Genomic DNA, 56799 nt, shown 5'->3' with positions numbered 1-56799 from the left:
AGGCCTCGACCAGCTCGTCGGCGTCGGCCACCAGCGTGTAGCTGCCCAGCACCTCGGCGCGGTCCATCGCGTCGGCGCGCTCACGCAGCACGGCCGGGTCGGCGGCTTCCAGCCGTCCGGGCGCGCGCAGTCCGCGCATGGGGCCCAGCGCGCGCCAGGCCTCGTCGTCGTCGCCGGCCAGGACCGTCCACCGGGTGGCCAGGATCCGCGGGTTGTCGTTGCCCCGCTCGGCGGCGGCCGCGCGGAACGGCTCGATCACCTTGGTGAGGGTGTCCTGCGGGTTTTTGACGCTGGTGATAAGACCGTCGGCGTGGGTCCCGGCGAAGGCCGCCGACTTCGGGCCGCCGGCGGCCAACAGCGTCGGTACCGGCGCCGTCGGCGGGCTGTAGAGGCGCGCCGTCGTCGTGCGGTAGTACTCGCCGTCGTGGTCCAGCTTCTCGCCGGCGTGCAGCCGCCGGATGATCTCCAGCGCCTCCCGCATCCGGCCCATCCGCTCGCCATACCCGGGGAACTCCCAGCCCAGCGGCGTCTCGTTGATGGCCTCGCCGCTGCCCAGCCCCAGCAGGAGCCGGCCGCCGGAGAGCCGCTGCACGGTGGCGGAGGCCTGCGCGATCAGCCCGGGGTGGTAGTGGAACAACGGGCAGGTGACGGAGGTGCCGAGCTCGACCCGCTCGGTCCGTGCCGCGACGCTGCCCAGCCAGCTCCAGACGAAGCCGGCCGCGGAGACGTCGTCGACCCACGGGTGGAAGTGATCCGAGCCCAGGACGGTGTCGAAGCCAGCCTGCTCGGCCAGGACTGCCTGTTCCACCAGCTCCTCCGGCTGGTAGGACTCGTGACTGCACAACCAGGCGAACTTCACCATGCGCTTTCCCCTCGACGTGTTCGAACGCGGTCAGACCCGGGAGACGACGACGGACGACGGACCCTGGTCGGCTGTGCGGGCCACGACGGACAGGAACTCCGACCGGTTGGTGACGATCTTGGCCAGCCGGGTCGTGTAGTCCACCCCGACGGCCCAGCGGTACTCCCCCACCCCGTATCCGATGAGGATCTCGCTGCCGCGCGGGCGCATGACGACGGCGCCCGGATAGATGGAGGTGACGGGGTTCTCCAGCTCGGCCACCTCGCGCAGCGGCCCGGCGCCGGGATGCAGGACGCCGACGTCGCCGGACCACTTCGCCGAGATGAGCTTGCGCTCGATCGGCTCGGCCAGCATCTCCCACAGGGCCGCGGTGGCCTTGGGCGCGTTCGCCTCCAGCAGCTCTGCCTCCGCGGCGACGCCGCCGGACTCGAACCGGATGCGCTTCTGCGTCATCGTCACTCCCCCAACTCGATCCGCACGTCCAGGGCACCGTGGTCGCGGGTGTCCTGGAGCTTCACCGCCAGCTCGGCGAGGTTCTCCACGACGTCGCCGAGATACGTCACCCAGTGGGTCCCGGTGTTGCTGCGCGCCTGGCCCTGGCCGTAGGCCAACACCAGGTGACCGCGGGCCGGGTCGTAGGCGAGCATGCCCGGGTAGTACATGCTGACCTGGCCCTCGATGCCCACCGACGGGTGCTGCAGCGAGGCGTCGTGCGCCACGGCGCAGTTGCCGCTGCGGCTGGCGTGCACGAAGCGGGTACGCAGCGGCAGCGCGCCGACGACGGCGGCCACTCCGGCTGGCGCGGCGGCGTCCTTGAGCTCGGCGACGGCGCTGACGCCGTCGATGGTGATCCGCAGCTTCGTCACGACCGGTCCTCCGCTCGGCTGATCGACACCGACGTCGAGCCGCCCTGCCAGGTGTCGCCGAACGCGCCCATCAGCGCCTTGCCGTCGCCCTCCAGCTCGGCGACCGGGGTGGCGTAGGTGCGCCCGAGCGGGCCGCGCGACTCGGCGACGCCGTAGGACATGAACACTTCGGCGACGCCGCGCGGGTTGGGCCGCACCACGATCGTGCCCGGGTAGATCGACGTCACCGGCAGCTCGATGTCGTCGAGCGCGGCGATCGGCTGGTTGGGCGTCTTGACCCACACCGCGGAGCCGGCCCACCGGGCGTGCGTGATGACGCCCTCGATCGGCAGCGACTCCCAGAAGGCCTCGGCGGTCTTCGGAGCGTCCTCGAGCAGGGTGTAGCGCGCTGTGGCGTCGCCGACCCTGACCTCTATCCTCTTCATTCCTCACCCCATCGATTCGTCTCGGTGGTGCTGGCAGCGGTGGTGCGCCAGCTGCGGCAGCGTGCGAACCGCGGTGTCAGGCGAACCGCGGTAGGACCTGCTCGCCCAGCAGCCGGACCTGCTCGATCAGCTGCTCCGGCGTGTGCGCGCTGGGGATCAGGCCGACGTGCTGCATGCCGGCGTCCTGGTACTGGCCGAGCCGGGCGACGACGTCGTCCGGCGATCCGACGATGTACGACGTCTCGGCCGAGCGGCCACGAGCGGCGCCGAGGCCGGCGGCCAGGGAGTTCTCCCACCGCTGCCGCGCCTCCTCGCGCGTGGGCGCGACGAGCACGTCGAACTGCAGGCAGACCTCGATCTCGGCGGGGTCGCGGTCGGCCTTCGCGCACGCCTCGTGCAGCGCCTGGATGCGCTCGGTCAGCTGCTCCGGCGTGATGTGCATGTGGATCCAGCCGGCGCCCCACCGGGCGGTGCGGCGCAGCATCTCGTCGCCGGCGCCGGTCAGGTAGAGCGGGAACGGCCGCTGGAGCGGCTTGGGGAAGACCTCGGCGCCCTCGACGCTGAAGTACTCGCCGTCGTGGTCGACGACCTGCTCGGTCAGCAGCTTCTCGATCAGCTCCAGCGACTCCTCGAGCCAGCGGCCGCGGTTGATCGACGAGCTGAAGCGGCCGCGCAGCCGGTCCAGCTCGGTGCGCTTGCCGCCCAGCCCGAGCCCCAGCGCGTACCGCCCACCGGAGAGCACGTCGAGCGTGGCGACCTGCTTGGCCAGCAGGATCGGGTCGCGCAGCGGAACCGTGACCGCGGAGGTGACGAACCGGATCCGCTCGGTCCGTGCGGCCAGGTACGCCAGCGTCGTCTGCGCCTCGAAGAAGTTGGGTGTCGCCCGCGCCTGCCCGGACAGCGCCTCGTCGAAGGTGGACTGCAGGTCGTTGGCCCACAGCGAGTGGAAGCCGCTCGCCTCGGCCGTCACCGCCAGCTCGGTCAGGACCTCGGGGGTGGTGAACCCGGGCGGATAGACCTTGCCTTCGCGACAGTTCGGAATGGCTGCTCCAAAGCGCATGCGCGACGACCTCCGTGTCTACGATTGCATTCGACTGTATACCGTGGCGTGCAATGGCGTCTAGGCTCGCCTGCGGACGTTGGTTGGCTCAGGCCAGGCTCTCGGTCTCCCAGAGCTTCAGCCGGATGTCGCGGGCCGAGGTGAAGTGGTGCCCGGCGATCTGGCCGGCGCGCTCGCCGTCGCGTGCCTCGATGGCATCCACGAGCTCCTCGTGCTCCCGGTTGGCCGTCTCCCACCGGCCCGGGTAGGCCAGCGTGGTGGCCGGGTAGCGGCCCAGGTGCATGCTCAGCCGGCCGAGCAGGTCGATCAGCGAGCCGTTGTGGCTGGCCCGCCAGATCAGCCGATGGAACTCCGCGTTGACCGCTGCCTTCGTGGTGGCGTCCGCGTCGGCGAGGCTGGCCATCCGCGGGATCATCCGGCGCATCAGGAGCAGGTCGTTCTGGTTGCGCCGGTCAGCCGCGAAGCGAGCCGCTGTCGCCTCCAGCACGATGCGGGTCTCGTAGATGTCGAGGATCTCCTCGGGGCTGCTCTCGCGAACCACGAGGCCGCGGTCGCCGCGCCGGATCAGGCCGTCCTGCTCCAGGCGCGTCAGGGCTTCACGCACCGGCGTCCGGCTGACCTGGCACCACTCCGCGAGCGTGGCCTCGATCAGCGACTGCCCCGGTTCCAGCTCGCCGGAGAGGATCGCCTGCTTGATCTTGTCGTAGGCGCTCGGCCTGCGGTCCGGCGGCGGGAATCGTCGCTGACCTTCGCTAGAGACCGTGACCATGGGACTGCCTTTCTGGCTGGCGACCTACGCCAGGCTCGACGTCCGCACCGGGTCCGCGGCCGGGGCGGCGACGGGTGCCGGCACGTGTTGAACTTTTGAGGCTAACCGATGTGTCGATCTTCCCAGGCCCTGCTCGTGCCCGGGTTCTGGTCCGCTGTCTGAGCATGGTCGTCACCTCCGCTGCGGTCGTCGTCCGCGGTCGTCGTGCTCACGGCTCCAGGGCGCTCCAGGTGAGGTCACCGGACAGCGCGCCGGACAGGAACTCCTCGATGCCGTTGAAGCTCGAGCGGATCGCGTCGGGCTGGTCCATCTGCAGCAGCGTGATGGCCGGCAGCTCCTCGGCGATGATCGCCTGCGCCTGTGCGTAGATCTCGGCGCGCTGGGGCTGGTCCTGGGTCCGCGCCGCCTCGACGAACAGGGCGTCGAGCTCCTCGTTGCAGTAGCCGGTCGGGTTGTTGAACGCCAGGTCGTTCGGGTTGCACTTGTAGACGCGGCCGATCCCGAACTCCGGGTCCGGCCTGGTGTCCAGCGACAGGATGTTCGTGCCGAAGTCGTGGTCGGTGAACACCGCCGAGCTGTTCACCGTCGCCTCGTCCTGGGTGGGCTCGGTCTCGACGCCGATGGCCCGCCAGTTGTCGGCGATGATCGCGGCCAGCGCCTGCGTGTACGGCTGGGTCGCCACGTACCGCAGCCTGACGGTGAACCGGGTGCCGTCACCCTGCTCTGGGTAGCCGGCCTCGTCCAGCAGCGCGGCCGCCGCGTCGGAGTCGTAGCCGTACATGTCCAGGTAGTCGATGCCGGTGTCGGTGGCCCACAGGCCGATCGGGAACGACCCGGTCGCGGGCTGGGTGAACTCCGGATCGGCCGACTGGGCCATCAGGTCGCGGTCCAGGGCCATGAACAGCGCCTTGCGGACCTCCGGGTCGCCCAAGGGCTCCTCGTTCTGGTTCAGCCACATCGTCATGAACGTCGCCGAGACCCGGCCGTTCTGCAGGGTGATCTCGTCGTTGCCGTCCAGCGCCTTGACGATGGTGTCGTCGACGTCGAACTTGTTGATGTAGTCGATCTCGCCGTTCAGCAGCGCGTTGGCGCGCGAGTTGCTGTCGGGGATCACCTTGTAGACGAGCCGGCCGATGGCGGGCGCGCCGTCCCAGTAGTCCTTGTTGGCCGTCAGCGTGATGGTGTCACCGCTCCAGCTGTCGAAGACGTAGGGCCCGGTGCCCACCGGCGCCCGGTTGTTCGGGTTGGCCAGCAGGTCGGTGCCCTCGTAGATGTGCGCGGGCTGGATGCTGAAGTCCTGCGGGCCCAGCGCCAGCAGCAGCGGCGCCAGCGGCTGCTTCAGCGTCACCACGACGGTCGCGTCGTCCGGCGCGGTGACGGTGTCGATGGTGCCGGTCAGCACCGCGCCGGTCGGCGACAGCGGCAGCACCTCCTGGAAGCTGAACACGACGTCCGCGGACGTGAACGGCTCGCCGTCGTGCCACGTGACGCCCTGGCGCAGGTGGAAGGTGTAGGACAGGCCGTCGTCGGAGATGTCCCACGACTGCGCCAGCGCCGGTACCACCTCCTTGTCCTTCGTCGTGCGCACCAGGCCCTCGGCGATGGCCAGCCCGACGGTGGCCGTGATGGCGTCGGAGGTGAAGCTGCGCACCAGCATCTCGGGCTGGCTCGCCAGCCCGGTGACGAACGTGGTGTCACCGCCGCCACCGCCGTTGGTGGAGCCGGTATCGGAGTCGCCTCCGCAGGAGGCCAGGAGCAGGGCCGCGGCTACGGCGGCCGTGACGAGGCGGCCGCCTCGAGCCAGCTGAACGGTCATGATCTGTCGCTTTCTGCCACACCGGAGGTGCGACGACTCTGGGCCACCGGCTCGGCCGGCGGCTCGGACAGCAGATGACACGCGGCCAGGCCGTGATCCGGCACCGGCAGCAAGGGAGGGTCGACGGTGGAGCAGATCTCCATGGCGAACGGGCAGCGCGGATGGAACCGGCAGCCGCTGGGTGGGGTGAGCGCCGACGGTGGGTCGCCGGGCAGAATGCGCCGGGTGCTCGACGGCGACCCGTGCCTGCGCACCCGTGGCGTGGCCGCCAGCAGGGCCTGGGTGTACGGGTGCTGGGGCGACCGGAAGATCCGCTCGGTCGGTCCCTGTTCGACGATCCGGCCCAGGTACATGACGGCGACGTCCTGCGCCGTCGACGCCACCACGGACAGGTCGTGCGTGATGAGCAGGACGCTGATCGCCCGCTCGGCGCGGATGTCGGCGAGCAGGTTGAGCACCTGGCCGCGGATCGACACGTCCAGGGCGGACACCGGCTCGTCGGCGATGATCACCTCCGGCTCCACGGCCAGCGCGCGGGCGATTCCCACGCGCTGCAGCTGCCCGCCGCTGAGCTCGTGCGGCCGGCGGGCCAGGAACTGCCGGCCGGGCTGCAGACCCACCTGGTCCAGCAGCCCTGCCACGTCGTCGTGGGCGCTGGCGCCGGAGGTGCGGCCGTAGAGGGCCATCGCGCTGCGGATCGTCTCGAAGACGGTCTTGCGCGGGTTGAGCGCCGAGCCGGGGTCCTGGAAGACCGCCTGTACCTTGGGCCGGAACTCGCGCCGGTAGACGCGCCGGCTCATCTGGTCGATCGGCTGCCCGTACAGCTCGACCGAGCCGCCGTCGGGCCGCAACAGTCCGAGCGCGATCCGGGCCGTCGTGCTCTTGCCGCAGCCGCTCTCCCCCACCAGCCCGAGCATCCGCGACCGGTGCAGCCGCAGGTCGACGCCGTCGACGGCGAGCGCCTGGCTCGGACCGCCCAGCTTCAGGCCGCGGCGCACCCCGAAGCTCTTGCTCACGCCGGTCAGGCTGAGCACCGGTTCGTCGGTCACGACGCCTCCTCGACGGTCTCGGCTGGCACCCGCAGCCAGCAGCGCGCGGAGCGGCCCGGGCCCAGCTCGACCACGGGCGGATCGACGGCGCACCGGTCGTGCGCGGCCGGGCAACGGTCGCGGAACCGGCAGCCGGCGGTGACGCTCCCCGGCGGCGGCACCACGCCGGGGATCGTGCGGACCCGCTGCTCCCCGGGCTCGTCGACGTCGAGCACGCAGTCGATGAGCCCTTGCGTGTACGGGTGACCGGGCTCGTCGAACACGGCGTCGACCGGCCCCGACTCCACGATCTGGCCCGCGTACATCACGTACACGTACTCGCAGGTCTCCGAGACCACTCCGAGGTCGTGCGTGACGACGAGCAGCGCCATGCCGCGCTCGCGCACCACGCTGGCGATCGTGTCGAGGATCTGCGCCTGGACGGTGACGTCCAGCGCCGTCGTCGGCTCGTCGGCCACCAGCAGCTCCGGGTCGCCGGCCAGCGCGATCGCGATGAGCACCCGCTGGCGCATTCCGCCGCTGAGCTCGTGCGGGAAGCGACGGCGGAAGGCCCGCGAGCTGTCCAGGCCGACCGCCCGGAACAACGCCGCGACCTGCGCGTCGCGCTCGCGACCGCCGCCGGTCAGCACCTCGGCCACCTGTGCGCCGACCGGCATCGTCGGGTTGAGCCGGGCCAGCGCGTCCTGGAAGACCATCGCGATGCGGTCACCGCGATAGTTGCGCAACCGCCGGTCGTCCAGCTCGGCGAGGTCGACACCGTCGAACGCGGCCCGACCGCTCACGCCGTCCAGCACCGACGGCGGGATGAACCGCAGGATGCCCCGCAGCATCATCGACTTGCCGCATCCGCTCTCACCGACGAGCGCCACCCGCCGGCCGGGCTCGACGTCGATGCTGACGCGGTCGACGGGCGTGATCGGCCCGCCCGGTGTCTTCAGCGCGACCGAGAAGTCGCGGACCGACAGTCCCGTGTGCATCGCATGCTCCGTCATGTCAGCTCCGGTCACAGGTGGCTGCTCGTGGGGCGCAGGGCACGGTTCAACCCGTCGCCGACGAAGTTGGCGGCCAGGACGACGAGGAAGATCACGACGCCGGCGGGCACGCTCATCCACCAGGCGGAGAGGTCGCGCTGCGCTTGCTGGAGGATGTCGCCCCAGCTGAGGTTCGTGGGGTCGCCGAGGCCCAGGAACGCCAGGCCGGCCTGCAGCAGGATGGCGCTGCCCAGGTCGATGGTGGCCTGCACGATGAGCGGTGGCAGCGCGTTGGGCAGGACGTCGGAGACGATGATCCGCCGGTTGGAGTGACCCACCGTCCGGGCCGCCGCGACCATGTCCGTCGTCATGATCTTCAGGACCTCGCCGCGCACGAGCCGCGCCATCTGGGGCCACAGCGCCATCACTAGCGCGCCGCAGATGTAGGCGAGGTTCGTGCCCAGGACCGCCACGATGATCAGCGCCAGCGCGAAGCTTGGGATCACCTGGAACACTTCGGTGATCCGCATCAGCACCGCGTCGACCCGGCCGCCGTAATAGCCCGCGATCGACCCGACCAGCGCGCCGAGCACCAGCGTGCCCACGCCGGTCACCAATGCCACGATCAGCGACACCCGGCCACCGTGGATGACCTGGGAGAGGATGTCGCGGCCGACGGTGTCGGTGCCGAGCAGGTGCTCCCCGCTGGGCGGCTGGAGCAGCGCCGTCGAGACCGCCTGCGGGTCGTACGGCGCGATCCAGTCCGCCGCGATCGCCATGACGGCGGTCAGCAGCAAGATGGCCAGCCCGACCACGGCGGGGCCGTGGCCCAGGAAGCGGCGCACGGCCAGCCGGGCGCCGGGCACCGGCACGGGGGCGACCGGTGCGACGGTGCCCGGTCCGGGTGCGGCCGGTCCGGGGTTGTCCGGCGCCGCGCCGCGCGGGGCGAGTGCGCCGGTCACGTCGGGATCGAAGCTCATGCCCGGCCTCCCGTGCTCGCCCCGACCCGGATGCGGGGATCCACCAGGCCGTAGACCAGGTCGGTGATCAGGTTGACGACGACCACGACGACGGCGATCAGCAGGACGATGCCGATGGTCACCGCGTTGTCGCGGTTCCGGATCGACTCGTAGAGCAGCTGCCCCATGCCGGGCCAGCCGAACACCGTCTCCACCAGCACCGAGCCAGCCAGCACGAACCCGAAGTTGTAGCCGATGACCGTCACCGCCGGCAGCAGCGAGTTCCGCACGACGTGCCGGCGGATGATCTTGGACCGGCTGAAGCCCTTGGCGCGGGCCGTCTCGACGTAGGGCAGCGTGAGGACGTCGTGCACGCTGGTGCGCACGATCCGCGCCACCACGCCGATCTCGCGCATGGCCAGCACCAGCGCCGGCAGCAGCAGATGCGTCAGCAGGTCGGACAGCCGGTCGATGCCCTCGGCCGTGGACCGGGTGGAGTACATGCCCTGCGACGGCAGCACCGACAGCTTGATCGCGAAGATGAGGACCAGCATCTGGCCGAGCCAGAACATCGGGATCGACAACGACCCCACCGCGACGCCGGTCACCAGGTGGTCAAGCAGCCGGGAGCGGGAGACGCCGGCCCACACACCCAGCGCGATCCCGATGATCGCGGCGAACGTCATCGCGGTGACGGTGAGGATGAGCGTGTTACCGAGCCGGTCGGTGATGAGGTCGATGACGGGGACCCGGCTCGCCAGCGACTCACCGAGGTCCAGCGTGAACACCTGCTGCAAGTACTCCCAGTACCGCACCATCAGCGGCTCGTCGAGCCCGTACGTCTTCGTGACCTGGGCGACGTACTCGGGCGTGGCCGGGTAGTCACCGATCAGCGCCTGGATCGGGTCGCCCGGTGCCAGCTGGAGCAGGAAGAACATCAGCGTCACGACGCCGAACAGCAGCGGTATCGCGTGGAGGAGCCGACGGGCGGTGAAGCGGAGCATCGTCACCTCGTTCTCGCCGGACGGGTGAAATCGGTCGATGCGCGCCGGCCTGCGCCAGCGCTGCGTAGACCATTGCATACAGCAGTATGCGGGAGCGTACGACCGGTTCGGCCGAGCGTCAAGAGGTGCGCCCTAGGCTCGTGTCGAAAATCCGGCGGCCGCTCCGACCCATGGGTGAGTGCACCCGACTGGGTGGCACTACCGAGGAGGAGCTCACCATGGCACAGGTCATTTCGAACATGTCGATGTCGCTGGACGGTTTCATCGAGGACCCCGCCGGCCGCGTGGACGAGCTGTTCGAGTGGTACACCGCCGGGCCCGTCGAGACGGAGTCGGCCAACGAGGACATCCCCTGGCGTCAGTCCGAGGAGGACACCGAGTTCCTCCAGGAGGAGATCACGGCCACCGGGGCACTGATCGCGGGGCGACGCCTGTTCGACGTTGCCGGTGGCTGGAACGGATCGCATCCGACCGGAGCGCCGGTCTTCGTCGTGACGCACCGGGCACCCACACCGCAGGAATGGCCGCATCAGGACGCGCCGATCACGTTCGTCACCGATGGCGTCGAGAGCGCGATCGCGCAGGCCAAGGCGGTCGCCGGTGACAAGGACGTCGTCATCGCCAGCCCGAGCATCGCGCAGCAGGCGCTCGACGCGGGCCTCGTGGACGTCATCACCGTCGACCTGGTGCCCTACCTGCTCGGGTCCGGGACTCCGTACTTCGCGAACCTCGCGTCGAAACCGGTCCGACTGGACAACCCGACCATCCGGCGCGGCTCTCGGGTGACCCACCTCAGCTATCGCGTGCTGCGCTGACCGCTGCAAGCAGCACTCCCGGTGGCCGCCAGAGCGGGCGCACCGGTCCAGCGCGCCCGCACTCGATCATGCCGAACGGGCCGTGACCCGCCGTCCGTGGATGGCATAATGCCGGCGATCGATGCGTCGCCGGCGCGGCCGGGGCATGCGGCGCGGAGGTCGGCCCGCCCGTCGGGCCGCTCACGCCCGTCCAGCCGCAACGGAGACGAACATGGAAACGCCCGCGCCCCAGACCGGTTTTCGCCGGATGCGCCCGTTCTTCATCATCTTCGCGATACTGTTCCTGATCCTCATCGCCCTGGCGGTGTTCGCCCTGGCAGCGTGATCGCAGCCGCCGTCGTGAGCCTCGGCCATCTCCCAGAACCGCCAACCAGTGACGACACACCGCCCTGGGGGTCGACACCGTGGACCCAGCACTGTCCCAGCCGCGGGTGACAGGGCCGACGGGTGCCCCGGGCCGCGTGGCCCGGCGCTACGGTGCGAGTCCATGCAGACCCTGAGCATCGAGTCCCACGAGGAACGGCCGATCGTGCCGGGGATGGTCATCGCGCTGTTCCGGAACGAAGATTGGTGGCCACACCGTACCGCGGCAGACATGGCAGCCGTCCTGCGGACGTCTCCAGCCGTGGCCGCGTGGCAGGACGACACCGTCGTGGGCTTCGCCCGAGCCGTCACCGACGGTCGGCTGCGGGCCTACGTCGAGGACGTCATCGTCCACCCTGAGGTACGTGGGCGCGGGATCGGCGCATCGCTCGTGCGGAAGCTGCACGAACTCCTCCACGAGACGATCTCGCCCCTCACCCTGTTCAGCGCTGCGCACCTCGCGCCCTACTACGAACGGCTGGGATACCGGCCGACGCGGCAGGTCGTCCTCCACCACCACCGCGCCGTCTAGGCGGCCGTTGCGTACCGCGGGCGGCCGCTGGGCCGGTAGACCTGGACCGATATGCCACTCGTGAAGGCTCGGGAGTCGACCAGGTCCAGCGCTGTGTCCGGGCCGGTGTCGGGGAACAGTCGCGTGCCCTGGCCGACGACCACGGGATAGGTGAGTAGGGTGATCTCGTCGACCAGGTGGTTGTCGAGCAGCCAGCGGACCAGGTTGCCGCTGCCGTGCACCTGCAGCTCACCGGCCGGCTGGGCCTTCAAGTCCCGGACTGCGGCCGCGACGTCGCCGGAGAGCACGGTCGTGTCCGCCCAGCGGGGGTCGGTGAGTGTGGTCGATGCGACGTACTTGGGTTGCCTGTTCAAGGGGCCTGCGATGGGGTTGTCATCGGGATCGGGCATCATCCCCCACGAGCCGGCGAAGATGTCGTAGGTTCGCCGGCCGAACAAGAAGGCATCGGCGCGTTGGTAGACCTGGCCGAGGTACGTCTCGGCCTCGTCTCCGAACAGCGGCAGGGCCCAGCCGCCGCGCTCGAATCCACCCCTGCGGTCCTCATCCGCCGTGCCGAGGCCCTGCATCACTCCGTCGACAGAGACGTTCGTGACGGTCGTCAGTTTCATGGTCGTGGTTCCCTTCCGGCTTGTGTGTGTCGTTCGATTCGACCGGACCACAGCACGGATCTCATCGGTCCCGGCAGGAATCGGTCCGGCCGGGTGCATCGTCATGGACCGCTGATCCGTCCACAGCTGAGGAACAGCGGGGCGGGGAAGTCGTTCCAGGCGTACAGGACGGCGAACAGGCCGACGGTAAGGATGCCCGGCCATACCGCTCGCAGCGAGATCCGAGAACTCATCGAGTACTGACGCGCTGCCCGGCCACGACGCAGCGGCGACTGCGCGGCGACCTGACCCTTGTCGGTGGTCTCGCCATGGCTGTCATCTGCTTCGGGTTGGTGTATAGGGTCCTGCCATATTCAACAGAACAACGCGATTCGAGGTAACCCTGGAACCTGTCACCGGCTGCTGGGCGCATCGGTAGTTCCGGCCCTTGCGCGGGTGACCATCTGGTCGCCCTCTCTCACAGGGATAGGCAGCCCTACGGTCGCAATGTAGGAGGTGCCCGATGCGGCCCAATCCGCTCTGGTCCCGACGCGACGTTCTGCGTACGACCGGCCTGGCCAGCCTGGGCCTGGCGGCCGTGTCCTGCGCGGAGGAGCCGGAGAGTCCCGGCGAGGGCGCCGACGCCGCGGCCGAGTCCCCCAGCCCGGCGTTCACCGAGCCGACGACGCGGCTGTCCGGGTCGCTGTCGATCCTGATGTGGAGCCACTTCGTGCCCAGTCACGACGAGTGGTTCGACCAGTTCACCCGGGAGTGGGGGGAACAGACCGGGGTGAGCGTCACCGTCGACCACATCGACGTCGCTGGTGTGCCCGCCCGGATCGCGGCCGAGCTATCGGCCGGCCAGGGCCACGACCTGATGCAATACATCGCTCCGTTGGCCCAGTTCGAGCCGAGCGTGCTCGACCTGGCCGACGTGACCGAGGAGGCCGACAACCGGTACGGCGAGCAGCTGGAGATCTGCCGGAAGTCCTCGTTCAACCCGACGACGGGGAAGTTCTACGCGTTCGGCCCGGGCTGGGTGCCCGACCCGGGCAACTTCCGCCGCACCATGTGGGAGCCCGTCGGCTTCCCCGACGGGCCACGCACCTGGGACGAGCTGCTCGAGGGCGGTTCGGAGATCATGGCCACGCAGGGTGTCCAGCTCGGTATCGGGATGTCCCAGGAGATCGACTCCAACATGGCCGGGCGCGCGCTGATGTGGTCGTTCGGCGCGTCCATCCAGGACGAGAACGAGAACGTCGTGCTCGACTCGCCGGAGACCGTCGCCGCCGTGGACTACATGGTCCGGCTGTTCCAGGGCGCGATGACCGACGAAGTGTTCTCCTGGAACGCCGCCAGCAACAACCAGGGCTTGGTCGCGGGACAGCTCAGCTACATCCTGAACTCGATCTCCGCCTACCGGACGAGCCAGGAGACCAACCCCGACATCGCCGGCGACACGCTCTTCGTGCCGGCGCTGGAGGGACCCGCGACCGCGCTCGCCGCGCAGCACGTCATGTACAACTGGATCATCCCGCAGCACGCCGCCAACCCCGACGCCGCCAAGGAGTTCCTGCTCCACTACACGGCGAACCTGGAGTCGGCCGCGTACCACTCCAAGCTGTACGACTTTCCCGCCTGGAGCGGTCTGGTGCCCAACCTGAAGGCCTGGTTGGAGGACGACCCGTTCGGCTCCGAGCCCGCGAACAAGCTGGCCTTCCTCGCTGACGCCACCGAGTGGGCGACCAACATCGGCCACCCCGGACCGGCCAACACCGCCGAGGGCGAGGTGTTCGGGCTGCCGATCATCCCGAACATGTTCGCCCGGGCGGCGCGCGGCGAGGTCAACCCCGAGCAGTCTGTGGCGGACGCGACCGCCGAGGTCGAGGCGATCTTCGCGAAGTGGCGGGCGCGCGGGCTCATCGGCGGTGGCGGGTGAGCCGTGACCCGGATCGTGGAGGTACGTGGGCTACGCAAGACCTTCGACGGGCGGCATCAGCAGGTCGAGGCGCTGCGAGGCATCGACCTGGCCACCGCGGAGGGTGAGTACCTGGTCCTGCTCGGTCCGTCGGGCTGCGGGAAGACGACGCTGCTGCGCACCATCGCCGGGCTGGAGCAGCCCACGCAGGGCGAGGTCCTGATCGGCGGCAACGTCGTCAACGAACTCCCGCCGCGGATCCGCCAGGTTGCCATGGTGTTCCAGAGCTACGCGCTCTACCCGCACAAGACCGTTCGGGCCAACATCGTCTTCCCGCTCAAGGCCCAGCGGATGGACCGGGACGCCCGCGAGAAGAAGGCGCGGTGGGCCGCGGACCTGCTGGGCATCAGCCACCTGCTGCACCGCAAGCCACGCGAGCTGTCCGGCGGCGAGCGCCAGCGGGTCGCGCTGGCCCGGGCCATGGTCCGCGAGCCGGCGGTCTTCCTGCTCGACGAGCCGTTGTCCAACCTGGACGCCAAGCTGCGCGCGTCGGCCCGGGACGAGCTCAAGCGGTTCCAGCAGCGCATCGGCACCACGACCATCTACGTCACCCACGACCAGGCCGAGGCCATGGGGCTGGGTGACCGGATCGCCGTGATGGATGCCGGCCGGGTCCGCCAGCTCGGCCACCCACGCGAGGTGTACGACGATCCGGCGGACACTTTCGTGGCCACCTTCATCGGTTCGCCGCCGATGAACCTGGTCCGGCGCGACGGGGTGCTGGTGGGGTTCCGGCCCGAGCACCTGCTGCCGGCCGAGGTGGTCCGCGAGCGCGCGGTGGAGATCCCCTTCGTCGTGGACCGGATCGAGTACCTGTCCGGGGACCGTCACGTCTACGGCACCGTGACGACGCTCGGCGAGGCCACCCGGGTGATCGCCCGGCTGCCGTCGACCGTGGCCACGCCCCTCACCGCCGGGGAAACCGCGGACTTCACCGTCGCCACCGACCGGCTGCGGTTCTTCGCACCCGAGACCGGCGACCGTACCGACGCCGTACCCCTGGCGTGGTCGCGGTCATGACGCAGGCGCCGACCGCGACCCGACCATCGGCAGCGCCGGCGACCGGGCGGCGCCGCCGGCTCGGCGACCGCGAAGGGCCGCTGGCCTGGCTGTTCCTCCTGCCGGCCGTCGTGTACGTCGTCGCCCTGGTCGGCGTCCCGTTCGTGCTGGCCATCGGGTTCGCGTTCAGCGACGTGTCCGCCGGCGACCCGTCGTATGACTGGGCGGGCCTCGACGCCTACCGGCGGGCGTTCGACGACCCGGTGTTCTGGCAGGCACTGCGCAACACGCTGGTGTTCACCGGTGTGTCGATGGTGCTGATCGTGCTGTTCGGAAAGGTACTGGCGAACATCCTCATCGCCGACTTCCGCGGCAAGTGGCTGGTCCGGTTCCTGGTGCTGCTGCCGTGGACGACCCCGGTCGCGCTCTCGACCGTGTCCTGGCTGTGGCTGCTGGACTCGATCTTCTCGCCGATCGACTGGATCCTCCGCCAGGTCGGGCTGCTCGAGGGCAACATGTACTGGCTCGGCCGGCCGACGCTCGCGACCGCATCGGTGATCGCGGTGCACGTGTGGCGCTTGGTCCCGCTGGCGGCGGTGATCATGATGGCGGGTCTGATTGCGATCCCGCGCGACATCGACGAGGCGGCCCGCGTCGACGGCGCCGGCTTCTGGCGGCGCATGTTCGAGGTGACGATCCCGCTGACGATGCCATTGATAGCGGTGGCCGCGCTGTTCGGCGCGATCTTCACCTTCACCGACATGGCGGTGGTGTACGTCCTGACACGCGGCGGGCCGACCAACTCCACCCAGGTGCTGGCGAGCTGGGCCTTCGTTCGCGGCATCGAGGGCGGCGACGTGGCGCAGGGCGCGGCGATCGCGCTGTTTTTGTTCCCGCTGCTGCTGGCCGCGGCGGTGCTCATCCTGCGCGCGGTCCGGCGGATGCAGGTGATGTGACGTGGATGCGAACCCCAGCACGTCGGTCTTCACCGAGCCTCGGGCCGAGGTCGACCGGCAGCGGCGGCGCTATGTGTGGCGCCGGCGCGGGGGTCGAGTCGGGTTGTACCTCCTCGCGGTGCTGGCCGCGATGGTCGCGGCCGGGCCGTTCGTGTGGAGCGCGGTCACGGCGCTGAAGCTCAACAGCGACCTCTACACCGCCACCAACAACCCGTTCGCCTTCAACGAGCCGGCCACGCTCGACCACGTGCTGTTCCTGGTCCAGGACACCCCGTTCCCGACCTTCGTGGTCAACACGCTGTGGGTCGGGGCGCTGGTCGTCGCGATCACGCTGCTGTTCGGGTTGCCGGCGGCGTACGCGCTGGCCCGGCTGGACCGTCCGTGGGCCGGACCGGCGGGCATCGCGCTGTTCTTCGTCTACCTGGTGCCGCCGACCCTGCTGTTCCTCTCCCTCACCCGGGTCGTGGTCTGGCTGGGCCTGCAGGACTCCACCTGGTCGCTGGTGCTGATCTACCCGACGATCACCATCCCGGTGTGCACCTGGCTGCTGATCGGCTTCTGCAAGGGCCTGCCGAAGGATGTCGAGGAGCAGGCCATGGTCGACGGGTACAGCCGGCTCGGCGCGTTCGCCCGGGTCGTCGTGCCACTGCTGTTCCCCGGCATCGTCGCCGTCGTCGTGTTCGCCTTCACCCTGACCGCCAGCGAGTTCATCTACGCCCTGGCGTTCATCTCGCCGTCGGCGGAGAAGATGGTGAGCACCGGCGTGCCCACCGAGCTGATCCGCGGCGACGTGTTCTTCTGGCAGTCGCTACAGGCCTCGAACATCGTGGTCGCGGTGCCGATCGCGCTGGTGTTCACGCTGCTGCTCGGCCGCTTCGTCGCGGGCTTCACCATGGGCGCCGTCAAAGGCTGACGTCCCTGCTTCGGCAATCGCATCGTTCCGGCGCCCGGCTCCGCTCGCGATGGGCATCGCCGCTGCTGGTCGCCGGTCCGGCCGGGAAGAATCTGCCCCTCTGCGGGTGTTGACCACAAGGAGCATCTGCGCCGGCAGCACGTCGGCTCAGCGTTCGGGAAAGGGCACCACCTGATGACCACCACACTGACCAGCCAGAACTTCGCGCAGACCGTCGAGGACAACGAGATCGTGCTCGTCGACTTCTGGGCCGCGTGGTGCGGACCGTGCCGCATGTTCGCCCCCGTCTACGAACAGGCCGCGGAACGGCGCCCGGACATCGTCTTCGGCAAGGTCGACACCGAGGCCGAGCGGGAACTAGCGGGCTGGGCGCAGATCACGTCCATCCCGACCCTGATGGCCTTCAAGAAGGGCCATCTGGTGTTCGCGCAACCCGGCGCGCTGCCGGCGGCCGCGCTCGACCAGGTCATCGACGCCGTCACGGAACTCGATGTCGACGCGGCACTCGCCGCAGCGGACAAGGATCGCTGACCTCAGCGGCTCGGTGTCGTTGCGGACTCGTCGTGCCGGCGGGGTCGTACCGTACCTCTATGAGCATCGAGGAGCCGAGCGGCCGAGCCGAGCGCGACCGGAGTCTGATGCGTGTCTCGCACGCGGACCGCGACCGGATGGTGGAGATCCTGCGCGATGCGGCGGCGGACGGCCGGTTGGACACCGATGAGCTCGAGGAGCGGGTGGAGCGCGCGCTCACCGCGCGCACCTTCGCCGATCTCGAGTCGCTCACGGAGGACCTGCCGGTCGCCGCCCCTGCCCCGCCGGCCGCCCGAGTGCCCGCACCGCCGGCTCCGACGGTTACGGAGGGCGAGGTAGAGCAGTGGCACGTGACCGGCCAGCGGTTTCGCCGGGAGGGCGCCTGGAGGGTACCGCCCATCGTCGAGCTCAACATGTTCGGTGGTTCGGCGCGGCTGGACTACACCCAAGCGCGGCTGCCGGAGGACGGGCACAGCACGCTCCGCATCTCGACGTACGGCGGCAGCGTGCGCCTGACGGTGCCGCCGGGAGTCGCGGTGGACCTGAGCGGGATCTCCAGGTCCGGCGGACGGGTCCGTGACAAGGTCTCGCGGCACGCGGCGCCGGCGACGAGGGTGACGCACGTGATCACGGTGACGGGATCGATGATCGGCGGGAGCGTGCGGGTGGAGGCGTCGAACGCGCAGTAGCTGAGCTTCGGGGCTCGGCGATGTCGTGGCCTGGAGCAAGCCGGCCAGGTCACTTCGCCGCCGTCGCGCGGCGATGAGTCACCAGGGAAGCTCGGGCCACCAGCGGAACCGCTCGACGACGACCAGTGTGTCGTCGTCGCGGTCGACCAGCCGATAACGGCCCGTGGAAGGCAGCGGTTCCTCGTCGGCCACGTAGGACCGGTGCAGGCTGGACGTGGCGGTCTTCTCCCCCGCAGATGTCCCCGGCCTGGCTCTCGGAGCCCGACTGACGAGTCAGCCGGTCACCGCACGACCGCGTCGAAGCGGTCGGCGGCACGGTTCAGCACCTCGTGGACCTCGACGCTGTCGTCGAGCAGGACCTCCTGCAACGCCTCGGCCAGGATCTCGTTGAGCTGGGTGTCGTCGACCGGCGACGTCACCAGCTGCCCGTCGGTCTCCATGTAGTCCAGCCACCAGCGCATGATCGCGGCGTCGTCGTGTTGGAAGAACGGCAGCTCCAGGGCGGACTTTCGGGTGGGGAGACCGAAGGCCACTTCGGCCCAGATCTCCTGCATGGCGGGGTCGGTGCGGTGCTTGATGAGCTCCCAGGCGCCCTCGATGTCGGGTGAGCCCTGTGGGATGGCCATGGCCCAGCCGGTGATGCTGCACGGCGAGGGACGGTCCGCCGACGGGCCGGGGATGACGGCGACCTCGAGGTTCTCGGCGCCGATGCTCTCGATGATGCGGGCGTAGCGGTGCGAGCCCTCGATGATCATGCCGGTGCGCCCGGCGATGAATGCGTCGATCTGCTCCGAGTACGCCATGGTCGCGGCGTCGCGCGGCATGATCTCGTGCTCGTACACCAGCGACCGGAGGAACTCGAAGGTCTCGACGCCGGCATCCTCGTGGAAGGCGGCGCGGCCGTCGTCGTCGAGGATGCGGCCGCCGCGACCGAGGATCATCGGCTGGAAGATGTAGGCGACGTGCCCGGTCTCCGTCGTCGACCCGAAGGTGAGGAACCCGCTGACGTCGGGCTGCGCCGCGGTGAACGCCTTGCCGACCTCGACGAACTCCTCCCAGGTCGTCGGCACGGCGAAGCCGGCCGCGTCGAGCCAGTCGCGGCGCAGGAACAGCGCGTTGCCGACGTTTTCGATGAGGAACGCCTCGACGCCCTCCTCGCCCTCGAGACTGACGACGAAGTCGTCCAGTTCCCCGTTCCGGAAGTCGGCGTCGGCAAGCGGCTGCAGCGGCTCCAGGCTGCCCGCCTCGGCGTGCCGGCGGAAGTTGTAGTAGTTGGTTCTCGAGATCTCCGGCGGGATCCCAGCCTGCACGGCGGTGAGCAGGTTCGGGTCGATCTCCTGCCACGGGATCACCTGCTCGGACACCCGCAGGCCGGTACGTTCCTCGAACAGGTCGAAGATCTGCCGCTCGGCGTGCCCGCGCGGGTCGTCGCCGTTAGGGTCCAGCAGCGTCCAGTACCGCAGCACGCCCGGCCGGGCCTGGGCGCCGCGCGCGCAGCCGCCGAGCAGCGCGGCGCCGGCGACCCCGGCGGTCAGGCCGAGGAAGTCGCGGCGGGACAGTCCCCGAGTCGATCGCATCGCCACTCCCCTCACTGGCTTCCGAGCGTGCCGGCGGTCAGACCGGAGACGAACTGCCGCTGCAGCACGAGGAACAGCATCAGCACAGGCAGCAGCGAGACGATGGAGCCGGCACTGATGGCGCCCCAGTCGACGCCGTACGTGGCCAGGAACATGTGCAGGCCGACCGGGACCGTGCGCATCGAGTCCGACATCGTCAGCGCCACGGCGAGGATGAACTCGTTCCACGCGTACACGAAGACGATCAGTGCGGCGGCCGCGACGCCGGGGCGGGCAAGCGGCACCACCACCCGCAGCATTGCCCGGAACCGGGTGCAGCCGTCGAGCATGGCCGCCTCGTCCAGGCTCACGGGGATCGACTTGAAGTAGCCGCGCAGCAACCACACCGACAGCGGCGTCATCCAGACCGAGTACACGAGGATCAGCACGACGTAGGTGTCGATCAGTCCGAGTCGCGAGGCCAGAAAGTAGAACGGGACGACGGTGGCGACCTGGCCGACCGCCATGCCGGCCAGGATGACGAACAGCAGCGCCGTCTGCCCGCGGAACTGGAAGCGTGTCGCGCCGTACGCCGCCGGGATCGAGACGGCGAGCACCACGACCACGGTGCCGACGGCGACGACGAGGCTGTTGAGGAACCAGCGCACGAACTGCCCGTCGAGCACGCGCGTGTAGCTGTCGAACGAGACCGGGTTCGGGATCAGCGACGGCGGGTAGGCCAGGATGTCGTCGGGCGCCTTGAGCGACGTGCTCAACGCCCATAGCGAGTTGGCCGAGAAGACCACCACGCCCAGGATCACCAGCACGATCGCCGCGATCCGCCAGCCACGCCGTCGCGACGGACGCCGCATCCCCGGGCCAGGACCGCCCGCCGGCCGCACTCCCGCCGTCGTCGTCATGCCTCGCCTCCCGCCTGGCGCCGCAGCGCCCGGAAGTAGAAGATGGCCAGCACGAAGTTGATCAGCAGCATGACCATGGTCAGGGTCGCGGCGGTGTCGACGCTGAAGTACTCGAACGCCTCGCGGTACAGCCGCAGACCGAGGATCTCAGTCGCGCCGGTCGGGCCGCCGCCGGTGAGGTCGAGCACCAGGACGACCATGTTGAAGTAGTTGATCGTGAGTACGATCACGGTCACGACGATGACCGGCATGATCGCCGGCACCAGCACGTAGCGCACGCGCTGCCAGTAGCCGGCGCCGTCGACCTGCGCCGCCTCCTCGGTCTGCTTCGGCACGGCCTGCAACGCGGCCAGGAACATGAGCATCGGGAAGGCCAGCGACCGCCAGACGTTCACCAGCGTCAACGCGACCAGCGCACTGGTCTCCGACGCGAACACGTTCGGGAAGTCCGGCAGGCCGAACCGCTCGAATACGGCGGTCAGCGGGCCGTACTGCGGGTTGAGCAGCCACCGCCACGTGATCGCGACGACCACCTCCGAGGTGATCCACGGGATCAGGATGAACGTGCGCAGCAGCCGCTGCCAGCGGCTGCCGCTGCGCAGCGCCAGCGCGAGCCCCAGCCCGATGCCCGCGCAGCCCACGACACCGGCGAACACGTAGACCGCCGACGCGACCAGGTTGGAGAGGAACCGAGGCTCCGTCAGGAGGTGAACGTAGTTGTCCAGTCCGACGAACTCGACCGGCTCCCACATGCGCATCCGGAACACGCTGTACCGCGCGGCGAAGTACAGCGGGTAGGCCGTCACGGCCAGCACGAGCAAGAACGCCGGCGCCATGTAGAGCCAGCCGGTGGACCGGCGTCTGCGGGCCCGCCAGGCCCTCGTACCTGGCGGGCGGGACTGGTCATCGGTCGACGACAGCGTTGGCGTGACCGAGGTCGTCATGGCTACTCACCCACCGTCCGTCATTGACTCGATGAGCCGGCCGCGCTCCAGCACGGCGTCCTGCCCGCGCAGGGTGTCCTGGAGACGCCCCACCTGGACCGAGGTGACGCCGTTGCCGGCGGCCGCCAGTGCCGCCAGGGTGCCGGCCGCGTGCCCGGTGACCATGCAGACCGCCTGGCCGCGGGTCGACCCGGCTGCCTCGTGCGTGGCCGAGATGGAACGCCCGGCGATGACCAGACCGCCCACGTCGACCGGTACCAGGCAGCGCGCCGGGATGCCGAACGAGCGCCGGATCGGCCACAGTACCGAGCCGCCGAGGCCCGGCTCCACGTCGTGGACGTCGAGCGGGTACGCCCCCCGGCCGATCTGGTCGTCGAAGCTGCGGCCCTCCAGCACGTCCTCCTGCGTGAGCGCGTAGCCCCCGCGGACCCGCCGTGTCTCTCGGATACCCACCTGGTGGGGCGCCGAGACGATGCGCGAGTTCTCGAAGCCAGGCACGTACTTGCGCAGGAACCGCATGACCTCGGCCATCTGCAGCGTCGTCTGGACGTCAGCGCGGGTGACGTCGTCGGGGTCGGTGCCGTCGATGCCGTGAATGCGGGTGACGTTGACGCCGACGTCGGAGCGGCCGGGCAACGTGTAGAGGCCGAGTCGCCAGCGCGGGATGGTCCAGTCGCCAGCCGCCCGGGCGCGCCGGATGAGGTCGCCGAATGCCTCGATGGTGGCGCCGGGCGTCGCGGCGAGCGTGTCGACGTCGTAGTCGCCGCCGCTCCAGCCCTTCGGCGGCTTGAGGTCCTCCGGGTGCTCGGACAGGTACTCGTACACGCGCTTGAGGTCGACGTCGCCGACACGGAAGATGCGGCTGGCCGGTTGGGTGCGGCGGTCCGCCTCGCGGCCCACCGTGTGCGCGCCGCCCGCCTTGGCCAGCACGTCGGCGTCACCGGTGCAGTCCACCGTCACCGTCGGCGCGATGGTCCGTACACCCTGCTTGGTGGCGACCACCACGCCGGTCACCGCGCCACCGGTCACCACGACGTCCACCACCAAGGCGTGGTAGAGGATGTCGACGCCGGACTCCACCGCCATCTCGAGCAAGACGATCTTCGCCAGCTCCGGGTCGATGCCGAGGATCGAGCCGAACTGCGGGTCCAGGGCCGCCGCGGTGGCACCGCCGTCGCGTTCGAGTCGGTCGACCAGCTCCCGGCCAACCCCACCCAGCGCCCAGTGACCTTCCGCGTCGGCCGCACCCAGCACGTTCATGCCCAGCGCCAGGTTGCCGCCCAGATAGGAGTACGGCTCGACGACAAGGGCTCGAGCGCCGGTCCGGGCGGCGGCGATGGCGGCGCAGGCACCGGCGGTCCCGCCGCCGGCGACCACGACGTCGTAGTGATCCAGGGTCTTCAACGGCTTCCTCCGCGCTCGCGATCGTGCGTTCCTCTCGGGACCGTAGCCACGTGCAAGCTATGCAGTCCAATACTGAGTGGTACCTAATTGATACGATGCACGCATGGATGTTGAGATCCGGCTGCTCCGCTCGTTCGCCGTCGTGGCCGAGGAGCTCCACTTCAGCCGGGCCGCGAACCGGCTGCTGCTGAGCCAGCCGGCGCTGAGCCGCCAGATCCGCGACCTGGAGCGACGCATCGGCGCCGACCTGCTGGTCCGCGACACTCGCACGGTCGCACTGACCGAATGCGGGAAGCTGCTGCACCGCGAGGCGGCCAGGTTGCTCGCCGATCTGGAGCGCACCATCGAGCGGGTACGCGGCGCCGGCCGCGGCGAGATCGGGCACCTGTCCATCGGTTTCATCGGCTCCGCGGTGGAGTCGTTCGTCATGCCCACGCTACAGACCGTCCGGCAGCACCACCCGGGACTGACCTTCACCCTCATCGACCGGTCCTGGGTTCTCCAGACCGCGGGCCTGGAGAACGGAACCGACGACCTCGCGTTCGTCCGCGACCTGCCGCCAGCTGCGCCCTGGCGCACCGCGCACCTGTCGACCGAGCCGGTCTGCATGGTCGTCCCGGACGACCATCCGCTCGCCGGCCGGCAGCTGGCCACGCGCAGCGACCTCGCCATGGTCGCGGACACGCCGTTCCTCTCCAACCCCTCGTGGATGGCGACGCACTGCGGGGACTGGCCGTTCGCGCCCCGCGTCACCGACGAGATGGGCAGCACCCACGGCATCTTCGCGTTGGTCCGGGCGCACTTCGGCATTTCGTTCATGCCTGCCAGCTACGCCTCCTGGTCCGCCGACGGCCTGTCCTTCGTCCCCGTCGAAGGCAACAGCAGCACCCTCGTGGTGGCCTGGCGGGCCGATCGGCACTCCGTCGCCCACGACGTCTTCCTCAACGCCCTCCCGCCCGCGCCCGAGAGCCACCCCTCGATGGACTGAGCACGCCGCCGGTCGGGCCGCCCAACGTCCCAGAGGCGGACTGGTCCGCTCCAGGCGGTGCGGATGCGCCTGCCCACGCTGCGCGTAGACCGGTCGGCTCAGGTCCGGACGCGCGTCGGCGGCTCGGTCGTGACACCGAGAATCTGCTCGTGCGCGGCCAGGAAGTCCGAATCGAAGTCGCAGCCGAGGCCGGGACCGTCCGGGATGGCCATCAGCCCGTCGGCGGACATCACCTCCACCGGGCGGCCCAGCCACGGTGGAACGGCGTCGAGGTCCAGATCCGGGTGGAGCAGGCCCCGCTCGTAGTACCAGCCGTTGATAGGCATGGCGGCCAGCAGATGCAGGCTGGCGACTCCGCCGAGGTGAAGGGTGAGCGGCACGTTGAGCGCCTCGCAGAGCGCCGCGCACTTCACCATGGGCGTGATGCCCCCGATGTCGAGCACGCCGGCGCGCGCGATGTCGCATGCGCCGCGGACGATCCAGTCGGCGCGTGTCCGGATCCCTCCGGCGGCGATCTCGGGGCCGGTCACCGGGACGTCCAGCCGGTCGCACAGCCACACGTAGCTGTCCGGCGACGCTTCGGTCATGGGTTCCTCGTACCAGAAGAAGTCCAGGTCCTCGATCACGCGGCCGAGGCGCAGGGCGTCCTCGCGGTCGTAGAAGTGCCAGGGGTCGAGCATGAGCCGCAAGCGCCCGCCGACCCGTTCGCGCACTTCTTCACAGGCCAAGGCGTCGCGCCGCCAGTCCGCATCGCCACTGGCCAGCGGTGCCCAGGTGTGCAGCTTGAATGCCTGGAAGCCGCGTTCGGCGCACTGCTCGGCGAAGTCGGCGAAGCCTTCGGGTGTGGACAACGGCCCAGCCGTCTCACCCATCATGGTGCTGGCGTAGGCCGGAACCGTGTCGCGGTACGTGCCGAGCAGGCTGTGCACGGGGCTGTTCAGCATCCGGCCGACCAGATCCCAGAGAGCGATGTCGACGACGGCGATGATGCGGTCATGCAACCGGGTCAGATGCAGTCGCTGCAGTCGGGCGAGCCGCTGCCAGATGCGCTCGCGGTACGCCGGGTCCTCACCGAGTAGGGCCGGTGCGACCACGTCGGTGACGATGCCGGGGTCGGCGCGCAGCTGGTCTACCACCATGACGTCGTCTTCGACGTGGCAGCCCTCGGCACCGTCGTCGGTGCGGATGCGGACGACGACGGCGTGCCCTTCGCCCGGAGTGCCCACCGAGATCATCCCGTCGGCGTCTCGGCCGACCGGCGACGGGTGGGTGAGCAAGGACAAGGAGACCGCGCTGATCCTCGTCATCGTCAGCCCTTCACGCCGCCGGCCAGGCCCTCGATCAGGCTCCGCTCGACCATCAGGAAGAGCACGATCAACGGCAGGGCGACCAGGATGCCCAGCGCCATCAACTGCCCCCAGGAGACCGAGTACTGCCCGACCAGCGAGGCGATCGACAGGGTGGCCACCTGGTTCTGCGGAGACGACGTCAGCGAGAGCGCGAACAGGTACTCGTGCCAGGCGACGAGGAACGTATAGAAGAACACAGCGGCCACGCCGGACCGCGCCGCGGGCAGCACGACGCGGCGCAGCGCGCCGAGCCGCGTGCAACCGTCGATCATCGCGGCGGCGTCCAGCTCCTTCGGCACCTTGCCGATGAACCGCAGCAGTAACCAGGTCGCGATGGGCGCCGTGAACGAGACGTTCGTGATGACCAGCGCGAGCAAGGTGTCGACCAGCCCGAGCCGCCGGAAGATGAGGAAGTACGGGATCACCAGCAACACTGTCGGGATCATCTGCGCGAACAGCAGCGAGATCATCAGCACCTGCGCGCGCTTCCCGGCCAACCGGGACAGCCCGTATGCCGCCAGTACGGCCACCGTCGTGCTGATCAGGGCCGCCGACACGGCCACGATGACGGTGTTGAGGACGACCCGCGGGAAGTCGGTCTTGGTGAGGACCGCGACGAAGTTCTCGACCGTCGGCGTCGAGGGCCACCAGATGATCGGCGTCGTGTATGCCTCGGCCGCCGGCTTGATGGCCGTGATGAGCATCCAGGCGAACGGCAGCAGCGCGAACAGCAGCATGAGCGCCAGCAGCACGTACCGTCCGGTCGCCCCAACGGAGCGAGAACGCGGCCGCCGGTTCGGGCGGCGCCCGGGGCGCTGCCGCACGGCGGTGTCGGTGATGGTGGCCATTCAGTCCTCGTCCCCTCGGATCGACAGCCGCAAAAAGAATGTCGTCGCCAGCAGGGCGAGCAGGAACATCAGCGCCGCCAGCGCGACGGCCTTTCCGAACTGGTGGTACTCGAAGAACAGCCGATAGACCTGGGTCGCGAGCACCTCGGTCGAGCCGGCCGGGCCGCCCTTCGTCAGCACGTCGATGGTCGCGAACTCCCGGAAGGCGTACAGCCCTTCCAGGGTCCCGACCAGGACGAAGATCGGCCGCACGCCCGGCCAGGTGATGGCGGTGAGTTGGCGGACCGGGCCGGCGCCGTCGACCGCGGCGGCCTCGTAGAGCTCGTCCGGGATCGCCTGGAGCGCGGCGAGCAGCATGATCATGACGAACGGGAAGCCATGCCAGACCTGCGCCAGGATGATCACCCATGGCGCCCAGTCGGGGCTGCCCAGCCAGCTCACCGGATCGTCGATGATGCCCACCTCGGCCAGCAGGCCGTTGAACGCCCCACCGAGGTTGGAGTCCATGATCCAGCGCCACAGCAGGGCCACCAGCACGGTCGGGATCACCCACGGGAACAGCAGGGCGCTGCGAAACCAGCGCCGACCGCGCAGCGTGGTGTTGAGCAGCAGGGCGCCGCCGAACCCGAGCACCAGCGCCGCCGCGACCGAGACGCCGACGAAGCGCAGCGTGTTGAGGAACGGCGTGACCAGGTCGGCCGGACGCTCGAACAGCTCCTGGTAGTTGGCGGCGCCTGCGAACTCGAGCGAGAACAGGTTGTCGACGTCGGCGAAGCTCGCGTAGAGGGCGAACCCGATGGGGAACGCGAGCATGCCGACGAGCACCACCATGAGCGGCCCGAAGAAGATCGCCCGGTCGCCGGCCGAGACCGTCCGCCGTCGAGGCCTCGGGCGCGATCCAGGTGCCCCGGTGGCGCCGGCGGCGGTCGGCGTCGCCGGCCGCTCCGGAGCTGGCCGCTCCATCCGTCGTGTGCCGCTCATCGTCTCGACCTCCGCATCATTGCCGCGGATCGCGGACGTCAGAGTCCGCGCAGCTGGTCGCACGCCGACGCGTGCGCGTCAGCCGGCGACTGTTGCTCGGTGACCGCGGCCTGGTAGGCGGTGATGAAGATCTGCTTGAACTCGCCGATGAAGTCGGCCCGCGGCCGCGGATAGCCGTGCTCGTCGATCAGCGCCCCGAAGTGCGCGAGCATCGGGTCGTCGGCCACGACGGCGGACTGCAGCACCTCCGTGCGGGTCGGCAGGTTGCCGTTGGCGGCCTGCCGCTCCTCGGCGTCGACGGAGCTCATGAACTTCATGACCTCCCAGGCGGCCTCCGGGTTCGCCGAGCCCTTGGGGATCGCCCAGAGCAGGCCATCGACGTTGGCGCCGTACCCGCCGCCCTCCTCCTTCGGGGGCAGGTGGGTGTAGCCGAGCTTGTCGAGGATGGACGCGTCGTAGGCCTCGTACGTCGTGGGCGCCCACGGGCCGTCGGCGTAGAAGCCGACGTCGCCGGCGGAGAACTGCCGGGTGGCCTCGTCGTAGGCGATACCGGCCGGGTTGGGCGTCAGCCCGTCGAGGTAAAGGTCTGTCAGGAAGGTGAAGGTCTCCTCAGACTCGGGCGTGCACATCTGCTCGACGTACTGGTCGGGGTCGGTGAGGTCGGCGCCGCCAGCGACGTACCAGGACCAGTGCCGATCCATGCGGGTTGCGTTGGCCGCCTCGAACAGCATCGGGGTGTGGCCGGCGGCCTTGATCTGTTCGAGCGCCGCCCGGAAGTTCTCCCATGAGCTGACGGCCTGCTCCGGGTCGACGCCGGAGTCGGCCAGGACGTCCTTGTTGAACCACATGCCGTCGGTCGTGGACATCTCGATCGGGATCCCCCACAGCTGGCCGTCGTGCGTCGCCAGTGCCCTGGCGGTCTCGCTGAACGCGTCCTGGAACTCCGCGCCCTCGGCCTCCCAGAAGTCGTCCACGGGCTGCAGGTACTCGGCGTTGCTGGCCAGCTCGGACGGCCCGATGGCGACGAGGTCGGCCGGCGCGCCGCTGAGGACGGAGTTGACCAGTTCGGTGTTGACGTCGTTGTACGGGATGGCCTCGGTGGTGACGTTGATGGCGTCCTGGCTCTCGTTGAACCCGTCGATGAGTTCCAAATGCAGCGTTCCGACGGCCGACGGGTCCGCGAACCGCCAGCTCGTCACGGTGATGTCGCCTGCGGGCTCGCCGGAGTCGCTGGACGTCCCGGATGAGTCTGGCCCGCAGGCCGCGGTGACGGCAAGCACCGTCACCACGGAGAGGGAGAACAAGACGTTCTTCTGCTTTCGCATCACAGCCGCCTCCTTGCGGCTCGACCGGCGCTCCCGCCGTAGTGATCTGGCGATACACCACGAGATCACTTAATCGAGTAAGTCGAAGCTATCACTGACGTTGGGACGCCGTCCGGGGTGACGTCTTGGAAACCAAGGTGTTCAGAACCGGCTCAGGACCATCGCGACGCCCTGGCCACCGCCGATGCACAACGTGACGAGCGCGTGTTCGACATCGAGCCGGCGCAGGCCGTAGACCGCGCGGAGGGCGAGGACGGCGCCGGTGGCGCCGACCGGGTGTCCGAGGGCGATCGCCCCGCCGTACGGGTTGAGCCGGTCCTCGGGGATCTTGGCATCGTCGGCGACGGCGACCGCCTGCGCCGCGAACGCCTCATTCAGCTCCACCACACCGACCTCGCCCATGGTGAGCCCAGACCGGTCGAGCACCCGCTCGATGGCGTACGTCGGGGCGTACCCCATGTAGTCGGGGTCGGTGCCGGACTTGGCGAAGGCCGTGATCCGGGCCGCCGGCTCCAGCCCGTTCGCCCTGGCCCGCGACTCGCGCATCAGCACGAGCGCGGCGGCCCCGTCGTTGATGCCCGACGAGTTGCCCGCGGTGACGCTGCCGTCAGGGCGGAACGCCGGGCGCAGCCGGGCCAGCTTCTCGAGGGTGACCTCGGGCCGCGGGTGCTCGTCGCGGTCGACGACGACCTCGCCCTTCCGCGACGGCACGACCACCGGCACGATCTCTTCGGCGAACACGCCGGCCTCTTGGGCCGCGGCCGCCTTGCGCTGGCTGGCCAGCGCGAACGCGTCCTGCCGCTCGCGGCTCACGCCGTGGCGCTCGGCGACGTTCTCGGCCGTCGTGCCCATGGGCGCCCGGCGCCACGGGTCGGTGACCAGGCTGAGCGTGCCGTCGACGAGCACGCGGTCGGCCAGCCGGTTGCCGTCGCGGGCCTGGAAGTCGAGGAACGGCTGCGCGCTCATGTTCTCGTTGCCGCCCGCCACGACGACCTCGGAGTCGCCGCCCATGATCTGCAGTGCCGCCGTCCAGACGGCCTGCAGGCCGCTGCCGCACAGCCGGTTCACGTTGAGGGCGTTCGACGACGGCGGCAGCCCTGCCTTCAGCGCCGCCAGCCGGGCGTTGAACGCCTCGGGGCCAACCTGGCCCACGCAGCCGAGCACGACGTCGTCGACCTCGTCGGGCCTGACCCCGGAGCGCTCGAGCGCCCCGCGGATCGCGGTCGCGCCGAGCTCGTGAGTCGGCGTCGACGCCAGGGCGCCGTCGAAGCCGCCCACCGGGGTGCGGGCGCCGTCGACGATGACGATGGGATCGGGCATGCTGGCCTCCTAGCGCTGGGTCGAGGGAATCGTGACGGGTGGCGCGGCGGCCACGGCGAGCGCGTCGCTGTCGACCTCGATGTCGAACGGGATCAGCGCCAGGACGTCGTCGTGCAGGTCGTAGCCGGATCGCAGCTCGACCAGCCGGATCCCGGAGCCGGTCAGCCGGAAGACCGCCCGCTCCGTGACGTACCAGACCTCCTGGCCCTCCCGGTGAGCGCGGGTGCCGTTGAATGTCAGGTGACCCACGTCGCGGACGAACTTCGAATGGCGTCCACCGAGGACGAAGCAGAAGTAGATGCGCCGGGTGCTCTGGGTGATGTCGATGAAACCACCGCACCCGATGACGCGCTCGCCCAAGAGAGAGACGTTGACGTTGCCGAAGCGGTCGACCTCGCCGACGCCCATGAACGTGGCGTCGAGCCCGCCGCCGTCATAGAAGTCGAACTGGTGCGACTGCGGGATGATCGCCGTGGGGTGCAGGGTCGCGCCGAAGTCGGTGCCGCCCAGGGGGGCACCGCCGTGGGTGCCGGCCTCGACGGTGACGGTGACCTGCCCGGCCAGCCCGGCCTCGGCGAGTGCCGCGCTGATGACGTCGCCGGGGATGCCGGTGCCGATGTTGATGATCTCGCCCGGGCTCAGGTCGCGCACCGCGCGCAGGCCGATGGCCAGCCGGTCCTCGGGAAGGACGAATTCGGCCGGGTCGGCGGGGACGGCGCCGGCCGAGACGAGCCGCGCGTCGAACGGGAAGCCCTTGGACTGGCGGTGGTACCGCTGGGCGTCGGTCGTGACGACGACCAGGTCGACGAACTGGCCGGGGACCATCACCTCGCGCGGTGCGATGGCGCCGCGGTCGACGGCGTACTTGGCCTGCACGATGACGATGCCGCCCGACGCCTTCGCGGCCTGCGCGATGGCCAGCTGGTCCAGGGTGGCGGCCTCCTCGGCGATGGAGCAGTTGCCGTCCGGATCGACCGACGTGGCGCGGATGATCGCGACGTCGACGGGGAAGCTGCGGTACAGCAGGTGCCGCTCGCCGTCGATGTGCACGGACTCGACGTACGGCGGTGCCGCGGCGGCCGCCTCGTTGATGCGCCCGGCGTCGCGCTCGGGATCGACGAAGGTGTCGATACCGATGCGGCTGAGATTCCCCGCCCGGCGGGCCGCGATGGCACGGTACAGCGTGGAGATCTGGCCCTGCGGTAGGCACACGGCCTCCGCGCCGTTGTCGCGCAGGAACCGCGACATGCGCGGCTGCAGCCCCCAGTGCGACCCGACGACCCGGCCGACCAGACCCTCGTGCGCGAAGTGCTCGAAGCCCAGCTCGTTGCCGGACTGACCCGACGCGGCGACGACCGTGAGCCCGCGCGGGGTGCCGGTGGCGAGGAATCGGCGCTCGACGGCCTCGAACACCTCCTCGGCCACGCCGAGCAGGGTGAAGCCGTCGGTCGCGACGGTGCCGCCGTCGGGGATGGCGGCGACGGCCTCGTCGGCGGTGACGAACCGGGGGACGCGGCTCATATCCGGTACCCGCCGCCGACGTTGACGACCTCGCCGGTCACGAACGCCGCGCCGTCGCCGGCCAGGTACTCCACGACCTTGGCGACGTCGTCGGGCTCGCCCGCGCGGCCGAGCCACGTCTTCGCCACCTGGGCCTGCTGAAGATCCGGCGGCATCGCGCGGGTCATGGCGGTGTCGATGAACCCGGGGCAGATCACGTTCGCCGTCCCTCCGAAGCGCCCGAGCTCGCGCGCCGCGGTCAAGGTGAGGCCCACGACGCCGGCTTTGGCCGCCGCGTAGTTGCCCTGTCCGAGGTTGCCCAGCCAGCTCGCCGAAGAGATGGTGACGATGCGCCCGCCGCCCTGCGCCCGCAGGATCTGCACGGCCGCCCTGGTGACGGTGAACACGGCCGTGAGGTTGACGGCCAGCACGGCATCCCACTGCTCGTCGGTCATCTTGTGCAGGAACGCGTCCTGGGTGATGCCGGCCACGTTGACGACGACGTCGAGCCTTCCGTCTCGCTCGGCGATGTCATGAACGAGGCGGTGCGTGGCGGCGCGGTCGGTGAGGTCGGCTTGAACCGGCACCGCTCCGGACAGCTCCTTCACCGCGTCGGCGAGCGCCGGGCTGACGTCGACGCAGTGCACCCGGGCCCCAGCCGCCGCCAGCCGGGCGGCTACGGCCAGCCCGATGCCGGCCGCCGCGCCGGTGACGATCGCCGTCTGTCCGTGCAGGGTCATGCGGTCCCTCTCTGGTCGGTGGGGCCGGCCGTGCGCGGGCCGGTGGTGGCGCGGATCCGCAGCTGGTGCGGCAGGCACTCCTCGCGCGGGGGACCGTCGTATCCGTCGATGCGGTCGAACAGCATGGCCACGGCCCGCTCCCCCATGAGCTGGCGCGGCACGGTCACCGTCGACAGCTGCAGCGGGCCGGCCGAGGCGAAGCTCATGTCGTCGAAGCCAACGATCGCGACGTCCTCGGGGATGAGCACGCCGCGGGCGTGGCAGACGTCCATGACGCCGAGCGCGATCATGTCGTTGCCGCAGACGATGGCGTCGACCGCGGCGCCGGAGTCGAGGAGCGCGGCGCACCGCTCGCGGCCGCTGTCGCGGGACAGCTCCCCGTCGATCAGTCGCTCGTCGACGGGGCTCAGTCCGGCCGCACCCAGCGCCGCCAGCGCACCGCGCGCCCGGTCATGGCTGACCGACGACTCCGACGGGCCGCCGATGACCGCGACCTGCAGGCGCCCGGACCGGACGACCCACTCGGCCGCCTCGCGCGACGCGGCGAAGTCGTCGACGTGCACCCAGTCGGCCGGGATGGCGTCGACCCGCCGGTTTGCGTACACGAATGGGGTGTCGGCAGCCTGCAGCTCGCGCAGTAGCTCGGTGTCTCCGTCGACCACGGAGGTGAAGACCAGGCCGTCGCAGCCGCGATCGACGAGGTTGCGCGCGGCCTCGGCCTGGAGCATGCCGCCGAGGCCGACCTGGGCCAGGAACACCTGGCTGCCGTGCGCCGACGCGGCGTTGATGACGCCGGAGGACAGCTCCGGGTAGAACGGGTTCGCGATGTCGGCGAGCAGCAGCCCGATCATGTTCATGCGGCCGCGCCGCAGCCCCTGGGCGGTCCGATTGGGCCGGAACCCGAGGTCCTTGGCGACAGTGAGGATGCGCTGCCGGACGTCCTCGCTGACGCCCGGGGTGCCGTTGAACGCGTAGGAGACGGTCGCGCTGGAGACGCCCACGATGTCGGCGATCTCGCGCTGCGTCACGCGGCGGCCGCGCGATCGCTTCGCACCGTCCCGTTCGGCGGTCACGGCGACACCTCCTTAATCGATTAAGGCCAATCGTAGACCCGTCCCCCCGGCCATCGTCAAGACCCTTGACATCCCTGGACTTAATCGAATAAGAGTGGTGTCCGGGCGGGGTGGCCGCGGCGGAGGTGGTCCGCGCGGACGCACCGCCGCCGAGAGGACCCCACATGCCAGATCCGACCGTTCTCGACGTCCACGTGCACGTCGCTTTCGACGCTCCTACCGGTTCGGCCGACTCCGTCGAGGGTGTGCTGCGCACCATGGACGCCAACGGCATCGACACCGCCGTCCTGTCGCCGTCACCGTCGTACGAGACCCCGCTCGGGGTGCGCAGCACAGCGGCGCAGAACGACGCCGCCCGCCGAGCCGTCGACGCGTGGCCCGACCGCTTCCCGGTCGGGCTGGGCGTAGCAGAGCCGCGGCACGGGCGGCGCGGAGCCGACGAGGCGCACCGCGCACTGACCGAGCTCGGGCTGAGCGGGCTGGTGTTCGACAACGACGTGTGCGGGCAGCCGATCGACGGCGACGCCATGCGGCCGCTGCTCGATGCGGCGGCCACCGTGCCCGGCGCCGTCATGGCGGTCTTCACCATGGCGTACTCCGTGCTGCGCTCGCCCTTCCGGCTCGGCGTCGTCGCCCGACGGAACCCGTCGCTGCGGTTCGTCAGCTTCAACGCGTTCATGGACATCACCCACGAGGCGGCCAGCGTCGACCTCGCCGAGCGACAGCCCAACATCTGGTTCGACCTCGCCTGCGCGAAGACCCAGCTGTCGACGGTCGAACGGGCGGTACAGCAGATCGGCGCCGACCGCATCCTGTTCGGCAGCGCCATCCCCGACGTCGCCCGCTCGCACCACCTCGAGATGGTGCGAGTCGCCGACATCGATGACGACGACCGAGCGTTGATCCTGGGCGGCAATGCCCGGCGGCTGTTCGGCCTCGAGGAGGCGGCCCGGTGACCAACCACTACGACATTGTCGACGTTCACGTGCATCTGGGCGCCAGCGCGGCGCTGTCGGTGGCCGGCGGCGTCGACGACCTGCTGCGCAAGCTGGACGTCAATGGCATCGGCTGCGCCGTCCTCTCTCCCATTCCCGGACAGGAGGATCCCGATGGCATCGAGAGCACCCGCGCGGTCAACGACGCCATCGCCGCCGCCCGCGACGCGCACCCGGACCGCTTCCCACGCATCCTCGCCGCCGTCGAGCCGCGGCACGGCGCGCCCGCGCTGCCCGAGGTGGACCGGACGGTCGGCGACCTCGGCTTCTCCGGCCTGTCGTTCCACAACGACTTCCAGGGCTTCCCGGCCGATCACCCGACGATGTTCACGATCATCGAGCGGCTGGCCGCGCACCCGAGCGCGATCGCCCAGCTGCACTCGGCCATCCACTCGTGGCTGGAGGCGCCGTTCCAAGTCGGCAAGCTGGCCGCCGCCTTCCCCGAACTGCGGTTCGTCAACGCGCACGCCCTGATGGACCCGACCCAGACGTCGTACACGCTCTGGCAGGCGCCGCAGCTGCCCAACATGTACTTCGACACCTGCGTCTCGCAGAAGTACGGGTTCCCCATCGAGCGGGTGGTCGCGGAACTCGGTGACGACCGGTTCATGTTCGGCAGCGACATCCCCTACATGCGCGACCGGTGTCTCGACCTCGATCTGATCCTGCACGCCGACGTTCCCGACGAGTCGAAGCGCAGGATCCTCGGCGGGAACGCCCGGCGGCTCTTCGACATCCCGGAGTGACGATGACGACGATCGACCTGAGCTCCGTGGACGTGCTCGCCGGCCTGGCCGGCGTAGAGCACGGCCCAACCGGCTGGCTGACGCTGACCCAGGACCGCATCGACACCTTCGCCGCCATCACCGAGGACCGGCAGTGGATCCACGTCGATCCCGTCCGCGCCGCCGCTGGACCATTCGGTGGCACCATCGGGCACGGCTACTTCACGCTGTCACTCGTCGCGCATTGGATCTACGAGCTCTTCCCGCTGCCGGACGGCGTCACGTCGATCAACTACGGGCTGAACAAGGTGCGCTTCCCCGCGCCGGTGCCGGTGGGGTCGCGGCTTCGGATGACTGCGACCGTGCAGTCGTTCACGCCTTTCGACGACGGCGCCGACGCAGTCATTCGCTGCGTGATCGAGCTGGCGGGCGCGCCGAAACCGGCGTGCGTGGCCGAGCCAGTGCTGCGCCTGGTGCGTGCGGTGTGACCACGTATACCAATCCGGTCCTCGACGCCGACTGGTCCGATCCCGACGCCGTGCGCGTGGGCGACGCGTACTACCTGACGGCGTCGACGTTCAACCGCGCCCCCGGCCTGCCGATCCTGCGCTCCGCGGACCTCGTGCACTGGGAACTGATCGGGCACGCGCTACCCCGGCTGGTTCCCGAGGGCCACTACGACCTACCCCGCCACGGCGGCGGCGTGTGGGCGCCCGCGCTGCGCCACCACGACGGCCGGTTCGTCATCGTCTACCCCGATCCTGACCACGGCCTGTTCGTCGTCACCGCGACCGACCCGGCCGGACCGTGGACCGAGCCGCACCTGCTTTGCCCCGGCCGCGGGCTCATCGACCCGTGTCCCTTCTGGGACGACGACGGCCGCGCCTATCTGGCACACGGCTGGGCAACCACCCGTGCCGGCATCAACAACCTACTGACCCTGCACGAGATGGCGCCCGACACGTCGGCGCTGCTCGGGCCAGGGCGCACCGTGATCGACGGCACCGACCTGCCGGGATTCACGGTCCTCGAAGGGCCGAAGCTGCACAAGCGCGACGGCTGGTACTGGATCTTCGCCCCGGCAGGCGGCGTACCCGACGGCTGGCAATCCGTCTTCCGCGCCCGCTCGATCTGGGGGCCGTACGAGGAACGGACGGTGCTCGCCCAGGGCTCGTCGCCGGTCAACGGACCACACCAGGGCACCTGGGTCACCGCACCCGACGGCAGCGACTGGTACCTGCATTTCCAGGACCGCGGCCCGTTCGGCCGCGTGGTCCACCTGCAGCCCATGTCCTGGAGCTACGACGGCTGGCCACGGATCGGCACCGCCGTGGCGGACGGTGGGACGGGCGAGCCCGTGGCGTCGTTCGACGGTCCCGGCGCGGTCGGTGCCCGGGCGTCCCAGACGGGAATCCCGCTGAGCGACGACTGGTCCGGCGGCATCGGCCTACAGTGGTACTGGCAGGCCAACCCACGCCCGGAATGGGCCGCCGCCAAAGACGGCGAACTCGAGCTGGCCGCGTTCCCCGGCGATCCAGGCAACCTGCGCGAACTCCCGAACGTACTGGCCCAGCGCCTGCCCGGCGGCGCGTCGACGGCTCAGGTGACGGTGTCACTGCGCGACGCGGTTCCGGGGACGCGGGCCGGCCTCGTCGTGTTGGGCCGGGAGTACTGCTGGCTCGGAATCCAGGGCCGTCCCGACGGGGACCTCGCCGTCGTCGCCGCCACCGGAGGCGACGGACCCCGCGAACACCTGCTCTCCATGGCGCCGGCCAGGCTCGACCGGGACGCCGTCGTCGAACTGCGAGCCGCCATCAGCCCGAGAGCAGAGGTGCGGCTTGCCTGGCGGGTAGGCGAGACAGAATGGACCGCGATCCCGGCCCCCTTCCAGGCGACGGCCGGCTTCTGGACCGGTGCACACCTCGGGATCTTCGCAGCCTCGCCGCACGGTTCGCCGCCCGGCGACGCACCGCTGCCCGCGGCTCGGTTCGGCGCATTCTGCCTCGACGTCATCTCGTCACCGTGATCCAGGCCATGCACCTGCCACCGCGGCCGAACCGCTCGACAGACCGCTCGGCCACCGAGAACCGGACTCGCTAGGCCGCCTGTTCACCTCGGGTGCTCCCCAGCGCCTGCAGGAAGCGCAGGACGGCGGTGGCGCCGCCATCGGGGACGCCGAGGCCGCGCTCGCCGACCCAGGCGGCCCGGCCGCGCGCTGGGACCATCGTGGTCGTGGCGTTGACGCCGGCGCTCGCGGTGGCGACGAGCTCGGCGAGGGGCGCCGGCGACGACGCGGCCAGCGCGTCGCCGAGCGGGACCAGGACGTCGAGCACCGTCCGGTCGCCCGGCGCGGAGCCGCCGCGTTCGGCGATCGTCGATGCCGCGGTGGCGACGAGCGCACGCACGGTCGCCGGGTCGAACGCGACGGCGTCGGCGGTCGCTCGTGCGGCCGCCACCAGCCCGCCGCCGACCAGTGCGGCGAAGGACGACGGGTTGCCGCGGGCGAACGCAGCGCCGGCCACGCGCAGCACGTCGGCCACCCCGGCGTCCGGCCGGAGTGCCCGCAGCGCCGCCGCAACCTCGGTGGCGCCGGCCGCGACCGTCACCCCGAGATCGCCGTCGCCAGCGGCCGCGTCCAGCTCAGTGAGCTCGTCCTTGGCGTCGGTCAGCCGATCACAGGCGTCGGCCACCCAGGTGGCCGCGGCGGCGGCGCGCATCAGAGGCTCCTCGGGACGAGCGGCGAGTCGGCGGGAGCGTCGAAAAGGGCGGTCAGCTCGTCGTCCAGCGCCAGCACGCTGATCGAGGCGCCGGCCATCTCCATGCTGGTGGCGAACTCGCCGACCAGCGTGCGGTGCACCTCCACGCCCAGGGCGGACAGGCGGTGGTGCGCGCGGCGGGCCAGGACGTACAGCTCCTCCGGCGAGGTCGCGCCCAGCCCGTTGACCAGGACGGCCGCTCGCGATCCCGCGCCAAGGCCGAGCTCGGCCAGCACGCTGTCCAACAGATCGTCGGCGATGTCGTCGGCCGGACGCAGCGGTCCCCGGACCCGGCCGGGCTCGCCGTGGATCCCGATGCCGATCTCCATCTCGTCGGCGCCGATCTCGAACGACGGCCGGCCGGTCGTCGGCAGGACGGTGGCGGACAGGCCGACGCCCATGGTGCGGGTGGCAGCGATGGTCCGCTCCGCGACGGCGACGACGTCCTCCAGCGAGTCGCCGCGCGCCGCGGCCGCGCCCACGCAGGAGTAGGCGAACACGATCCCTGCGACGCCGCGGCGGTCGCCGGCCCGCTCGGGCGGTGCCGAGGCGACGTCGTCTGCGACCCGGACGATGCGGACCGCACGGCCCTCAGCCTCGGCGAGGTCGGCGGCCAGCTCGAAGTTCAGCCGGTCGCCGGTGTAGTTGCCGATCAGCACGAGGACCCCGCAACCGCTGTCGGCGGCACGGACGGCGGCCAGCGCGGCGTCGGAGGACTGCGCCGAGAACACGTTCCCGACGGCGACGGCGCTGGCCAGCCCGGGTCCGACGTAGCCGAGGAAGAGCGGGAGGTGACCAGAGCCGCCGCCGGTGACGATGCCCACCTGGCCGGCGGGTGTGCCGCCCCGGCGCACCAGCACCCGCGGATTCTGCTCGCTCGCCGCGAAGTGTCCCGGGTGTGCCAGCAGCAGCCCTTCCAGGGCCTCGTCGACGAGGTCGGCCGGGTCGTTCAGCAGCTTCTTGATGATCAGACCTTCTCTCGGTGCGGCGGCTCCGCGCAGGACGAGCGGATCCGGAACTCGGTGGGGAGGACGACCTCGCGCGGCACGACGGCGGCGCCGGAGAGCATGGCCAGCAGCGTGCGGCCCGCCTCGACGCCGATCTCGTAGGCCGGCTGTGCGATGGCGGTGATCGGCGGGTCGACGAACGGGAACAGGTCCATGTCGTCGAACGTCACGAGCGAGATGTCACGCGGCGCCGTGACGCCCCGCTCCCGCAGGGCGTGCAGGGCACCGACGGCGCTGAGGTTGTTGAAGGAGAACACGGCGGTCGGCCGCTCGGGGAGGTCCAGCAGGTCGCGCATCGCCCGGACGCCGCCGTCCACGCCGAGGTGCCCCTGGCGGACGCATTCGGCGCGCACGGTGAGCCCGTGCTCGGCGCAGGCCGCCCGGAACCCGCGCAGCCGGGCCGACGCCGTCGGCAACCAGGACGGCCCGGAGATCATCGCGAGGTCACGGTGGCCCAGTTCGATGAGGTGGCCCACCGCCTGCCGCGCCGCGGTCTCGTTGTCGGTGCGCACCAGTGGCGCGGCGGTGTCGCCGTCAGGCCGCCGGTCGACGTAGACGACCGGCAGCCCGGTGCGGGCCAGCCGCGCCATCGCGGGCGTCGAGCCGCGTGCTGACACCAGCGCGACCCCGTCGACCGTCTTCGCCGCGAACGAGTCCAGCAGCCGCGTCTCGCGCTCCAGCTCGAAGTCGGAGCTGCCGACCAGCACCTGGTAGTCGTGCCGAGCGGCCTCGTCCTCCAGCCCGCGCGCCACCTGCGCGGCGAACGGGTTGCCGATGTCGGAGACCAGCAGGCCGAGCATGTTCGTCCGGCCGCGGGACAGGCTGCGGGCAATGTCGTTGGGGACGTAGTTCAGCTCCTCGACCGCGCGACGGACCCGCTCGGTGAGCTCGGGGCTCACCGTGATGCGCCCGGACAGGACCCGCGCGACGGTCGCGGTCGACACGCCCGCATGCTCTGCCACTTGCCGGATGCTCGCCATGAGACCTCCAGTACCTGCCGTGAGCGGGACCGTCCGGCCCGGTGATCACCGGATGGTACCGGCGCACCGGACCGGACTGGCTCGTTCAGACGACCGTGACCCCGGCGGCCGTCAGGGCCGTGGCGATGGCCTCGCGCTCGGCGTCGCTGACGGGGGTCAGCGGGCTCGCGCCGAGGCCGCCGTCGCGGCCCTGCAGCCGCAGCGCGGCTTTGATTCGGACGGTCATGTTGGGCCCATCGATGGAGCGCCAGACCGGCAGCAGCTTGTTGTGGATCGCCAGCGCCGTCTGATGGTCGCCGGCCTGGACCGCGTCCCACTGGCGCACCGCGAGCTCGGGCGCCACGGTGAGCGTGGCGCTGATGGCGCCCTTCGCGCCGAGCAGGTACGCGGGGTACAGCAGGTCGTCGACCGCGGTCAGGACGGTGCCGCCCGCGGGGTCGGCGTGCAGCAGGTCGGCGAGCTGGTGGATGTTGCCGCCGGACTGCTTGACGGCGACAACGGACGGGATCTCGTTCAGCACCCGCAGGACGGTCGGCGCCGGGATCAGCGCGTACGGGATGACGTTGTAGACGACGATCGGCAGCCCGGTGGCCTCGGCGATGCGCCGGTAGTAGTCGACGGTGGTCGCCTCGTCGGGCTGGAAGAGGTAGTGGACCGGTGTGACCTGTAGCGCGTCGACGCCGGTCTCCTTGAGCGCCAACCCGTAGCGGATGACCTCGGCGGTGGAGTCGCGGACGATTCCGGCGACGACGGGCACCGCTCCGGCCGTCTCCTCGACCGCGGCCCGGGCGACGGCTACCGACGCCTCGGCCGACAGCATCTGGCCGTCGCCGGTGCTTCCCGTGACGCACAGGCCCGGCACACCGACATCGAGGTGGTGCCGCACCTCGGCGCGCAGCAGTTCGACGTCGACATGCTCGTCGCTGTCGAACGGCGTGACCAGCGGCGGGATGACGCCGTGGAGATTCAACGACATGGAGGCGGGTCCTCTCGTCGAGCACTGTTGAGAACGGTTGATGTCACCGGTGACATCGACGCCATCGTCCCCATGAAAGACGCCCGTTGTCAATGCCACGAGCCGCGTGAGCACCAGGACAACGGCCTTGAGCTGGCGTTTACATGCCCGGAGAATCGGCGCCGCGACCGCGAGAGTCGCGGATCCGGCGGATCGCCCTGACGAGCGAGGGTTGACAGGAACGCCGCATCGGGCCCAGAGTCGGTGTCACCGGTGACATCTGCCGTCCACGAGACGGAGACCTGGATTCGGGCGGGCCTCACGTCGCCGCCCCACCCTTTACTCGAGCATCGGAGCCCCACGATGAGCAGACTGGCGCGGTCCGCCTGTGCGCTGGCGCTCGGCGGTACCGCGGTCCTGATCGCGGCCGCCTGCAGCCCGCCGAGCCCGCAGCTCGGCAACAACAACCCTAACTCCGAGAGCGGGCCGATCGAGCTGAGGTTCTGGACCAACCTCACCGTCGACGAGCAGGCCGGCGTCATCGAGGAGCAGGCCCGGTCGTGCGTGGCCGGTCTGGACGACGTGAGCATCGAGTTCGAGGCGGTGCCCTTCGACAGCATGTACGCCCGCATGGTCACCGCGTTCCGCGGCGGCGAGGGACCGGACATCATGAACACCATCGAGGGAGCAGTCTCGTTCGGCCAGGCCGGCGGCTACCTCACCCCGGTCGACGACGTCGTCGACGCCCACGGCCGTGCGGATTTCGTCCCGTCCTTCCTGCACGCGGCCAGCAAGGACGGCCAGGTCTGGGCCGTGCCCGACTGGGCTCTGCACCAGGAGGTCTGGTACCGCACGGACCTGTTCGAGTCCGCCGGCGTCGACGTCCCGACGTCCTGGCCGGAGCTGCTCGAGGTGGCCCGGGCGGTCGACCGCGTCGACGGCGAGACCCGCGGGTTCGCCGTGCCGCTGGGCGCCGCGCTGGTGGCGCCGCAGACGTACTACCAGTTCCTCTACGCCAACGGCGTGTACACGTTCGACCCCGAGACCGGCGAGTACGCCTTCGACCGCGACCGCGACGCGGCGGTCGAGGCGACCCAGTACATGCTCGACCTCTACGCCGCGGCCTCGCCGCCGGAGGCGCGGACCTGGGGCTGGAATGAGTTCCGCACCGCGTTCGCCGGCGGCGACCTCGCCATGGTGATGGACTTCGGCGCCGTGGTCGGCATGGCCGTCGAGCAGAACCCGGAGCTGCTCGACCACATCAGCTCGTTCCCGTTGCCGCCGCCGGTGTCCGGCGCCGAGCCGGGCGGCATCCTCGGCGGCGGCTACTACTACATGGTCGGCGCGAGCAACCCCCGCCGCGAGGCCGCGGCGAAGGAGGTCGTCGGCTGCCTCCTGCAGCCCGACCTCGTCGCTGAGCGCACGAACACCCGGCCGGTCTTCGCGCTGCCCGCGACCCGCAGCGCCGCGGAGTCGCCGACCTACACCTCGAACCCGATGGTGCAGCGGTTCGCCGCCGAGATCGAGACGATCCGCGAGGTCGAGCTGCCGCGCTGGTATCGCTACGGCATGGAGGCCGGACTCAACCCGCTGGCCGGCCAGATCGAGGCGACCACGTTCATCGGCGACCACCTGCAATCCGCCGCCACTGGGCGCATCACCGCGGCCGAGGCCGTCGACGCGATCGACGCCGACCTGCGCCGGCTGATCCGCGAGCAATGACCGACCCGACTTCGCCACGAGGAGACGCCCATGACGACGACGTCGACGGCACCGCCGGCGCGCGCTGTGCCCCGCGGACAGCAGCGGCGCGGCTCGATCCGGGCCCGGGAGCGACGGCTCGGCATCATGTTCGCGCTGCCGGCGACGCTGCTCTTCCTGGCCGTGCTGGCCTACCCGATCTTCGAGAACATCCGCACGACCTTCTTCTCCGTCGACCTGCTCACCGGCCGCACCGAGTACGTCGGGCTGGCCAACCTCCGCGAGCTGGCCAGCGACGAGACGCTGCGCAGCACCGTCGGGCGCACCCTGCTCTGGACGGTGGCCTGCCTGGCCGGCCAGCTGGCCCTGGGCCTGCTGGCGGCGATACTGATCGACCAGTCGTGGAAGGGCATGCGCTGGATCCGCCAGCTGCTCCTGCTGCCCTACGTCGTGCCGGTCATCGCCAGTGCGCTGATCTGGACCTGGATGCTCGACGGCAGCTACGGCATCCTCGGCTCCGGCCTCCAGAGCCTCGGCGTCGTGCCCGACGGCACCAGCCCGCTGGGCATGGAGTCGGCGTCGCTGTGGACCGTCATCGTCATCAACGTCTGGCGCGGCTTCCCGTTCGCGATGCTGGTCTTCTGGGCCGCGCTGCAGGGCATCGACCAGCAGCAGTACGAGGCCGCGAAGGTCGACGGCGCCGGGCCGCTGCGCGAGTTCTGGAGCATCACGCTGCCGAACCTGCGCGGCGCCGTGATCGCGCTGGTCGCGTTGCGCGGCATCTGGACGCTCATGTACTTCGAGCTGATCTGGCTGACCACCCGCGGCGGGCCGGTCAACTCCAGCGACATCGTCCCCACCTACATCTACAAGATCGTGATGGGCGAGTTTCGGCTCGGCTACGCGGCCGCGATCGCCACCGTCACCGGCCTGACGCTGTTCGCGCTGGCCGCAGTCGTCATGGTCGCCCGCAAGGTTCGGAGGGCCGCATGAGCGCCACCACCACTGCAGGCAGCACCCTGACGACGACCGCGAGCCGCGTCTGGCGCGTCGCCGCGCTCGCACTGATCGTACTGTTCGCCTGCGGGCCCATCGTCTGGATGGTGCTGAGCTCGTTCCGCCCGCCCGCGGAGCTGTTCCAGGACCCGCCGCAGGTGTTGCCGCGCGGCTGGACCGGCCAGTGGTACGACGAGGTCTTCGCCAGCAGCGACGTGCTGCGTTGGTTCGCCAACAGCTTCACCGTCTCCGTCGCGACCACGCTGGTCGCAGTCACCATCGGCACGCTGGCCGCGTACGCGCTGACTCGATTCGACTTCCCCGGCCGCCGGACGCTGCTGGGCAGCCTGGTGGTGGCGTACCTGTTCCCGTCGATCCTCCTGCTCGTGCCGGTGTACCTGCTGCTGTCCGCACTGGGACTGGTCGGCAACCTCAGCGGCCTCGTCGTCGCGCACCTCGCCACGACGCTGCCGCTGGCGATCTGGCTGATGAAGTCGTTCGTCGAGTCGGTGCCGCGCGAGCTGGAGGAGGCCGCCCTGGTCGACGGGTGCGGGCAGCTGCGAGCGTTCGCACTGGTCACCGTGCCGTTGTTACGGACCGGCCTGGCGACCACCGCGCTGTTCGTGTTCATCTTGTCGTGGGACGAGTACCTGTTCGCCAGCGTGCTGACCCAAGGCGACACCATGACCGTTCCGGTGGCGATCGCCGGCTACGTGACCTCGTTCGACATCCGCTGGGGCGCCATCATGGCGCTCGGCACCCTGGTCACGCTGCCGATCGTGGTGATCTTCTCGCTGCTGCAGCGACTGTTCGAGAAGGGCATCACGTCGGGGAGCGTGAAGGGATGACGACCGGAGAGGACCACCGCATGATCGACCTCACCTCCGCCCTGGACGCCGACGTCGTCGTGGCTGGCGCCGGCTCGGCCGGCGTGGCGGCCGCGGTCGCCGCCGCGGAGTCCGGCGCGCGAACCGTCCTGGTTGAGGCCAGCGGGCACGTGGGCGGCACGCTGGCCTGGCAGTTGCTCGAGCACAGCGCGGGCTTCCACGACGTCCGCGGCAACCAGGTGGTCGGCGGCGTCGGCCAGCGCATCGTCGACCGCCTCCGGCAGTACGGTGGCACCCCGGGACACATCGCCGACGATGTCGGCTACACGGCCACCCGCACGCCGGTGAACCACGCCGAGCTGGCGATGGCCGAGGCGACGCTGCTGGCCGACGCCGGGGTCCAGGTGCTGCTGAACTGCCCGGTGGTCGCCGCCGTCACCGACGGCCGCCGCGTCCGCGGCCTCGACATCGAGACGCCGGACGGGCGGCGGCACGTCACCGCCCCGGTGTTCGTCGACGCCAGCGGCGACGCGGTGCTGGCCACGCTGGCCGGCGCCACCGTGCACGACGACGTCCCGCACCGGCAACCGGCGTCGCTGCTGCTCAAGCTCGGCGGCGTCGACTTCGCGGCGCTGCTCGCCTACGCCGCGGACCACCCGGACGACCTGCGGCCGGGCAACGCCGTCGGGTCGCCGGACGACGAGTGCGTCAACCTGTGGGGCTTCGGAAGGCTGCTCGACGCCGGTCACCGGCAGGGCCTGCTGGAGCTGCGCCGTACCGAGTTGCACCTTGCCGGCTGGCCGCGACGCGGCGAGGCGGTCCTCAACGTCACACGAGTGCCGTGGCCCGGTGCCGGGCTCGACGGCGGCGCGGCATACCTGCGGCTGTCGAAGCAGGTCCTGGAGGTCGTGCGCTGGTTCCGGCAGCTGGTGCCGGGAGGCCGCGAGGCCTACCTCTCCGCGGTGGCCGACCGGCTAGGCGTACGCGAGTCCCGGCGCGTCGTCGGCCTGGCCACGCTCACCCGCGACGACGTCGTCTCCGGCCGCCGCCACCCCGACAGCGTCGCCACCGGCGCCTTCCCGATCGACATCCACGACGCGAGCACGCCCGGGCTGGAACACGCTGACACCATCGCCTCGTCCTACGACATCCCGTTCGGTTGCCTCGTCCCGCGCGATCTCGACAACGCGCTGGTGGCCGGACGCTGCGTGTCGTCGACCCACGAGGGCAACGGCTCGGTGCGCATCACCGGCACCTGTTTCGCGACGGGCGAGGCGGCCGGTGTCGCGGCGGCACTTGTTGCCGACGGCGCCACGACGGTCGCGGCACTGGACGTGCCGCGGCTGCAGGACCTGCTGCGCCGCCGCGGCGTGCTCGGCGCGCGCGACGGCGTCACCCTGCAGGCAGCGGCGCCTCCAAGGCGGCCAGCAGCGTCGTCGGCGTAACGGCCAGCCGGACCGAATGGCTGTTCGCAGCCACCGCCTTCTCCTCGTGGACCAAGGCCGGACCTCACACACCGCTGCCTCACAGGTTCGGTTCAGGTCCCTTCATGGCTCGCTTCGTCCCAGCCAAGGAATGTCACCGATTACAGACCCGCCGCGATGGCGGTGATGCGGTGGATCGCCAGTGTCGGGTCCCGCTCGCACCCGGGAGGATCATCGATCGAAAGTCTTCTGACCAGCATATTCATGAGGCGGTGCACTCGCTGGCGTCGGGGCTGGGTCGCTGCGGCGGGACGAGTTCACGGGGAGGCTGCACTTGACATATCGAGACTGTGGTCGCAAAGTCGTGTCACCGGTGACATCAGCTGGTCGAGAGGCGAGAACTCGGGTGAGCCGTGCGTCTCCCGTCCCCGTTCGCCAAGGCATCGGAGCAGACCATGAGACTGACCCGGCGCGGCTGCGCGGTCGCACTCAGCGGAACCGTGGTCCAGATCACGGCCAGGCGCAGACGGCCGAATCGCACCCGCGGGGCTGCGTCGTCGGGCGCGCCGTACCGCCGTGGCCTTCAGCGCGCATCCGTCCACCTGTGTGGTGCAGGTCTCGTCTGATCACCGTCCAGAACGCATCCCAAGCCTCCAATGACGAAGGGATCACCATGCGTACGAAGTTCATTCCGGCCGCCGCGGCCTGTCTGCTGTTGTCGGCTTGTGCCGATACGGCAACGGGTGGAGGCGGTGGCGCCGGCGGGGAGTCGGATTTCCCGACCAAACCGATCACGGCCGTCGTGGCCTGGAGTGCCGGCGGCGGCACCGACGTGATGATGCGGGCCTTCGCACAGTCGGCTGAGGACCACCTCGGGCAGCCCATCAACGTCGTGAACAAGCCCGGCAGCTCCGGCGCGGTCGGCTGGGGCGAGATCGCGCACGCGACGCAACCGGACGGTTACACGCTCACGATGGTGTCGCCTGAGATCGGGTTCCTGGACGAACAGGGGCTGTACGACTTCGGCCTCGACGACTTCACACTCATCACGCTCCTCAACGAGGATCCCGCGGCGCTCGCCGTGCGGGCGGACGCGCCCTGGGACACCTTCGAGGAGTTCGTCGCCGACGCGAAGGCGGACCCTGGAGCGATCTCGGTCGGCAACTCCGGGCCAGGTCTCGCGTGGGACCTCGCCACGACCGCGATCGAGCGGTCCGCCGGCATCGAGCTGACGCACGTGCCGTACGACGGAGCCGCAGCATCTACCCAGGCAGTGCTCGGCGGAACACTCGACGCGATGGCGTTCTCCATCGGTGAGGTCCATCCTCAAGTCGAGGCCGGCGAGATGAAGGTACTCGGCGTCGCCTTGGCCGAACGGCTCGAGGCGCTGCCGAACGTGCCGACCTTCGTCGAGCAGGGCTACGACGTGGAGATCGGTACGTTCCGGGGGATCGCTGGGCCGGCCGGCATGGACCCGGAGATCGTGGCGACACTCAACGACGCGTTCGTGGAGATGGCCGAGGAGGACACCTTCGCCGACGTCATGGAGAACAACAGCTTCGGCATTCGGGTGATGGAGACCGAAGAGTTCCAGCCGTTCTTCGAGGACGCCCGTGACCTCTACGTCGACCTGCTGCGTGAGAGCGAGTAGCCCATGGCCGGAGACAGTGGTCGAGGGACGCCGGGGCGGCCGGCCGCCGCGGTTCGTGTCGGTGCGGCCGACGGCCACACCGGCGGACCGCGGACGGTGCCGCTGGGCATGGCGGTCCTGCTGCTCGGTGCGGCGGTGGCCATCGCGGTGGACGTGCGCGGCTACCGGGACGGAGCAGGTGGGGAGCCTGGTCCCGCCGCGATCCCGATTCTGGTCGCACTCCTCTGCGCCGTGGCGGCGATCGCGCTCGTGTTCCAGACGCTGCGTTCCACAGCCCTCCCGGGCCAAAGCGCGCCATCGGTGCTTCCCGTCCGCGTTATCGCGACCGTGGCAGCCCTGACCGCCGCTGGCCTGCTGTTGCAGCAGATCGGCTTCTTCGTCACCTTCACGGGTCTGGCGTTCGCCGCTGGCCTGCTGGCCGGGGCGCGCCGATGGTGGACGAGCCTCGGGGGCGCGGTGGTCATCACCTGGGTCGTGATGATCTTCTTCGGGCGGCTGTTCGCCGTCCCGCTGCCTGCGGCCCCGATCGACGTGTTCCTCGGAGGCTGACATGGAGATCTTCTCGTCCCTTCTTGGTGGCTTCGGGACACTGTTCTCCAGCCCTCACCTGATCGCGGCGATCGCCGGTGCGGTGGTGGCCGGGATGGTCGTGGGTGCGTTGCCCGGGCTGACGGCCACGATGGCGATGGCGCTGTTCCTGCCGTTCACGTTCCTGATGGAACCGGCGACCGGTCTGGCCGTGCTCATGGGCGTCTTCGCCGGTGGCATCGCTGGCGGCTCGGTTCCGGCGATCCTGCTGAACGTTCCGGGGACACCGGCTTCGGCGGCCACCCTCCTCGACGGATACCCGATGACGCGCAAGGGCCGAGCCGGTGAGGCCCTGAGCATGGCCATGTTCGCGTCCGCGGTCGGCGGTCTCGTCTCGGCGTTGCTCATGAGTGTTCTCGCGCCGGTCATCGCCCGGTTCGCGCTCAACTTCCAGGCTCCCGAGTTCTTCGTGCTCGCGATCTACGGTTTGACAATCATCGCCGCGGTCGCGGGTAAGTCGCTGCTCAAGGGCTACATTGCCGGGTTGATCGGTCTCGTGGTCGGCATCGTCGGCCTCGACCCGATCGCCGGGCAGTTGCGGCTGACGTTCGGCTCGCAGGCGCTTTACGGCGGGATCTCCCTCATCCCGGTGCTCATCGGGGTGTTCGGCATCACCCAGGCGCTGGTCATGGTGCGCGAATCCAGCGGCGTCACGGAGCGGCCGCGGATCTCCGGTCGTACGTTCGTGTCGGCGGACGACCTGCGGTCGAGCTCTGGCACGCTGGTGCGGGGATCGCTCATCGGCAGCGGCATCGGAGCCATCCCGGGTACTGGAACCGACATCGGCGCCTTCCTCTCGTACTCCGAAGCGAGGCGCCGGCCGAAAGGCCGGATCCCGTTCGGCGAGGGCAACCCACAGGGCGTGGCTGCCTCGGAGTCGGCGAACAACGCCGTCGTCGGTGGGTCGATGATTCCGACGTTCACACTCGGCATCCCCGGCGAAGCCGGCACCGCGGTGCTTCTTGGTGGGCTCCTGATCCATGGGTTGATGCCGGGGCCGGACCTGTTCACCGGTAGCCAGTCGTCGCTGGTTTACACGATCTTCGCCAGCTTCATCGTGGCCAACGTGATGATCCTTTTGCTGGGGACGTTGGCGGCGCGGTTGTTCGTTCACGTCGTCCGGGTTCCCAACCAGGTCCTCGTGCCCGTGATCCTGATGTTCTGCATGGTCGGCTCGTACGCGATCAACAACCGGATCGCCGACGTGTACGTCACCGTCGTCTTCGGGATCCTGGGCTATTTCATGGTCACCCACGAGTTCCCGGTGTCGCCGCTGGTGCTCGGGCTCATCCTCGGGCCGATGGCCGAAACGAACTTCCGCCGCGCCATGACCATCACCCACGGCGACTGGACCATCTTCTTCACCCGGCCGGCGTCTCTGGTCTTCTGGGCGCTCATCGTCCTCTCGCTCGTCTACGTCTGGCGCTCCGCTCGTCAGCGGCGCGTCCAGGAACCGGCGGAGTCCGAGGACAGCCCGGAGGCGGTCCGGCCGACCTGAGAACACGAGCCTCGCGGACATCGTCGGCGCCGACGTCGAAGTGCTGATCGCGGCCAATCCCGCTCGGTGGAGACGAGCAGAACGTTGGGGCGGCCAGTGACGCAGACCGTCCCGCACCGTCGATATCGCACGTTCAGGTCTCGCCGCCCATTGTCAGCACCGTCACGGAGTGCGGCGGGATCACCCACGTTCCGTCGGCGGCCTCGACCTCGCCCAGGTCGCGGACTCCTATTCTGTCCGGCGTACTCAGGTCGTTGACCGCGTATAGATCCGCGATGTCTCCCCCGAGCCTCCGGACATGTGCTCGCCCGGGCGTGGCGTCCGCGGCGCCGTCGAACACCGGCCGCAGCCGCACGGTCTCGTCGCGGTGCCGGTTCACGACCGCGAGCCGGACCGAACCGTCGCCCGCACGGGTGGCGCAGACATCGACGTACATCACAGCCATCGGCGCGGTGATGTGCTGCCCGTCGCGGTCCCGCTCGTCCCCCAGCTTCACCATCGCCGACCGCGCCGGGCCGTCCACCTCGCACGGCAGCACCGTCCGGCCGGTGTGGTGCCGGTACAGGTGCCAGACGTGGTAGATCGCGGACCGTAGGGCGCCCTTGGATCGGGCGACTACCAGGCCGTTGGCGTTCACCAGGTTCACCGGATTCGCCATCGCCACCGGGGCGGGCTGTCCGGCCGTCCGATGGATGGCGTGGAACACTCCGGCGCAGAAGACCGCGTCGCCGATGGTCCGCGGGCTCCATCGGTTGACTCGCAACCGGTCCGTCGACTCGTTCGCCTCGGACATCTCCCGCGGTGCGATGCCGCCGTCCTCGCCGGGTTGCGGCTGCGGCCAGTCGGCGGGCTCGAGGTGACGCATCGTCCATTCGTCCAGCGTCAGTGCCGGCGGGCGGTCCAGACCGACCTTCGCCGAGATGTCGCTGACAAGCTGAGAGTAGGCGCTGAGCTCCTGCTCGAAGTAGAGTGCCTGCGCCACCACGTCGTCGTAGTCGTCGCCGGTCCACAGGTGAGTGCTTGCCCCGTACAGATGGATCGAGATGTAGTCCAGGAACTGGCCGGCTCGGGCGAGGACGGCCTGCGTCCAATCCTGCCGCCGGTGCAGGCCCACGCCGATCAGCTTGATGTCGGCGTCCACCGCGCGCATGAAGCGGGCGTGCTCACGAGCGTCCGCGGCGTACTCCTCGGCGGTGCGGTGGCCCATCTGCCACCGGCCGTAGACCTCGTTACCCACGCCCCAGTACCGGACCTTCCACGGTTCGGCCCGGCCGTACTCGGCGCGGTGTCGGGTCAGGGTCGTCTCCTGGGCGGAGTTGGTGTACTCCACCCAGCGCACGGCCTCGTCGACGTCGCGAGCGGAGTGGACCAGGTATGGGTCCGCACCCACCGCTTCACACCAGGCCAGGAACTCGTCGGTGCCGAACCGGTTGGTTTCCAGCTCTCCCCAGGCGAGTTCGAGCCGGGTCGGACGCTCGTCCCGTGGGCCGATGCCGTCCTTCCAGTGGTACGGCGAGGTGAAGTTGCCGCCGGGCCAGCGGATGGCCCCCGGCCGCAGCTCCCGGCACAGTTCGAGGACGTCGGCACGGAGACCGTTCAGGTGACCCGGCTCGTCGATGGATAGCGGCGATCCCTCGTCGAACACGCCTCCCTCGATGTTGCCGAAGAAGGCGGACTCAAGGAAGTGTCCGTAGATGTCGTTGTCGACCTCCCCCGCCGGGCGGCGGGTGTCGACGGTCACGACGGCCTCACGGCCAAGGGAACGGTCCTGGTGGTGGGAGTCGGGCATGGGAGCAGGCTCCAATCCAGTCATTCCGGTGATCTCGTCATTCCAGTCATTGCTGAACCGCTCCCGCGATGCTGTCGACGGACGTTTGCTGCAGGGCGAGGAAGACGTGCGATCATGCTCCAACTCCATCGGGAGCTGCGCGGAAGTAGCTCGCTCGCGTAGAGCAGCATGCCCGCGATCCGTCCGCCCCCGCCGAGGACCCGAGGATCATGCCGAGGTGAGTGTCGAGCAGACCGAGCTGGTCGGTCAGCCGGGTGATCAGCTGGCCGCGGTGAACCCGCTGCACTGTTCCTGGTGGGCAGCCAACTGGACGTTCGGCCTGGGGGCGGCCGCGAAGGCGTCCAGAACGCCGGCAGGAAACGTCATGCGGCGTCCTCCTTGGGCCGCTCACCAAGGGCGCCGCTGCCGACGGTGGCCCCTGCCCGAGCCAACGCGACAAGTCCGGGCGCGTTCCCGGCTCGCCAGCGGGTCTGTGCTGACTCGATGGCTGGAACGCCGTGGCCAGCCCGGCCGCACGCGAGCCGGCGCCTTTGGTGACCTTGGTCCGGAGACCGCACGGTCGCGAACGTGATCGATGAGGTGGTGGTGCGTGGGTGGACCAGCGTGGGGCTGGGTAGTCGATCACGTTGCATGTATTAGATGTACATATCCTTCGTGTAGTCCTGCTTGGGTTTCCAATTGGGGAACGCGTAGTCGTCCAATTCCACTTCGGCGCCGTCCTTCTTGGCGGCGGCGACACTCTTCTCCCAATCCGCTGTCAGTTTGTCACTGTACTCTTTCAGAGCGGCTTTCACGTCAGGGACGTCGCCGCTGAAGGCGCCGGCCACGATCTGGCCCAGATCCGGTTGTATGGGCTTCTGCTGGGCGGCTACTTTCTCGACCTCAGAATTCTTGACGACCGGCTCGGGGGCTAGGTGGACCTGCTCGCCGTACCAATCGATGAGTGTGCGCCAGGCCGAATGTGTCTCGGCCTTGTCGATGACCGAAAGGTCCAGTGGAGGCTGTGCCAGGGCTTCAGCAATGCTGACGTAGTAGTCCTCGGTGGTTTGATAGCCGATGAGCTGACTCGCCTCAGCCGGCATCGTCGACGATGCCGAGAGGTGGTAGACGCCCCGTTGAATCACCTTGTAGGCGACCCGCTCAGCGCTGGAGTCGGGCACCAGCATCGGTGCGACACCGACCTTGTCCAGGAACTCGGCCGCGTCCGACTTGACGCTGCTTGTGCACCACGGTCCATCGAAGAAGAAGCCCGCGGCACCGGCTGCCCACCGAACCCGCGCATCCTGGTCGACCAAGGTCTGCGAGCCGGGGAACATCAGGCCGTCTTGCTGTAAGGACAGGAGGAACTCGATGACGGCGAGGTAGGCATCGTGGTGGTACTCGATCTCGCCTGTCTTGAAGAGCCGGCCGCCGAAGCCCTCGAACCCAGCCGGTTGTGCCAGGTAGTTGACGATCTCCGCGACCCGCCCCGTGTTGCCGAAATTGAAGATCCATCCGAAGGTATCGTCACCCGCCGTATCCTGGACAGCCTTCGCAGCCGCACGGAACTCGTCATAGGTGCCCGGCGGCTCGACCTCGGCGGCCGCGAGCATATCCTTGTTGAGCCAGGTGACGCCCCAGTACTGCCTGCTGTTGAAGACCGGGATCGTGTAGACCTTGCCATCGAAGATGTGGATGCCCTCGACCAGTGCGTCCTCGGGGAGCCTGCTCAGAGCCTCGTCGTCAAGCTGAAGCGGCTGGAACCAGCCGTCCTTGATAAGTGCCGGAAGCGGCAACTTCAGTGCCGCGAGGCTGTGAACGTCCGGCAGTTGATCGCTCTGTCGGGCGAGCTGCAGTGCTTCGCCAAGCTTCGGCGGCTGATAGTTGGTGTACTCGACGGTGACCCCGGATTCCTTCTTGAACAACTCGAAGTTCTTCTTGTTGGCCGCTTGCAGGCCGCCGTTGTGGTCCCACCATTGCAAGGTGCTGCCCTCTGAGCCACCTGCTTCGCCGCCAGAACTCGATGGGGAGGTGTTGCAGGCGGCAAGCACAGACGCCGCACCAAGCAATCCGGTGCTTTGGAGGAACTTTCTGCGCGAGATGCTGGTCATGATCCGTGCCTCCTCATTGAAGGGGACGACCTAAGCGTTGTCAGGCTCGTTAGCGGTACGTGTACTGGTCGCAGATCTGCCAGGCCCAACACGTGAAAACAAGGACCACCAGTTGTGGTCGGCGCGCCTGGTTTGGTATTTCGCGTCCGGGAGGTCGTCGGTCAGCCGGGTGGACCACCAGAGCAGTTTTTCGGTGAGTTCGGCCCGGACGGCGGCCGCCGACGGATCGTCGGAACGGTTGTTCAGCTCCATCGGATCGGCCGAGAGGTCGTACAGTTCCGCCCGCCCGATGTTGTCGTAGCTGAGCTTCCAGCCGCCCTGCCGGACCATCCGGGTGAAGCCGCTCTGGGTCACTGTGTTGAGCTCGTCGTACCTGGTGGTGTCGTAGGGGAAATGCAGCTCCGGGCGGGCGTCGTCGTCATACGGAATCCCGCCGTATCCGTGCTCGGCGTAGATGCTGTTGAACTCGCCCACCGGATAGTCCGCGCCCGTGAGCATCGGCCAGAGGCTGCGGCCCTGCACGCCCAGAGGAATGTCCTGGCCGGCGGCCTCACACAGGCTGGGGAACAGATCGGCCAGCGAGACGAAGTCGGTGCTGTTGTCCTGCGCGACGACACCGGGCCCGACGACCAGGAACGGAATACGCATCAGCACCTCAGGGATGCCGGCGCCCTTGCGCTGCAGCCCGTAATCAGCGACGTAGTCGCCGTGGTCGGCAACGAAGAGCACAATCGTGTTCTCGAGCTGGCGGTTGTCATCCAGATACGTGATCAGCCGTCGGATCTGGTCATCGATCAGCCGCAACATCCCGCAGTAGTTCGCGCGGTAGCGGCGCCAGTGCTCGTCATAGCCAGGCCGCTTCGACTCGATCAGCTCACGCAGCCATTGGAATTTCCCGCCCTTGGCAGCTGCACCTTCTGGCCCGACTGACCGGTCGGGGATGTCGACCTCGTCGAACATCGAGTGGTACGGCTCGGGTACCTGATACGGGTTATGCGGCTCGGGAAAGGAAACCCAGCTGAAGAACGGTCTGGACGTGTCGCGCTCGTCGAGGGACGCGATCGCATCGGAGACGATCCGATGCGGGAACTGCACCTCGAGCGGGAACGGCGTCGGCTCCAGCGCTGGTCCGTGGTCGATCGACTTCAGCCATGTCGAGAACTCTGTGTCCGTACCGTCCCCGTCCGGCCCGTTCACGTGGAAGTACGGCCCGCAGAAGGAGTCGAAGCTGTCCGGGCCCCGGTACATATGCGGCTTGCCGTTGAAGTGCAGTTCGTACCCGGCGTCGCGCAGCACATCCAGTAGGTCGGCGCCGCGAACCACCTCATGGGTCGCCGAGTTCTGCCGGACTCGGTGAGTGGACGGCCAGCGCCCGGTCAGCAGGCTCGTCCGCGCGGGAACACACGCCGGCGCGGTGGTATAGGCACGCCGGACGCGCGTGCCTCTCGCAGCGAACGAATCGAGGAACGGCATCGTATCGAGACCGAAGCCCTCACTCGCCGTGAAATCAGCGCGATGCTGATCCGTCATCACCAGCAGAATGTTCGGCTGCATCTAGTCCTCCTTCTCATCCTGTGCCCTGCGGTTGGCACGGCGGTAGGCGTCAACGTCCTCGGCCGGAATCGCACGGGACGGCCGCGAGATGATCGCCCGCAAGACATCCATCGGCAGTTTCGGCTCGCGGTCTTCGGTGAGCAGACCGTTGCGCTCCTGCTGGGTATCGGTGAGCTGCGTGTAACAGAACCCAGAAATCTCGGGCGAATCCGTGATCGCGTCGATCAGCTCCTTGACGCCGTCGCGTAGTTCGTCCGAGGAGTCGACAGTGGCATAACCAGCCCATTTGCCGTCCAACTCGTGGGCGTACGAGAGACCGCCGAACTCGGTGATCATCACCGGCTGGCCGGCTCGCTCGTCGTCGAGGAGCATCACCTTGCGTCGACCCGGACCAGCCTCGTACAGCGTGCGATGCACGGCCTCCCGGGTGTGGTATCGGCCGCGAATGCTGGCGCCACTCGGCGTGTAATCGTGAACACTCCAGATGTCGCTGATGGTGTGCTCCCAACCGTCGTTGGAGATCACCAGACGAGTCGGGTCGAGCGCCTTGGTCAGGTGATACATGGCCGTGGCGAAGGCCTGCTGTTGCTTCGACGTCGCGATCTTCGGCACACCCCAGCTCTCGTTCAGGGGCACCCACGCCACGATCGACGGATGGCTGAGGTCGCGTTCCACGGCTTCCACCCATTCGTGGACGGTTCTCGACACGGCCGTCGGCGAGTACTCAAAGGCTGCCGGGAACTCGCTCCACACGACCAGCCCCAACCGATCGCACCAGTACAGGAAGCGCGGGTCTTCGATCTTCTGGTGGATCCGAACGCCGTTGAAGCCGAGCCTCTTGATCAACTCCACCTCGCGGCGCAGGGCGTCGAGACTCGGCGCGGTCAGGTGTGACTCGGGCCAGAAGCCCTGTTCGAGCACCATCCGGAGGTAGTAAGGATGGCCGTTGAGCAGGAAGAGCCCGTCACGGAAGCCGACACTACGCAGGCCGAGGTAACTCTGCGCCCTGTCCTCGAGCAAACCGCCGTCGGCCTCGAGCACCACCTCAGCGTCGACCAGGTTCGGCGCATCAGGCGACCACATGATCGTCTTATGGCCGTTCCGCAGGGAGTCGATGCCGATGCTCACCCGGGTCGTACGGCACGACGTCGTCGCCGATTGTTCGGTATGCAGCACACCATCGACGCTGAGCCGGACGGTCACCGTACGCTTCGTCGCCGGCGCCTGATTGAGCGTGACGTCGAGGTGAATGAGGTCGTTCTCGATGTCGGTGGTCCAGCGCAGCCCGGTCATGTGCAACATCGGCACTGTCTCGAGCCAAACCGACTGCCAGATGCCCGACGTCCGGTCGTACCAGATGCCTCGAGGTTCTTCGGACGTCGTCTGTTTGCCGCGGGGCTGGCTGGCGTCTCTCGGCTGATCCTCGGCGCGGACGACCACGAGCTGCCGCTCACGCTCCGAGCTCAGCGCCTCGGTGATATCGAAAGTAAAGGGTGTGTGGCCGCCAAGGTGCTCCCCAACGTGTTCGCCGTTCACCCAGACGGTCGCGTGATAATCGACCGCTCCGAAGTGGAGCAGTAGCCTCTGGTCGGCTCGGAGTTGCGGCGCCTCGACCTCACGGGCATACCAGAGGACCGGGTGGAAAGAGGGGTCGTGCACCTCCGACAGCTTCGACTCCGGCGGGTACGGGACATGGATCGTGGCGTCGAACCTCGGGTCGTCGAACCAGCGACGCTCCGTCCCCTCATCGCTATCATCGAACGCGAACTGCCACGTGCCGCACAGGTCCAGCCATTCCTGGCGCCGGAACTGCGGACGTGGGTGATGTGCGGCTTCGCTTGCTTCGTCCGTCGAGTCGTGACTCACCGGTGTGCCTTTCGTTTCTGACTGCGGTTCCCGTAGCGACCAGCACGTCGAGCAGCTTGTCCATCTGCCCGGTCTCGGTCGCGAGATGCTCCGGTGCATCCCAGAGGTTGGTGAGCTCATGCGGATCGTCGTCGAGGTCGTAGAGCTCACTGGTTCTCGGCCTGACACTGGCGAGATCGCTGCGATGGACTGCGATCTTCCAGCGGTCGCGCCGAAGCATGGTGGTGTGTGCTGCTGGGTCATGAGCGTGCCAACCGTTGCCGTACTCGCACGGCGCCGGGTCGGACCTTCGAACAAGTTCCGGC

Annotated in this window: 53 protein-coding genes and 1 pseudogene (1 of these 54 cut by a window edge); 20 read left to right on the top strand and 34 right to left on the bottom strand. The window is 69.6% G+C overall.

The window, feature by feature from the left end; all coding sequences use genetic code 11:
* The 11 genes from E1269_RS15075 to E1269_RS15025 form a co-directional block, all read right to left on the bottom strand.
* Window positions 1–862 carry the 5' portion of a TIGR03557 family F420-dependent LLM class oxidoreductase gene (locus E1269_RS15075; RefSeq protein ID WP_131895862.1) on the bottom strand. 128 nt of this gene lie to the left of the window's left edge, so the window shows 862 of its 990 coding nt (coding positions 1–862); the start codon lies at window positions 860–862; the stop codon falls past the left edge of the window.
* Window positions 863–892: 30 nt separating this feature from the next.
* Window positions 893–1315, bottom strand: a complete 423-nt coding sequence (locus E1269_RS15070) for a DUF3830 family protein (protein WP_131895860.1) — start codon at window positions 1313–1315, stop codon at window positions 893–895.
* Window positions 1316–1317: 2 nt separating this feature from the next.
* The gene (locus E1269_RS32275; RefSeq protein ID WP_162606430.1) at window positions 1318–1728 is read right to left on the bottom strand and encodes a DUF3830 family protein; all 411 of its coding nucleotides are present in this window, start codon (window positions 1726–1728) and stop codon (window positions 1318–1320) included.
* Window positions 1725–2153 carry a DUF3830 family protein gene (locus tag E1269_RS15060; protein WP_131895856.1) on the bottom strand — a complete coding sequence of 143 codons (429 nt, stop codon included), beginning with the start codon at window positions 2151–2153 and terminating at the stop codon, window positions 1725–1727. Before E1269_RS15060 ends, E1269_RS32275 begins: the two co-directional genes overlap by 4 nt.
* A gap of 76 nt (window positions 2154–2229) precedes the next feature.
* Window positions 2230–3213, bottom strand: a complete 984-nt coding sequence (locus tag E1269_RS15055) for an LLM class flavin-dependent oxidoreductase (RefSeq protein WP_131895854.1) — start codon at window positions 3211–3213, stop codon at window positions 2230–2232.
* 88 nt (window positions 3214–3301) lie between these two features.
* A complete protein-coding gene (locus E1269_RS15050; RefSeq protein WP_131895852.1) occupies window positions 3302–3982 on the bottom strand; it encodes a GntR family transcriptional regulator in 681 nt (226 codons plus the stop codon).
* A 208-nt stretch (window positions 3983–4190) separates the two neighbouring features.
* Window positions 4191–5798, bottom strand: a complete 1608-nt coding sequence (locus E1269_RS15045) for an ABC transporter substrate-binding protein (protein ID WP_131895850.1) — start codon at window positions 5796–5798, stop codon at window positions 4191–4193.
* Window positions 5795–6847, bottom strand: coding sequence for an ABC transporter ATP-binding protein (locus E1269_RS15040; protein ID WP_131895848.1), 1053 nt, complete (start codon window positions 6845–6847; stop codon window positions 5795–5797). Before E1269_RS15040 ends, E1269_RS15045 begins: the two co-directional genes overlap by 4 nt.
* Window positions 6844–7824: an ABC transporter ATP-binding protein gene (locus E1269_RS15035; protein WP_162606429.1), complete on the bottom strand. Its 981-nt coding sequence runs from the start codon at window positions 7822–7824 to the stop codon at window positions 6844–6846. The genes E1269_RS15040 and E1269_RS15035 overlap by 4 nt, the downstream gene beginning before the upstream one ends.
* Before the next feature lie 26 nt (window positions 7825–7850).
* Entirely contained in the window at window positions 7851–8798 is a 948-nt protein-coding gene (locus tag E1269_RS15030; RefSeq protein ID WP_131895844.1) for an ABC transporter permease, read from the bottom strand.
* Window positions 8795–9781 (bottom strand): ABC transporter permease, encoded by a 987-nt coding sequence (locus tag E1269_RS15025; protein ID WP_162606428.1) that lies wholly within the window; start codon window positions 9779–9781, stop codon window positions 8795–8797. Before E1269_RS15025 ends, E1269_RS15030 begins: the two co-directional genes overlap by 4 nt.
* 218 nt (window positions 9782–9999) lie before the next feature.
* Between E1269_RS15025 and E1269_RS15020 the strand changes: the two genes are divergently transcribed.
* Together E1269_RS15020 and E1269_RS15015 are read left to right on the top strand one after the other, a co-directional pair.
* Window positions 10000–10596, top strand: a complete 597-nt coding sequence (locus E1269_RS15020) for a dihydrofolate reductase family protein (protein ID WP_131895840.1) — start codon at window positions 10000–10002, stop codon at window positions 10594–10596.
* Window positions 10597–11083: 487 nt separating this feature from the next.
* Window positions 11084–11491, top strand: coding sequence for a GNAT family N-acetyltransferase (locus E1269_RS15015; protein ID WP_131895838.1), 408 nt, complete (start codon window positions 11084–11086; stop codon window positions 11489–11491).
* Here the strand turns inward: E1269_RS15015 and E1269_RS15010 are convergent.
* Window positions 11488–12099 carry a dihydrofolate reductase family protein gene (locus E1269_RS15010; RefSeq protein WP_131895836.1) on the bottom strand — a complete coding sequence of 204 codons (612 nt, stop codon included), beginning with the start codon at window positions 12097–12099 and terminating at the stop codon, window positions 11488–11490. The genes E1269_RS15015 and E1269_RS15010 overlap by 4 nt on opposite strands.
* Window positions 12100–12200: 101 nt before the next feature.
* Window positions 12201–12332, bottom strand: coding sequence for a hypothetical protein (locus tag E1269_RS33840; RefSeq protein WP_275264598.1), 132 nt, complete (start codon window positions 12330–12332; stop codon window positions 12201–12203).
* 269 nt (window positions 12333–12601) lie between these two features.
* Here E1269_RS33840 and E1269_RS15000 point away from each other — a divergent pair, with 269 nt between their 5' ends.
* The 6 genes from E1269_RS15000 (at window position 12602) to E1269_RS14975 (ending at window position 18144) form a co-directional block, all read left to right on the top strand.
* Window positions 12602–14017, top strand: a complete 1416-nt coding sequence (locus E1269_RS15000) for an ABC transporter substrate-binding protein (protein WP_131895834.1) — start codon at window positions 12602–12604, stop codon at window positions 14015–14017.
* 3 nt (window positions 14018–14020) lie between these two features.
* Window positions 14021–15076, top strand: a complete 1056-nt coding sequence (locus E1269_RS14995) for an ABC transporter ATP-binding protein (protein ID WP_203433616.1) — start codon at window positions 14021–14023, stop codon at window positions 15074–15076.
* Window positions 15073–16011: a carbohydrate ABC transporter permease gene (locus E1269_RS14990; protein ID WP_131895832.1), complete on the top strand. Its 939-nt coding sequence runs from the start codon at window positions 15073–15075 to the stop codon at window positions 16009–16011. Before E1269_RS14995 ends, E1269_RS14990 begins: the two co-directional genes overlap by 4 nt.
* Before the next feature lies 1 nt (window position 16012).
* Complete coding sequence (locus E1269_RS14985; protein ID WP_203433614.1) at window positions 16013–16924, top strand: carbohydrate ABC transporter permease; 912 nt, start codon at window positions 16013–16015, stop codon at window positions 16922–16924.
* A gap of 171 nt (window positions 16925–17095) precedes the next feature.
* Window positions 17096–17455 carry a thioredoxin gene (gene trxA / locus E1269_RS14980; protein ID WP_131895830.1) on the top strand — a complete coding sequence of 120 codons (360 nt, stop codon included), beginning with the start codon at window positions 17096–17098 and terminating at the stop codon, window positions 17453–17455.
* A gap of 59 nt (window positions 17456–17514) precedes the next feature.
* Entirely contained in the window at window positions 17515–18144 is a 630-nt protein-coding gene (locus tag E1269_RS14975) for a DUF1707 SHOCT-like domain-containing protein (RefSeq protein ID WP_131895828.1), read from the top strand.
* 281 nt (window positions 18145–18425) lie between these two features.
* Here the strand turns inward: E1269_RS14975 and E1269_RS14970 are convergent, their stop codons facing one another.
* From E1269_RS14970 to E1269_RS14955, 4 genes are read right to left on the bottom strand one after another with little or no spacing between them, the layout of a single operon-like run.
* Entirely contained in the window at window positions 18426–19721 is a 1296-nt protein-coding gene (locus tag E1269_RS14970) for an ABC transporter substrate-binding protein (protein ID WP_131895826.1), read from the bottom strand.
* Window positions 19722–19732: 11 nt separating this feature from the next.
* Complete coding sequence (locus E1269_RS14965) at window positions 19733–20620, bottom strand: carbohydrate ABC transporter permease (protein ID WP_131895824.1); 888 nt, start codon at window positions 20618–20620, stop codon at window positions 19733–19735.
* The gene (locus E1269_RS14960) at window positions 20617–21564 is read right to left on the bottom strand and encodes a carbohydrate ABC transporter permease (protein ID WP_131895822.1); all 948 of its coding nucleotides are present in this window, start codon (window positions 21562–21564) and stop codon (window positions 20617–20619) included. The genes E1269_RS14965 and E1269_RS14960 overlap by 4 nt, the downstream gene beginning before the upstream one ends.
* A gap of 6 nt (window positions 21565–21570) precedes the next feature.
* Window positions 21571–22968 (bottom strand): FAD-dependent oxidoreductase, encoded by a 1398-nt coding sequence (locus E1269_RS14955; protein WP_131895820.1) that lies wholly within the window; start codon window positions 22966–22968, stop codon window positions 21571–21573.
* A 103-nt stretch (window positions 22969–23071) separates the two neighbouring features.
* On the opposite strand from E1269_RS14955, the gene E1269_RS14950 reads away from it, so the two are divergent.
* Window positions 23072–23956: a LysR substrate-binding domain-containing protein gene (locus tag E1269_RS14950; protein ID WP_131895818.1), complete on the top strand. Its 885-nt coding sequence runs from the start codon at window positions 23072–23074 to the stop codon at window positions 23954–23956.
* Between the two features lie 98 nt (window positions 23957–24054).
* Here E1269_RS14950 and E1269_RS14945 read toward each other — a convergent pair whose 3' ends face one another.
* The 8 genes from E1269_RS14945 to E1269_RS14910 all read right to left on the bottom strand — a co-directional run bounded on the left by E1269_RS14945 (window position 24055) and on the right by E1269_RS14910 (window position 33092).
* On the bottom strand, window positions 24055–25263 hold the full coding sequence (locus E1269_RS14945; protein ID WP_131895816.1) for an enolase C-terminal domain-like protein: 1209 nt from the start codon (window positions 25261–25263) through the stop codon (window positions 24055–24057).
* 2 nt (window positions 25264–25265) lie between these two features.
* Window positions 25266–26153 (bottom strand): carbohydrate ABC transporter permease, encoded by an 888-nt coding sequence (locus tag E1269_RS14940; RefSeq protein WP_131895814.1) that lies wholly within the window; start codon window positions 26151–26153, stop codon window positions 25266–25268.
* Window positions 26154–27134 carry a carbohydrate ABC transporter permease gene (locus tag E1269_RS14935; RefSeq protein ID WP_131895812.1) on the bottom strand — a complete coding sequence of 327 codons (981 nt, stop codon included), beginning with the start codon at window positions 27132–27134 and terminating at the stop codon, window positions 26154–26156. It lies immediately after the preceding gene.
* 38 nt (window positions 27135–27172) lie between these two features.
* Window positions 27173–28459, bottom strand: a complete 1287-nt coding sequence (locus tag E1269_RS14930; protein WP_131895810.1) for an ABC transporter substrate-binding protein — start codon at window positions 28457–28459, stop codon at window positions 27173–27175.
* A gap of 141 nt (window positions 28460–28600) precedes the next feature.
* Window positions 28601–29779 (bottom strand): thiolase family protein, encoded by a 1179-nt coding sequence (locus tag E1269_RS14925; protein WP_131895808.1) that lies wholly within the window; start codon window positions 29777–29779, stop codon window positions 28601–28603.
* Between the two features lie 9 nt (window positions 29780–29788).
* Window positions 29789–31300 carry a CoA-transferase gene (locus E1269_RS14920; protein ID WP_131895806.1) on the bottom strand — a complete coding sequence of 504 codons (1512 nt, stop codon included), beginning with the start codon at window positions 31298–31300 and terminating at the stop codon, window positions 29789–29791.
* The gene (locus E1269_RS14915) at window positions 31297–32019 is read right to left on the bottom strand and encodes an SDR family oxidoreductase (RefSeq protein ID WP_131895804.1); all 723 of its coding nucleotides are present in this window, start codon (window positions 32017–32019) and stop codon (window positions 31297–31299) included. Before E1269_RS14915 ends, E1269_RS14920 begins: the two co-directional genes overlap by 4 nt.
* Window positions 32016–33092, bottom strand: a complete 1077-nt coding sequence (locus tag E1269_RS14910; RefSeq protein ID WP_131895802.1) for a LacI family DNA-binding transcriptional regulator — start codon at window positions 33090–33092, stop codon at window positions 32016–32018. Before E1269_RS14910 ends, E1269_RS14915 begins: the two co-directional genes overlap by 4 nt.
* A gap of 164 nt (window positions 33093–33256) precedes the next feature.
* Here E1269_RS14910 and E1269_RS14905 point away from each other — a divergent pair, with 164 nt between their 5' ends.
* Genes E1269_RS14905 through E1269_RS14890 form a run of 4 tightly spaced genes read left to right on the top strand, consistent with a single transcriptional unit; the run spans window position 33257 to window position 36838 of the window.
* On the top strand, window positions 33257–34048 hold the full coding sequence (locus E1269_RS14905; RefSeq protein WP_131895800.1) for an amidohydrolase family protein: 792 nt from the start codon (window positions 33257–33259) through the stop codon (window positions 34046–34048).
* Complete coding sequence (locus tag E1269_RS14900) at window positions 34045–34833, top strand: amidohydrolase family protein (RefSeq protein ID WP_131895798.1); 789 nt, start codon at window positions 34045–34047, stop codon at window positions 34831–34833. Before E1269_RS14905 ends, E1269_RS14900 begins: the two co-directional genes overlap by 4 nt.
* A gap of 2 nt (window positions 34834–34835) precedes the next feature.
* The gene (locus E1269_RS14895) at window positions 34836–35300 is read left to right on the top strand and encodes a MaoC family dehydratase (RefSeq protein ID WP_131895796.1); all 465 of its coding nucleotides are present in this window, start codon (window positions 34836–34838) and stop codon (window positions 35298–35300) included.
* Window positions 35297–36838: a glycoside hydrolase family 43 protein gene (locus E1269_RS14890; RefSeq protein ID WP_131895794.1), complete on the top strand. Its 1542-nt coding sequence runs from the start codon at window positions 35297–35299 to the stop codon at window positions 36836–36838. The genes E1269_RS14895 and E1269_RS14890 overlap by 4 nt, the downstream gene beginning before the upstream one ends.
* Window positions 36839–36908: 70 nt before the next feature.
* Here the strand turns inward: E1269_RS14890 and E1269_RS14885 are convergent, their stop codons facing one another.
* From E1269_RS14885 to E1269_RS14870, 4 genes are all read right to left on the bottom strand, one after another.
* Window positions 36909–37529, bottom strand: coding sequence for a DAK2 domain-containing protein (locus E1269_RS14885; RefSeq protein WP_131895792.1), 621 nt, complete (start codon window positions 37527–37529; stop codon window positions 36909–36911).
* Complete coding sequence (locus E1269_RS14880; protein WP_239000902.1) at window positions 37529–38428, bottom strand: dihydroxyacetone kinase subunit DhaK; 900 nt, start codon at window positions 38426–38428, stop codon at window positions 37529–37531. Before E1269_RS14880 ends, E1269_RS14885 begins: the two co-directional genes overlap by 1 nt.
* A 107-nt stretch (window positions 38429–38535) precedes the next feature.
* Entirely contained in the window at window positions 38536–39555 is a 1020-nt protein-coding gene (locus tag E1269_RS14875) for a LacI family DNA-binding transcriptional regulator (RefSeq protein WP_131895788.1), read from the bottom strand.
* 85 nt (window positions 39556–39640) lie between these two features.
* Entirely contained in the window at window positions 39641–40531 is an 891-nt protein-coding gene (locus E1269_RS14870) for a dihydrodipicolinate synthase family protein (RefSeq protein ID WP_131895786.1), read from the bottom strand.
* Window positions 40532–40873: 342 nt separating this feature from the next.
* Between E1269_RS14870 and E1269_RS14865 the strand changes: the two genes are divergently transcribed.
* The 7 genes from E1269_RS14865 (at window position 40874) to E1269_RS14835 (ending at window position 49195) form a co-directional block, all read left to right on the top strand.
* On the top strand, window positions 40874–42232 hold the full coding sequence (locus E1269_RS14865; RefSeq protein ID WP_131895784.1) for an ABC transporter substrate-binding protein: 1359 nt from the start codon (window positions 40874–40876) through the stop codon (window positions 42230–42232).
* Between the two features lie 30 nt (window positions 42233–42262).
* Complete coding sequence (locus E1269_RS14860; protein WP_131895782.1) at window positions 42263–43204, top strand: carbohydrate ABC transporter permease; 942 nt, start codon at window positions 42263–42265, stop codon at window positions 43202–43204.
* Complete coding sequence (locus tag E1269_RS14855; protein WP_131895780.1) at window positions 43201–44055, top strand: carbohydrate ABC transporter permease; 855 nt, start codon at window positions 43201–43203, stop codon at window positions 44053–44055. Before E1269_RS14860 ends, E1269_RS14855 begins: the two co-directional genes overlap by 4 nt.
* On the top strand, window positions 44052–45479 hold the full coding sequence (locus tag E1269_RS14850; protein ID WP_131895778.1) for an FAD-dependent oxidoreductase: 1428 nt from the start codon (window positions 44052–44054) through the stop codon (window positions 45477–45479). Before E1269_RS14855 ends, E1269_RS14850 begins: the two co-directional genes overlap by 4 nt.
* A 652-nt stretch (window positions 45480–46131) precedes the next feature.
* Window positions 46132–47109, top strand: coding sequence for a tripartite tricarboxylate transporter substrate binding protein (locus tag E1269_RS14845; RefSeq protein ID WP_131895776.1), 978 nt, complete (start codon window positions 46132–46134; stop codon window positions 47107–47109).
* Between the two features lie 108 nt (window positions 47110–47217).
* A complete protein-coding gene (locus E1269_RS14840) occupies window positions 47218–47658 on the top strand; it encodes a tripartite tricarboxylate transporter TctB family protein (RefSeq protein WP_162606426.1) in 441 nt (146 codons plus the stop codon).
* Window position 47659: 1 nt separating this feature from the next.
* Window positions 47660–49195, top strand: coding sequence for a tripartite tricarboxylate transporter permease (locus tag E1269_RS14835; RefSeq protein WP_131895772.1), 1536 nt, complete (start codon window positions 47660–47662; stop codon window positions 49193–49195).
* A gap of 133 nt (window positions 49196–49328) precedes the next feature.
* Here the strand turns inward: E1269_RS14835 and E1269_RS14830 are convergent, their stop codons facing one another.
* From E1269_RS14830 to E1269_RS14810, 5 genes and pseudogenes are all read right to left on the bottom strand, one after another.
* The gene (locus E1269_RS14830) at window positions 49329–50984 is read right to left on the bottom strand and encodes an alpha-L-arabinofuranosidase C-terminal domain-containing protein (RefSeq protein ID WP_162606425.1); all 1656 of its coding nucleotides are present in this window, start codon (window positions 50982–50984) and stop codon (window positions 49329–49331) included.
* Window positions 50985–51346: 362 nt separating this feature from the next.
* A pseudogene (locus tag E1269_RS14825) lies at window positions 51347–51604 on the bottom strand (IS256 family transposase); the annotation flags it as partial.
* A gap of 15 nt (window positions 51605–51619) precedes the next feature.
* Window positions 51620–53074 carry an ABC transporter substrate-binding protein gene (locus E1269_RS14820; RefSeq protein ID WP_131895768.1) on the bottom strand — a complete coding sequence of 485 codons (1455 nt, stop codon included), beginning with the start codon at window positions 53072–53074 and terminating at the stop codon, window positions 51620–51622.
* Window positions 53075–53104: 30 nt separating this feature from the next.
* Window positions 53105–54628: a sulfatase-like hydrolase/transferase gene (locus tag E1269_RS14815; RefSeq protein WP_131895766.1), complete on the bottom strand. Its 1524-nt coding sequence runs from the start codon at window positions 54626–54628 to the stop codon at window positions 53105–53107.
* Entirely contained in the window at window positions 54629–56494 is a 1866-nt protein-coding gene (locus E1269_RS14810; RefSeq protein ID WP_203433612.1) for a glycoside hydrolase family 2 protein, read from the bottom strand.
* Between the last annotated feature and the right edge of the window lie 305 nt (window positions 56495–56799).

It is taken from the genome of Jiangella asiatica, assembly GCF_004349065.1.
Lineage (GTDB): Bacteria > Actinomycetota > Actinomycetes > Jiangellales > Jiangellaceae > Jiangella > Jiangella asiatica.
The sequence above is the reverse complement of the archived record's forward strand: the minus strand, read 5'-3'. Positions and strand labels throughout refer to the sequence as shown.

Bases quoted from the DNA above. Each gene is read 5' to 3' on its own strand.
- E1269_RS15070 (WP_131895860.1), bottom strand. From the start codon at position 1,315: ATGACGCAGAAGCGCATCCGGTTCGAGTCCGGCGGCGTCGCCGCGGAG.
- E1269_RS15060 (WP_131895856.1), bottom strand. From the start codon at position 2,153: ATGAAGAGGATAGAGGTCAGGGTCGGCGACGCCACAGCGCGCTACACC.
- E1269_RS15055 (WP_131895854.1), bottom strand. From the start codon at position 3,213: ATGCGCTTTGGAGCAGCCATTCCGAACTGTCGCGAAGGCAAGGTCTAT.
- E1269_RS15050 (WP_131895852.1), bottom strand. From the start codon at position 3,982: ATGGTCACGGTCTCTAGCGAAGGTCAGCGACGATTCCCGCCGCCGGAC.
- E1269_RS15045 (WP_131895850.1), bottom strand. From the start codon at position 5,798: ATGACCGTTCAGCTGGCTCGAGGCGGCCGCCTCGTCACGGCCGCCGTA.
- E1269_RS15035 (WP_162606429.1), bottom strand. From the start codon at position 7,824: ATGCACACGGGACTGTCGGTCCGCGACTTCTCGGTCGCGCTGAAGACA.
- E1269_RS15030 (WP_131895844.1), bottom strand. From the start codon at position 8,798: ATGAGCTTCGATCCCGACGTGACCGGCGCACTCGCCCCGCGCGGCGCG.
- E1269_RS15025 (WP_162606428.1), bottom strand. From the start codon at position 9,781: ATGCTCCGCTTCACCGCCCGTCGGCTCCTCCACGCGATACCGCTGCTG.
- E1269_RS15020 (WP_131895840.1), top strand. From the start codon at position 10,000: ATGGCACAGGTCATTTCGAACATGTCGATGTCGCTGGACGGTTTCATC.
- E1269_RS15015 (WP_131895838.1), top strand. From the start codon at position 11,084: ATGCAGACCCTGAGCATCGAGTCCCACGAGGAACGGCCGATCGTGCCG.
- E1269_RS15010 (WP_131895836.1), bottom strand. From the start codon at position 12,099: ATGAAACTGACGACCGTCACGAACGTCTCTGTCGACGGAGTGATGCAG.
- E1269_RS33840 (WP_275264598.1), bottom strand. From the start codon at position 12,332: ATGAGTTCTCGGATCTCGCTGCGAGCGGTATGGCCGGGCATCCTTACC.
- E1269_RS15000 (WP_131895834.1), top strand. From the start codon at position 12,602: ATGCGGCCCAATCCGCTCTGGTCCCGACGCGACGTTCTGCGTACGACC.
- E1269_RS14990 (WP_131895832.1), top strand. From the start codon at position 15,073: ATGACGCAGGCGCCGACCGCGACCCGACCATCGGCAGCGCCGGCGACC.
- E1269_RS14975 (WP_131895828.1), top strand. From the start codon at position 17,515: ATGAGCATCGAGGAGCCGAGCGGCCGAGCCGAGCGCGACCGGAGTCTG.
- E1269_RS14970 (WP_131895826.1), bottom strand. From the start codon at position 19,721: ATGCGATCGACTCGGGGACTGTCCCGCCGCGACTTCCTCGGCCTGACC.
- E1269_RS14965 (WP_131895824.1), bottom strand. From the start codon at position 20,620: ATGACGACGACGGCGGGAGTGCGGCCGGCGGGCGGTCCTGGCCCGGGG.
- E1269_RS14960 (WP_131895822.1), bottom strand. From the start codon at position 21,564: ATGACGACCTCGGTCACGCCAACGCTGTCGTCGACCGATGACCAGTCC.
- E1269_RS14950 (WP_131895818.1), top strand. From the start codon at position 23,072: ATGGATGTTGAGATCCGGCTGCTCCGCTCGTTCGCCGTCGTGGCCGAG.
- E1269_RS14945 (WP_131895816.1), bottom strand. From the start codon at position 25,263: ATGACGAGGATCAGCGCGGTCTCCTTGTCCTTGCTCACCCACCCGTCG.
- E1269_RS14940 (WP_131895814.1), bottom strand. From the start codon at position 26,153: ATGGCCACCATCACCGACACCGCCGTGCGGCAGCGCCCCGGGCGCCGC.
- E1269_RS14935 (WP_131895812.1), bottom strand. From the start codon at position 27,134: ATGAGCGGCACACGACGGATGGAGCGGCCAGCTCCGGAGCGGCCGGCG.
- E1269_RS14930 (WP_131895810.1), bottom strand. From the start codon at position 28,459: ATGCGAAAGCAGAAGAACGTCTTGTTCTCCCTCTCCGTGGTGACGGTG.
- E1269_RS14925 (WP_131895808.1), bottom strand. From the start codon at position 29,779: ATGCCCGATCCCATCGTCATCGTCGACGGCGCCCGCACCCCGGTGGGC.
- E1269_RS14920 (WP_131895806.1), bottom strand. From the start codon at position 31,300: ATGAGCCGCGTCCCCCGGTTCGTCACCGCCGACGAGGCCGTCGCCGCC.
- E1269_RS14915 (WP_131895804.1), bottom strand. From the start codon at position 32,019: ATGACCCTGCACGGACAGACGGCGATCGTCACCGGCGCGGCGGCCGGC.
- E1269_RS14905 (WP_131895800.1), top strand. From the start codon at position 33,257: ATGCCAGATCCGACCGTTCTCGACGTCCACGTGCACGTCGCTTTCGAC.
- E1269_RS14895 (WP_131895796.1), top strand. From the start codon at position 34,836: ATGACGACGATCGACCTGAGCTCCGTGGACGTGCTCGCCGGCCTGGCC.
- E1269_RS14885 (WP_131895792.1), bottom strand. From the start codon at position 37,529: ATGCGCGCCGCCGCCGCGGCCACCTGGGTGGCCGACGCCTGTGATCGG.
- E1269_RS14875 (WP_131895788.1), bottom strand. From the start codon at position 39,555: ATGGCGAGCATCCGGCAAGTGGCAGAGCATGCGGGCGTGTCGACCGCG.
- E1269_RS14870 (WP_131895786.1), bottom strand. From the start codon at position 40,531: ATGTCGTTGAATCTCCACGGCGTCATCCCGCCGCTGGTCACGCCGTTC.
- E1269_RS14865 (WP_131895784.1), top strand. From the start codon at position 40,874: ATGAGCAGACTGGCGCGGTCCGCCTGTGCGCTGGCGCTCGGCGGTACC.
- E1269_RS14860 (WP_131895782.1), top strand. From the start codon at position 42,263: ATGACGACGACGTCGACGGCACCGCCGGCGCGCGCTGTGCCCCGCGGA.
- E1269_RS14855 (WP_131895780.1), top strand. From the start codon at position 43,201: ATGAGCGCCACCACCACTGCAGGCAGCACCCTGACGACGACCGCGAGC.
- E1269_RS14850 (WP_131895778.1), top strand. From the start codon at position 44,052: ATGACGACCGGAGAGGACCACCGCATGATCGACCTCACCTCCGCCCTG.
- E1269_RS14845 (WP_131895776.1), top strand. From the start codon at position 46,132: ATGCGTACGAAGTTCATTCCGGCCGCCGCGGCCTGTCTGCTGTTGTCG.
- E1269_RS14840 (WP_162606426.1), top strand. From the start codon at position 47,218: ATGGCGGTCCTGCTGCTCGGTGCGGCGGTGGCCATCGCGGTGGACGTG.
- E1269_RS14835 (WP_131895772.1), top strand. From the start codon at position 47,660: ATGGAGATCTTCTCGTCCCTTCTTGGTGGCTTCGGGACACTGTTCTCC.
- E1269_RS14830 (WP_162606425.1), bottom strand. From the start codon at position 50,984: ATGCCCGACTCCCACCACCAGGACCGTTCCCTTGGCCGTGAGGCCGTC.
- E1269_RS14820 (WP_131895768.1), bottom strand. From the start codon at position 53,074: ATGACCAGCATCTCGCGCAGAAAGTTCCTCCAAAGCACCGGATTGCTT.
- E1269_RS14815 (WP_131895766.1), bottom strand. From the start codon at position 54,628: ATGCAGCCGAACATTCTGCTGGTGATGACGGATCAGCATCGCGCTGAT.